54 protein-coding genes, 1 tRNA gene and 1 pseudogene (1 of these 56 running past the window's edge) are annotated in these 57671 nt (G+C 37.6%); 31 read left to right on the top strand and 25 right to left on the bottom strand.

Features of this window, described 5'->3' with window-relative positions; translation table 11 throughout:
- Both fadJ and fadI read right to left on the bottom strand, forming a co-directional pair.
- Window positions 1–1843 carry the 5' portion of a fatty acid oxidation complex subunit alpha FadJ gene (gene fadJ, locus AC27G3_RS14620; protein ID WP_487122773.1) on the bottom strand. The gene continues 335 nt to the left of window position 1, outside the view, so only the first 1843 of its 2178 coding nucleotides appear in the window; it begins with the start codon at window positions 1841–1843; its stop codon lies off the left edge, out of view.
- The gene (gene fadI, locus AC27G3_RS14615; RefSeq protein WP_487122771.1) at window positions 1843–3153 is read right to left on the bottom strand and encodes an acetyl-CoA C-acyltransferase FadI; all 1311 of its coding nucleotides are present in this window, start codon (window positions 3151–3153) and stop codon (window positions 1843–1845) included. Before fadI ends, fadJ begins: the two co-directional genes overlap by 1 nt.
- A 329-nt stretch (window positions 3154–3482) precedes the next feature.
- Here fadI and AC27G3_RS14610 point away from each other — a divergent pair, with 329 nt between their 5' ends.
- From AC27G3_RS14610 to AC27G3_RS14565, 10 genes are all read left to right on the top strand, one after another.
- Window positions 3483–4451: an AAA family ATPase gene (locus AC27G3_RS14610; protein WP_487122881.1), complete on the top strand. Its 969-nt coding sequence runs from the start codon at window positions 3483–3485 to the stop codon at window positions 4449–4451.
- Window positions 4451–5473 carry a DUF58 domain-containing protein gene (locus AC27G3_RS14605; RefSeq protein WP_487122769.1) on the top strand — a complete coding sequence of 341 codons (1023 nt, stop codon included), beginning with the start codon at window positions 4451–4453 and terminating at the stop codon, window positions 5471–5473. Before AC27G3_RS14610 ends, AC27G3_RS14605 begins: the two co-directional genes overlap by 1 nt.
- Entirely contained in the window at window positions 5461–6015 is a 555-nt protein-coding gene (locus AC27G3_RS14600) for a DUF4381 domain-containing protein (RefSeq protein ID WP_487122768.1), read from the top strand. Before AC27G3_RS14605 ends, AC27G3_RS14600 begins: the two co-directional genes overlap by 13 nt.
- A complete protein-coding gene (locus tag AC27G3_RS14595) occupies window positions 6012–7010 on the top strand; it encodes a vWA domain-containing protein (protein WP_487122766.1) in 999 nt (332 codons plus the stop codon). The genes AC27G3_RS14600 and AC27G3_RS14595 overlap by 4 nt, the downstream gene beginning before the upstream one ends.
- A gap of 12 nt (window positions 7011–7022) precedes the next feature.
- A complete protein-coding gene (locus AC27G3_RS14590) occupies window positions 7023–8924 on the top strand; it encodes a VWA domain-containing protein (protein ID WP_487122764.1) in 1902 nt (633 codons plus the stop codon).
- Window positions 8918–10642: a BatD family protein gene (locus AC27G3_RS14585; RefSeq protein ID WP_487122763.1), complete on the top strand. Its 1725-nt coding sequence runs from the start codon at window positions 8918–8920 to the stop codon at window positions 10640–10642. Before AC27G3_RS14590 ends, AC27G3_RS14585 begins: the two co-directional genes overlap by 7 nt.
- A gap of 317 nt (window positions 10643–10959) precedes the next feature.
- On the top strand, window positions 10960–11475 hold the full coding sequence (locus AC27G3_RS14580) for a sigma-70 family RNA polymerase sigma factor (protein WP_487122761.1): 516 nt from the start codon (window positions 10960–10962) through the stop codon (window positions 11473–11475).
- Window positions 11468–12193 (top strand): DUF3379 family protein, encoded by a 726-nt coding sequence (locus AC27G3_RS14575; protein ID WP_487122759.1) that lies wholly within the window; start codon window positions 11468–11470, stop codon window positions 12191–12193. The genes AC27G3_RS14580 and AC27G3_RS14575 overlap by 8 nt, the downstream gene beginning before the upstream one ends.
- A gap of 471 nt (window positions 12194–12664) precedes the next feature.
- Window positions 12665–13396: a hypothetical protein gene (locus AC27G3_RS14570; RefSeq protein WP_487122757.1), complete on the top strand. Its 732-nt coding sequence runs from the start codon at window positions 12665–12667 to the stop codon at window positions 13394–13396.
- Between the two features lie 250 nt (window positions 13397–13646).
- Window positions 13647–13976 (top strand): DUF6172 family protein, encoded by a 330-nt coding sequence (locus tag AC27G3_RS14565; RefSeq protein WP_487122755.1) that lies wholly within the window; start codon window positions 13647–13649, stop codon window positions 13974–13976.
- Window positions 13977–14036: 60 nt separating this feature from the next.
- Here AC27G3_RS14565 and AC27G3_RS14560 read toward each other — a convergent pair whose 3' ends face one another.
- Window positions 14037–15164 carry a pyridoxal-phosphate-dependent aminotransferase family protein gene (locus AC27G3_RS14560; RefSeq protein WP_487122753.1) on the bottom strand — a complete coding sequence of 376 codons (1128 nt, stop codon included), beginning with the start codon at window positions 15162–15164 and terminating at the stop codon, window positions 14037–14039.
- 188 nt (window positions 15165–15352) lie between these two features.
- Between AC27G3_RS14560 and AC27G3_RS14555 the strand changes: the two genes are divergently transcribed.
- Window positions 15353–15886, top strand: a complete 534-nt coding sequence (locus AC27G3_RS14555; protein WP_487122751.1) for a YaeQ family protein — start codon at window positions 15353–15355, stop codon at window positions 15884–15886.
- A 150-nt stretch (window positions 15887–16036) separates the two neighbouring features.
- Window positions 16037–17386: a M28 family peptidase gene (locus tag AC27G3_RS14550; protein ID WP_487122749.1), complete on the top strand. Its 1350-nt coding sequence runs from the start codon at window positions 16037–16039 to the stop codon at window positions 17384–17386.
- On the opposite strand, the gene AC27G3_RS14545 is transcribed toward AC27G3_RS14550, so the two are convergent.
- A complete protein-coding gene (locus AC27G3_RS14545; RefSeq protein WP_487122747.1) occupies window positions 17383–17835 on the bottom strand; it encodes a GNAT family N-acetyltransferase in 453 nt (150 codons plus the stop codon). The two genes, AC27G3_RS14550 and AC27G3_RS14545, sit on opposite strands and share 4 nt — an antisense overlap.
- A 215-nt stretch (window positions 17836–18050) precedes the next feature.
- Here AC27G3_RS14545 and AC27G3_RS14540 point away from each other — a divergent pair, with 215 nt between their 5' ends.
- Both AC27G3_RS14540 and AC27G3_RS14535 read left to right on the top strand, forming a co-directional pair.
- On the top strand, window positions 18051–18503 hold the full coding sequence (locus AC27G3_RS14540) for a methyltransferase family protein (RefSeq protein ID WP_487122745.1): 453 nt from the start codon (window positions 18051–18053) through the stop codon (window positions 18501–18503).
- Window positions 18504–18530: 27 nt separating this feature from the next.
- On the top strand, window positions 18531–18962 hold the full coding sequence (locus AC27G3_RS14535) for a potassium channel family protein (protein ID WP_487122743.1): 432 nt from the start codon (window positions 18531–18533) through the stop codon (window positions 18960–18962).
- A gap of 100 nt (window positions 18963–19062) precedes the next feature.
- Here the strand turns inward: AC27G3_RS14535 and AC27G3_RS14530 are convergent, their stop codons facing one another.
- Window positions 19063–19632 (bottom strand): PhnA domain-containing protein, encoded by a 570-nt coding sequence (locus AC27G3_RS14530; RefSeq protein WP_487122741.1) that lies wholly within the window; start codon window positions 19630–19632, stop codon window positions 19063–19065.
- Between the two features lie 204 nt (window positions 19633–19836).
- Here AC27G3_RS14530 and AC27G3_RS14525 point away from each other — a divergent pair, with 204 nt between their 5' ends.
- The 4 genes from AC27G3_RS14525 (at window position 19837) to AC27G3_RS14510 (ending at window position 26522) form a co-directional block, all read left to right on the top strand.
- Window positions 19837–21864 (top strand): patatin-like phospholipase family protein, encoded by a 2028-nt coding sequence (locus AC27G3_RS14525; RefSeq protein ID WP_487122739.1) that lies wholly within the window; start codon window positions 19837–19839, stop codon window positions 21862–21864.
- A 45-nt stretch (window positions 21865–21909) separates the two neighbouring features.
- Window positions 21910–22953: an SMP-30/gluconolactonase/LRE family protein gene (locus AC27G3_RS14520; protein WP_487122737.1), complete on the top strand. Its 1044-nt coding sequence runs from the start codon at window positions 21910–21912 to the stop codon at window positions 22951–22953.
- Window positions 22954–25254 carry a di-heme-cytochrome C peroxidase gene (locus AC27G3_RS14515; protein WP_487122735.1) on the top strand — a complete coding sequence of 767 codons (2301 nt, stop codon included), beginning with the start codon at window positions 22954–22956 and terminating at the stop codon, window positions 25252–25254.
- A 104-nt stretch (window positions 25255–25358) separates the two neighbouring features.
- A complete protein-coding gene (locus tag AC27G3_RS14510; RefSeq protein WP_487122733.1) occupies window positions 25359–26522 on the top strand; it encodes a catalase family protein in 1164 nt (387 codons plus the stop codon).
- 25 nt (window positions 26523–26547) lie between these two features.
- On the opposite strand, the gene AC27G3_RS14505 is transcribed toward AC27G3_RS14510, so the two are convergent.
- Window positions 26548–27021 (bottom strand): hypothetical protein, encoded by a 474-nt coding sequence (locus AC27G3_RS14505; RefSeq protein ID WP_487122731.1) that lies wholly within the window; start codon window positions 27019–27021, stop codon window positions 26548–26550.
- 240 nt (window positions 27022–27261) lie between these two features.
- Between AC27G3_RS14505 and AC27G3_RS14500 the strand changes: the two genes are divergently transcribed.
- From AC27G3_RS14500 to AC27G3_RS14485, 4 genes are all read left to right on the top strand, one after another.
- Window positions 27262–27804, top strand: a complete 543-nt coding sequence (locus tag AC27G3_RS14500) for an Mpo1 family 2-hydroxy fatty acid dioxygenase (RefSeq protein WP_487122729.1) — start codon at window positions 27262–27264, stop codon at window positions 27802–27804.
- Window positions 27805–27948: 144 nt separating this feature from the next.
- The gene (locus AC27G3_RS14495; protein WP_487122728.1) at window positions 27949–28782 is read left to right on the top strand and encodes an ABC transporter permease subunit; all 834 of its coding nucleotides are present in this window, start codon (window positions 27949–27951) and stop codon (window positions 28780–28782) included.
- A complete protein-coding gene (locus tag AC27G3_RS14490; RefSeq protein ID WP_487122726.1) occupies window positions 28782–29765 on the top strand; it encodes an ABC transporter ATP-binding protein in 984 nt (327 codons plus the stop codon). Before AC27G3_RS14495 ends, AC27G3_RS14490 begins: the two co-directional genes overlap by 1 nt.
- 141 nt (window positions 29766–29906) lie before the next feature.
- Window positions 29907–31190, top strand: a complete 1284-nt coding sequence (locus tag AC27G3_RS14485) for a M24 family metallopeptidase (protein ID WP_487122725.1) — start codon at window positions 29907–29909, stop codon at window positions 31188–31190.
- 99 nt (window positions 31191–31289) lie between these two features.
- Here the strand turns inward: AC27G3_RS14485 and AC27G3_RS14480 are convergent, their stop codons facing one another.
- The 15 genes from AC27G3_RS14480 to pspA all read right to left on the bottom strand — a co-directional run bounded on the left by AC27G3_RS14480 (window position 31290) and on the right by pspA (window position 45219).
- Window positions 31290–33179, bottom strand: a complete 1890-nt coding sequence (locus AC27G3_RS14480; RefSeq protein WP_487122723.1) for a CocE/NonD family hydrolase — start codon at window positions 33177–33179, stop codon at window positions 31290–31292.
- 46 nt (window positions 33180–33225) lie between these two features.
- A complete protein-coding gene (locus AC27G3_RS14475) occupies window positions 33226–33549 on the bottom strand; it encodes a DUF2956 domain-containing protein (RefSeq protein ID WP_487122721.1) in 324 nt (107 codons plus the stop codon).
- Between the two features lie 16 nt (window positions 33550–33565).
- Window positions 33566–34210 (bottom strand): cupin domain-containing protein, encoded by a 645-nt coding sequence (locus AC27G3_RS14470; protein WP_487122879.1) that lies wholly within the window; start codon window positions 34208–34210, stop codon window positions 33566–33568.
- 78 nt (window positions 34211–34288) lie between these two features.
- Window positions 34289–34828: a DUF3750 domain-containing protein gene (locus AC27G3_RS14465; protein WP_487122719.1), complete on the bottom strand. Its 540-nt coding sequence runs from the start codon at window positions 34826–34828 to the stop codon at window positions 34289–34291.
- Between the two features lie 44 nt (window positions 34829–34872).
- Window positions 34873–35262: a DUF2750 domain-containing protein gene (locus AC27G3_RS14460; protein ID WP_487122717.1), complete on the bottom strand. Its 390-nt coding sequence runs from the start codon at window positions 35260–35262 to the stop codon at window positions 34873–34875.
- 157 nt (window positions 35263–35419) lie between these two features.
- The gene (gene hpf / locus AC27G3_RS14455; protein ID WP_487122715.1) at window positions 35420–35776 is read right to left on the bottom strand and encodes a ribosome hibernation-promoting factor, HPF/YfiA family; all 357 of its coding nucleotides are present in this window, start codon (window positions 35774–35776) and stop codon (window positions 35420–35422) included.
- Window positions 35777–36077: 301 nt separating this feature from the next.
- Complete coding sequence (locus AC27G3_RS14450; RefSeq protein WP_487122713.1) at window positions 36078–37442, bottom strand: hypothetical protein; 1365 nt, start codon at window positions 37440–37442, stop codon at window positions 36078–36080.
- 121 nt (window positions 37443–37563) lie between these two features.
- Window positions 37564–38202, bottom strand: a complete 639-nt coding sequence (maiA, locus tag AC27G3_RS14445; RefSeq protein ID WP_487122711.1) for a maleylacetoacetate isomerase — start codon at window positions 38200–38202, stop codon at window positions 37564–37566.
- Between the two features lie 38 nt (window positions 38203–38240).
- A complete protein-coding gene (locus AC27G3_RS14440; RefSeq protein ID WP_487122709.1) occupies window positions 38241–39227 on the bottom strand; it encodes a fumarylacetoacetate hydrolase family protein in 987 nt (328 codons plus the stop codon).
- Window positions 39228–39524: 297 nt separating this feature from the next.
- Window positions 39525–41075, bottom strand: coding sequence for a transcriptional regulator TyrR (gene tyrR / locus AC27G3_RS14435; protein ID WP_487122707.1), 1551 nt, complete (start codon window positions 41073–41075; stop codon window positions 39525–39527).
- 116 nt (window positions 41076–41191) lie between these two features.
- Window positions 41192–42262: a YcjF family protein gene (locus AC27G3_RS14430; RefSeq protein ID WP_487122706.1), complete on the bottom strand. Its 1071-nt coding sequence runs from the start codon at window positions 42260–42262 to the stop codon at window positions 41192–41194.
- The gene (locus tag AC27G3_RS14425; RefSeq protein WP_487122705.1) at window positions 42259–43689 is read right to left on the bottom strand and encodes a YcjX family GTP-binding protein; all 1431 of its coding nucleotides are present in this window, start codon (window positions 43687–43689) and stop codon (window positions 42259–42261) included. Before AC27G3_RS14425 ends, AC27G3_RS14430 begins: the two co-directional genes overlap by 4 nt.
- Window positions 43690–43845: 156 nt before the next feature.
- On the bottom strand, window positions 43846–44277 hold the full coding sequence (gene pspC, locus AC27G3_RS14420) for an envelope stress response membrane protein PspC (protein ID WP_487122704.1): 432 nt from the start codon (window positions 44275–44277) through the stop codon (window positions 43846–43848).
- The gene (gene pspB, locus AC27G3_RS14415) at window positions 44274–44486 is read right to left on the bottom strand and encodes an envelope stress response membrane protein PspB (protein ID WP_487122878.1); all 213 of its coding nucleotides are present in this window, start codon (window positions 44484–44486) and stop codon (window positions 44274–44276) included. The genes pspC and pspB overlap by 4 nt, the downstream gene beginning before the upstream one ends.
- A 52-nt stretch (window positions 44487–44538) precedes the next feature.
- Complete coding sequence (gene pspA / locus AC27G3_RS14410; RefSeq protein ID WP_487122703.1) at window positions 44539–45219, bottom strand: phage shock protein PspA; 681 nt, start codon at window positions 45217–45219, stop codon at window positions 44539–44541.
- Window positions 45220–45411: 192 nt separating this feature from the next.
- Here pspA and pspF point away from each other — a divergent pair, with 192 nt between their 5' ends.
- From pspF to AC27G3_RS14380, 6 genes are read left to right on the top strand one after another with little or no spacing between them, the layout of a single operon-like run.
- Window positions 45412–46554 carry a phage shock protein operon transcriptional activator gene (pspF, locus tag AC27G3_RS14405; RefSeq protein WP_487122702.1) on the top strand — a complete coding sequence of 381 codons (1143 nt, stop codon included), beginning with the start codon at window positions 45412–45414 and terminating at the stop codon, window positions 46552–46554.
- The gene (locus tag AC27G3_RS14400; RefSeq protein ID WP_487122700.1) at window positions 46541–48190 is read left to right on the top strand and encodes an ABC transporter substrate-binding protein; all 1650 of its coding nucleotides are present in this window, start codon (window positions 46541–46543) and stop codon (window positions 48188–48190) included. Before pspF ends, AC27G3_RS14400 begins: the two co-directional genes overlap by 14 nt.
- 1 nt (window position 48191) lies before the next feature.
- Entirely contained in the window at window positions 48192–49217 is a 1026-nt protein-coding gene (locus AC27G3_RS14395; RefSeq protein ID WP_487122698.1) for an ABC transporter permease, read from the top strand.
- Between the two features lie 47 nt (window positions 49218–49264).
- Window positions 49265–50158: an ABC transporter permease subunit gene (locus AC27G3_RS14390; protein ID WP_487122697.1), complete on the top strand. Its 894-nt coding sequence runs from the start codon at window positions 49265–49267 to the stop codon at window positions 50156–50158.
- On the top strand, window positions 50158–51147 hold the full coding sequence (locus AC27G3_RS14385; RefSeq protein ID WP_487122696.1) for a peptide ABC transporter ATP-binding protein: 990 nt from the start codon (window positions 50158–50160) through the stop codon (window positions 51145–51147). The genes AC27G3_RS14390 and AC27G3_RS14385 overlap by 1 nt, the downstream gene beginning before the upstream one ends.
- Window positions 51148–51936, top strand: coding sequence for a peptide ABC transporter ATP-binding protein (locus AC27G3_RS14380; RefSeq protein ID WP_487122694.1), 789 nt, complete (start codon window positions 51148–51150; stop codon window positions 51934–51936).
- Window positions 51937–51982: 46 nt separating this feature from the next.
- Here AC27G3_RS14380 and AC27G3_RS14375 read toward each other — a convergent pair whose 3' ends face one another.
- Complete coding sequence (locus tag AC27G3_RS14375) at window positions 51983–53323, bottom strand: magnesium transporter (RefSeq protein WP_487122692.1); 1341 nt, start codon at window positions 53321–53323, stop codon at window positions 51983–51985.
- 219 nt (window positions 53324–53542) lie between these two features.
- Here AC27G3_RS14375 and AC27G3_RS14370 point away from each other — a divergent pair, with 219 nt between their 5' ends.
- The 3 genes from AC27G3_RS14370 to AC27G3_RS14360 all read left to right on the top strand — a co-directional run bounded on the left by AC27G3_RS14370 (window position 53543) and on the right by AC27G3_RS14360 (window position 56369).
- The gene (locus AC27G3_RS14370) at window positions 53543–53926 is read left to right on the top strand and encodes a hypothetical protein (protein WP_487122690.1); all 384 of its coding nucleotides are present in this window, start codon (window positions 53543–53545) and stop codon (window positions 53924–53926) included.
- Window positions 53927–54823: 897 nt separating this feature from the next.
- A complete protein-coding gene (locus AC27G3_RS14365) occupies window positions 54824–56074 on the top strand; it encodes a hypothetical protein (protein WP_487122688.1) in 1251 nt (416 codons plus the stop codon).
- Window positions 56075–56147: 73 nt separating this feature from the next.
- On the top strand, window positions 56148–56369 hold the full coding sequence (locus tag AC27G3_RS14360; RefSeq protein ID WP_487122686.1) for a hypothetical protein: 222 nt from the start codon (window positions 56148–56150) through the stop codon (window positions 56367–56369).
- 165 nt (window positions 56370–56534) lie between these two features.
- Here AC27G3_RS14360 and AC27G3_RS14355 read toward each other — a convergent pair.
- The 3 genes and pseudogenes from AC27G3_RS14355 to AC27G3_RS14345 form a co-directional block, all read right to left on the bottom strand.
- A pseudogene (locus tag AC27G3_RS14355) lies at window positions 56535–56927 on the bottom strand (IS30 family transposase); the annotation flags it as partial.
- Window positions 56912–57481 (bottom strand): hypothetical protein, encoded by a 570-nt coding sequence (locus AC27G3_RS14350; protein WP_487122684.1) that lies wholly within the window; start codon window positions 57479–57481, stop codon window positions 56912–56914. The pseudogene AC27G3_RS14355 and the gene AC27G3_RS14350, both read right to left, overlap by 16 nt.
- A gap of 99 nt (window positions 57482–57580) precedes the next feature.
- Window positions 57581–57668 (bottom strand) — tRNA-Ser (locus tag AC27G3_RS14345).
- Between the last annotated feature and the right edge of the window lie 3 nt (window positions 57669–57671).

Genomic DNA, 57671 nt, shown 5'->3' with positions numbered 1-57671 from the left:
CTTTTTTGCCTTTTTTCGCTTGTTTACCGTAAAGATAGAAACCTTTATTGGCTTTTTTACCCAATCGTCCATCACTGAGCAATTTGTCAAATGCTTTTGGAGCAGCAAAACGCTCACCTAATTCAGCTTGTAAAATAGGACCTATTTTAGCACCTACATCAATACCGACTTCGTCAAGCAATTGCATTGGGCCTACAGGGAATCCAAATTTAACTAAAGCTTTGTCAATTTTATCTATCGGCTCGCCGCTCAGTAATAACATTGCCGCTTCGTTCATGTATGGCGCAAGTATGCGGTTGATATAAAAACCCGCTTTGTCTTTAACAACAATAGGTGTTTTCCCTTGTTTTTTAGCAAAAGCAACTGTTGTTGAAATTGTTTTATCAGACGTTTTTTCATGCGCGATAATTTCAGCCAATGGCATTTTATCTACAGGTGAAAAATAATGTAGACCAATTACATTTTCAGGGCGTTTAGCATTAGCGGCAATTTGACCTATAGGTAAGCTAGAGGTATTACTCGCAAAAATAGTATTTTCATTACAATTTTCTTCAATGTCAGCAACCATTTTTTGTTTTAACGCTAAATCTTCAAATACCGCTTCTACAACAATATCGACATCGTTAAACCCTTTATAGTCAACAGCACCAGTAATCATCGACAATTGCTTTTGCATTTCACTATGACGCATAAAGCGGCGTTTAACTTTCTTATTTAATAAATCAAAACTGTATTTAAACGCGTGGCTAAGCCCTTGTTGCGATATATCTTTAATACGCGCAGGTATTTTAGCTTTAGTCGCAGTAACAAATGCGATACCACCGCCCATTAAACCACCACCTAATACCGCAGCTTTATTAATTTTAAGTGGTTCAACACCTTCAACGCCCTGCTCTTTTTTCATTTCAGTAGTAGCGAAAAATAAGCCGCGTAATTGCATCGACTCAGGACTCATAGCTAATTCACCAAAATGATTAGCTTCTGTTTGGTAGCCTTTAGCAGGCGATTGTTCAACGCCCACTTTTACACAGTTTATAATTTTAACTGGTGCGGGATAATTACCCTTAGTTTTAGATAATACTGATTTAGTGGCTTGAGAATAAACTACTTTACGGCCAAAGCTGTTATTTTCTAATACTTTATCTAAAAATGATTGTTGACGTTTTTTAGCTTTAACTTTACCTGAACCTAGATTATCAAGCGCTAACTTCTCAGCAGTTGTCACTAAAATGCTTGAAGGCACTACATCATTCACCAACCCCATTTTTAACGCTTGCTTGGCACGTAATTGTTTACCAGTTAGCATCATATCTAATGCTTTTTGCACACCGACTAATTTAGGTAGACGTTGAGTACCACCACCGCCTGGCAATAAACCTAGCTGTACTTCTGGCACACCTAAGGCTGTTTTTACATCATCACTACAAACACGAGCATGACAAGCTAAAGCAAGCTCTAACCCACCGCCTAAACAAGCGCCGTGAATAGCGGCAACAACAGGAATATTTAGCCCTTCAAGTTGATCAAATATCACCTGTCCTTGACGTGACAACGCCGTAGCCTGCTCCGCCGTTGTACAGTTAGCGATCATATTAATGTCAGCACCTGCAACAAAAGAGTTTTCTTTGCCGCTGCGTAACACCAAACCTGTAATGGATTTATCTTGGCTAATCTCTTGTAATACGATTGAAATTTGCTCGCCAAATTCTGCTTTAAGCGTATTCATCGTATCGTCAACTACATCCATTACAAGATGAGCAATACCATTTTCTTGACGTATTAGAGTAAAAGCGCTTTTTGCTTCAATATTTTGTGATAACTCTTCGTTATTTTCGCTAGTCATTAATCTGTCTCCACTATCATTGCTGCACCAAGCCCGCCAGCAGCACACGCAGTAGTTAAACCAACACCACCACCGCGACGATTTAATTCATTAATTGTTTGGGTAATTAAACGGGCACCTGTTGCTGCAAAAGGATGGCCGTAAGCGATAGAGCCTCCCATCACATTGAATTTAGTCATATCAATATCACCGATAGCTTTATCTCTACCTAAATGCTGTTGTGCAAACTTTTGACTGCCAAACATTTGCATATTTGCAAGAGCTTGGGCTGCAAATGCTTCATGCATTTCCACTAAATCTAAATCACCTAATTCCATACCTGCACGCTTAAGTGCAATTGGTGTTGCATAGCTTGGACCCATTAACATGTCTTGCCAAACATCAATCGCCGCAAAACCAAAGCTTCGAATATAACCAAGTGGCTTATAACCTAGCTCTTTTGCACGACCTTCTCGCATTAATAAAATAGCTGCACCACCATCGGTTAACGGTGTACTTGTTGCTGCTGTAACTGTGCCGTGTTTCCGATCAAACACGGGACGTAATTTTGAGTATCCTTCGAGAACTGAGTTTTCTCGAATACAATTATCTTTATCAATAAAGTTTTTAAAAGGTTCCGGGTGAGCTGCCATTACTTCACCAGCTAATTTACCTTCTTGCCAGCTTTGTGCGGCTAACGTATGAGAACGATGTGCAAGGGCATCTTGATCTTGGCGAGAAATATTATAGGTTTTAGCCATTTGCTCAGCAGTTTGGCCCATTGATATTCCCGTTGAGTATTCAGCCACCCCCGGTGCGACAGGAATTAAATCTTTCAGACCTAACTTTCTAATTAGCGCAATTTTTTGGCCAAGAGTTTTAGTTTTACTTAAATCAAGTAAAGTACGAGCAAGGTTTTTTGACACACCAACAGGGGCAACAGAAGTTGAATCTGCACCACCCGCAATTCCCACATCAACAAGACCAGACATAATCGACTCAGCAACATTTACCGTCGACTGAAAACTCGTCGCACAGGCGCGTGAAACACTATAAGCGTCTGTGTGAACATTCATACCTGTGCCCAATACTATTTCTCGGGCAATGTTTGGAGCTTCAGGCATTTGAACCACTTGCCCAAAAACTAATTGATCAATAATGCTTGGGTCAACATCATGCTTTTGTAGTAGTTCATTAACTACCATTTTTCCCAAATCGACAGCAGGCACGCCATGAAAAGCAGTTGCTTGTTTAGCAAACGGCGTACGTAAGCCAGCAACAATGGCTATACGTTCGCCTTTTGCTGTAGTAAGAGATTGTGCTTTTGTCATTTTATTCTCCGCTCTTGCCTCATTAAAGTTTTGGCGTTATCGACAAAACCAAGAGGTCTGACCTCTAAAGTTAACTATTGATTTTAACCATAATTTAAAATTTATCAATCTTTAAAGCTTAGATTAAAAAGATAAAGTAAGGTTTAAAAAATAAATTAAACGTAACTTATTGGAATTATTCACTTAGGGAATGATAAATTTTCTTACAATTTACAAACAGTAGAGTTGTTTTCTTAAATAATGAACCTTATATAATATTTTAGGTCTGTAAAGGCTGAACTAAAAACACCTAACTTTGTATAACAATAAGCATGAATAAAGACTTAACTATGGCTATTGAACATTTTTCATCATTAAAACAACACTTATCAACACAAATTATTGGCCAATCGGCGTTTGTTGAGAACTTACTTATTGCCCTTTTAGCTGATGGACATTTAATTGTTGAAGGTCCTCCTGGCTTAGCAAAAACCAGAGCAGTAAATGCTTTGGCACAAGGCTTAGAGGCAGACTTTCATCGTGTTCAGTTTACCCCAGATTTATTACCAGCAGATTTAACAGGTACTGATATTTATCGCCCTGAGGATGGAAGCTTTTCCTTTCAGCCCGGACCATTATTTAGAAACTTAGTACTCGCCGATGAAATTAACCGCGCCCCTGCAAAGGTGCAATCTGCACTTTTAGAAGCAATGGGCGAAGGCCAAATTACTGTCGGGCGAAAAACTTATCCCTTACCAGAACTATTTTTAGTTATGGCCACGCAAAACCCGATTGAACAAGAAGGGACTTACCCTTTACCAGAAGCACAACTCGATCGATTCTTAATGCATGTGGAAATAGACTACCCTGATGCTGCAAGCGAGTTAGATATTTTAAAACTTAACCGTGGTGAAGCGCTTAGTCATGCGAACGCAGAAGATAAAAAGCCTCAGAAAAAACTAACACAAGCAGAAATATTTGCCGCCCGTGACGAAATATTAAATATTCATATGGCACCTGCCATTGAAAATTATATTGTCGATTTAATTATGGCCACTCGCCAACCTGAAAAATATGATGATCAACTTAAAAAGTGGTTGGCATTTGGCGCCAGTCCACGAGCAACCATAGCACTTGATCGCTGTGCAAGAGCCCGCGCTTGGTTAAATGATAGAGACTTTGTAAGTCCGGAAGATGTTCAGGCCGTATTTCATAATGTTTTACGTCATCGTATTTTATTGACTTATCAAGCTGAAGCTGAAGGCATAAGTGCTAACCAATTACTTGATCACCTATTAAGCTTGGTGGCCGTTGCCTAATGTGGTTTAAGCAAGCGGTACAAGGTTTAGATCGCCACAATATTACTCAAACGTTGACTGAGTTAAACAGTAATGGAATTAATGTTTCCATTGAAGAGTTGATCCCTTATCAAACGAAGACTTCACTTATTAATTTAGCGGCAACTAAAAACTTACACAGTAAATTGTCTGGTAATTATTTAAGCCGCATGAAAGGGCGAGGAATGGAGTTTGACGAAGTTCGCCATTACCAAACTGGTGACGATATTCGGGCAATAGATTGGCGGGTTACTGCACGTACAGGTAAAACCCATACCAAATTGTTTCGTGAAGAAGTCGAGCGTCCAGTACTTATAGTGACAGATCTAACACCGAGCATGCGTTTTGGTAGCCAATTACTGTTTAAATCTGTGCAAGCTGCACATATTGCTTCATTAGTTGCTTGGCACGTTAAATCTCGTGGCGATCGAGTTGGCGGCATTGTTTTTAATCAACACAAACACTGCGAATTAAAACCCAGAAGCCGAAAAGAAGGCGTTTTGCATTATTTACATGCGCTTTGTCAAATGGCGAAAAATAGTGAGACAATCTCAACAACGCAAGGTGTCGACGAGCAAACTCAAGAACAAACTCACTATAATGCCTTTGAAGATAACTGTGCTCGTTTACGCCAGCTCGCCCGACCAGGCTCATTAGTTTACCTTATTACCGATGCACAGCAGTTAACGCACGATGCATTACGTCATTTAAGTCAAGTTAGCCGTCATTGCGAGTTAGTCGTTTGTTTAGTGACCGACCCTCTTGAGCAAAATTTACCTACAACTCGTACTAAGCTAAATGTTGCTCTAACAGACGGTGAACAACAAATACAACTCACTTTAGGTGATAAAAACACCATTGACGATTATCATCGTAAAGCGCAGAGAATTTTTAAACAGCGTGAAGAGCAATTAAGCCAATCAGGCGCTCGCATTGTTGAATTTTCTGCAGGACAATCTCTTGAAACCCAATTGAAAAATGGAGTGAACTCGTGGAGTCGCTAAATCCAACCTCTTCATCTCCTGCACTACCACTGCAAGCACCTCAAGCTATGCCTCAACAGATGCCAGCAAATGCAGGAATCGAATTAAATGATATTCATTTACCTGCACAAATAAATGACTTTCCAATTGCTTTAGGTTGGTGGCTCTTAGCAGCCATTATCATTGGCGTAATTATTTTAGCTGCAGTGAAATATCGCGCTTATATAAAATTGCGTATTAGCCAGAAACAAGCTATTTCACAATTACAAAATAGTCCAAACATTGACCATACTATCAAGATATTAAAATGGGCGGCAATTCAGTATTTTCCTCGCAACCAAATTGCACACCTGTACGGAGAACAATTTCAGTCATTTTTATCTAACCAGTTAACGGGTAATCAGCAATTATCATTTAATGAGTTATCTTCTCCTGCATTTGAAAACTTATACCAAAATGAGTCGCCAAAGGGCATAGCCGAACAACTTAATCAGGCTAGTCTTTTATGGCTCAAAAACGCACTCCCCCCTCGAAAAAATCGCTCATTAGGAGTTAACTCATGATTAACTTCGAATTGCCTTGGTTATTTATAGCGCTCCCACTGCCTATTATTATGTATTTGTTACCCGCTAAAAATACAAGTAGCGTTGCGGCATTAAAAATCCCACAACTGATTTCAGGTATTAATAGCGGTGAACAGATCGATAAAAAAAATCGCCTTCCGTTAGTTGTATTATCAATTGTTTGGTCACTGTTAGTGATCTCAGCCACGCAACCTCAATGGTTAGGAGATGCTGTAGATATACCCACAGAAGGTCGTGAAATGATGATAGCGGTCGATTTATCTGGCAGTATGCAAATTGAAGACATGCAAATAAACGGTCGAAGTGCTGACCGACTCGCCATGTTAAAAGTTGTTCTTGGAAATTTTATTCAAAGGCGTGTAGGTGACAGGTTAGGCTTAATTTTATTTGCTGATGATGCTTATATGCAAACGCCCATGACCTACGACAGAAAAACAGTCAACCAAATGTTGGATGAATCTGTACTTGGTTTAGTGGGTAAAAAAACTGCCATAGGTGATGCTATCGCATTAGCAGCCAAACGTTTTGACAATAAAGAAGACTCTAATCGGGTGTTATTACTATTAACGGATGGTCAAAATACCGCAGGTAAAATAACTCCCGAAGAAGCCCTTGAATTAGCAGTAGCTAAAGATATTACTATTTACACTATCGGTATTGGTGCAGACTCTATGATACAACGCTCTCTTTTTGGCAATAGACGAGTTAACCCCTCAAGTGAGTTAGATGAAAAAAGCCTTCAAAATATAGCCGATAAAACCAATGGACGTTACTTCAGAGCACGAGATAGCCAAGGCATGGAAGACATTTATCATTTACTTGATGAATTGGAGCCTGTAGAGCAAGAGCAGCAGCAAATGCGTCCTCTTACAGCACTTTTTCAATGGCCGTTAGCTGCTGCGTTTATCCTAAGTATTTTATACCTATTATGGATAACTAAACCCAGTACTCCCTTAATGTTTAAAAAGAATTAAAGAAGACAAACCATGACTGATTTTCACTTTATTCGACCTTGGTGGTTATTAGCAATAATCCTTGTGTTTATTGCCCTGTATTTATTAAAAAAATATCGTTTATCGCAATCAGGGTGGCAACAATTTTTACCTCAACATTTAGCTAGTGTTTTACTTGATAACAAAAACAGCAGCGATCAGCAGACAAAAGGGCAATCTAAATCACTTATCCTCCCTTTTATTATCGGATTGTTAACGATTATTGCGCTAGCTGGGCCTACTTGGGAAAAACTTCCACAACCAGTTTATCAAGTAGAGCGAGGCTCGGTATTAATCTTAGATATGTCGTATTCGATGTACGCTACAGATTTAACACCGAATCGACTAACCCATGCAAAATTTAAAGCCAGCGATCTACTCGACCAACTTAATGATGGCGATGTTGGATTAATTGCTTATGCGGGTGATGCATTTGTAATCAGCCCTTTAACAGAAGACGTTAATAACATTAAATTACTCTTGCCTGCATTAAGCCCTGATATTATGCCAGAGTTGGGAAGTAACCCAATTGCTGCACTGATGCTTGCCAATGATATGCTTAAAAATTCAGGCCACCTTGAAGGTGACATATATTGGCTTACCGATGGTATTGACAGTGAAGATATACAAGATATTACCGACTGGTCGCGTAAAGTCCCTCATCGCCTTAATATTTTAGGGATAGGAACTCAAGATGGCGCTCCAATAAAATTGTCTAATGGTGAACTTTTCAAAGATAGCTCTGGCGCTATTATTATTCCTAAACTTATTGCTTCTTATCTTGATGGAGCTGCCTCTAGAGGTAATGGAGAGTATCAAACGATTACCAACGACTTATCTGATATTAATGCCCTTGTGAATAACTCTTTAAACCAACAACATATGACAGATAAAAAATCGAAAAACCTTGAGCAAGGCGATCAATGGCAGGAAATGGGGCCATATTTAGTATTACTTATACTTCCTTTAGTGTTGGGCTATTTTCGTCGTGGAGTAAGTTTAGGTCTTAGCTTAGCCATTATTCCATTATCATTAGCTTTGTTACCAACTCAACCTGCACATGCATCAATATGGACAGACCTATGGCAAACAAAAGATCAACAGGCACAAAGAAAATTCAATAATCAAGAATATAGCGACGCAGCTAAGCAGTTTCAGAACAGTAATTGGCAAGGCAGCGCTTACTACAAAGCCAAAGATTATGAAAATGCCCTCAGCGCTTTTAAACAAGATAGTTCAGCAAACGGTTTTTACAACCAAGGAAATACGCTGGCTCAACTACAGAAAATTGACGAAGCTATTGAAGCATATAATAAAGCACTCGAGCTTGATCCAACCATGACCGATGCTAAAGAGAACAAGGAGAAATTAGAAGAGCTAAAAAAACAGCAAGAACAACAGAAACAAGATGGTGAAGGCAATAAAGAGCAGCAAGACAGCCAAGAAAATAATCAAGACGATCAACAAGGCAACTCTCAAAGCGATCAGCAACAAGGTGAAGATCAAGAAAGTAAGAATCAAGAAAATCAAGACCAACAAAGCCAAGATCAGCAAGGTCAAAACCAACAACAAACTGACGAACAACAAGACTCAGAAAATAAAGATCAAAACCAAACGGATCAATCTGAACAAGAGCAAAAGTCTGAGCAAGAAGAGCAGCAAGAACAAGCACAGCAAACACAAGATGAACAACAGCCGTCAGATCAACAAGCTCAACCGCAATCATTAACAGCGCAAGAGCAAGAGAAACTAGATCAAGAGCTTGAAGAAAAACATATGCAAATAATGAATAAAGTCACTGACGACCCTTATCTTTTATTACGCAATAAAATGCAACTTGAATATCAAAAACGTCGTCAGGAAGGAAATCGCTCAGGAGTAACTAAACAGTGGTAAGTAAACAAGTGTTAAATAACTTAATCAAATTAACGATTGGTATTGCCGTCATCACTAGCCATTATGCATTTGCATTAACGTCTGTGACCGCTAGTGTTGATAAAAACCCCGTCACTATCAAAGAATCGATAGTGTTAACCGTTGTCGCTGATGATGATGTTGACGCTAACGCTTTAAATACCTCTGCGCTGTTAAAAGACTTTATTGTTGGTCGCACCTCTGTTAGTACACAAACTAGCATGGTTAATTTTCAAACCTCTCGAAGCACACGTTGGACTACCGTACTTATTGCCAGAAAAGCCGGAACAGTAACAATTCCGGCACTAACCGTTGATAATGTGCGCACACAACCTATTGAAGTAAAAGTACTAGCAGCTGATGATAAAAATGCAGCAAAGCAGCAAGATATTTTTATAACTAATGAAATATCAAGTGATAATATTTATGTTCAACAACAACTTACACTTACGGTTAAACTTCACTTTTCAGCTGAACTTAAACGAGGAAGCCTAACTGAGCCAACCCTTATTGGCGCTAATATAGCGCAAATAGGTAAAGATCAAGAAAGCGAACAAATCATTAATGGTAAGCGTTTTAGAGTAATCGAGCGCACTTACGCTATTAACCCACAAGAAAGTGGCGAATTTAACATACTTTCTGCACGATTCTCTGGCGAGATCATGATGCCTTCAGCGCGCCGATCAAACTTTCTAAGTTTTGCAGAAACTAAACCTGTGAGTGTAGTTGGTGATGATATTCCACTGACCGTTCGCCCTATTCCGGTGTCTTATCAAGGTCAATGGTTACCTAGTGAGATTCTGACATTACATCAAGAATGGCAACCTAATCCTAACAACTTTAAAGTAGGCGAGCCAATTACTCGCACAATTAGCTTAACAGCGGCAGGCTTATCCAAAGAGCAATTACCTAAAATTACCTTTGATGTGCCGAGAGGTTTAAAAGTCTACCCTGATCAAGCGGAGCTCCACTCAAGCTTAACCAAAGATCGTTTAGTTTCTCAGCAAGTGCAAAACTTTGCGATTGTTGCTAGCCGCGCTGGAGAATATGAATTACCTGCAATAACAATCCCTTGGTTTAATACGGTAACAAACCGTACTGAACAAGCTCAACTGCCTGCTCAAACAATTACCGTGCAAGCTAATACTGATTTTCCTGAAGAAATAACTCCCACTATATCTGCCGAAAATAGTCAGGCCGGCAATGTCGTTAATACACCAAGCTCTGAAACAGTACCACAAATAATTTATCAAACGTCATGGCTACAATGGCTATTTCTTGTATTATGGCTGCTTACTTCATTTGCTTGGGCGTTTAGTGCGTATTTAAGAAAAAAATCTCTTAAACAAGTTACAGGTAACGACAAAAATGTAAGCAAAATAGTTAGTCCCGCAAACAGCAATATTTATTCTTCGTTAATTAATGCTTGTAAAGACAATAATGGCGAGCAAGTGTTAACTCTTCTAGTGCCTTGGGTAAATGGCATTGCTAACCCAGAGCAAAAAGCAACCAGTTTAGATGATGCGATAACTATTATTTCAAATGAAAATTTTGCTGAGGAAATTAAAAAATTACAGCAACACCTATATGGCAAGTCGGAGTCTAACTGGCAAGGCGCAGCTTTAGCCAACCTTATAAAAACAGCAAACAAACAAGGGATAGCTAAAGTAAGTAGTGATTCACTTAACCTTAATCCTTAGTTTAAATTTTCACTGCTTACATATATTTAAGTTTTCACTTAATTGTTGTCCATAATAAATGATGTTAATCGGGCTTGATATATAACTTATCAAGCCCGTTTTATTTTATAGTCTAACGTTATTTTTTTGAGTTTATGAACTTAGCTGAGTGCCTTTAACCTTATTTTTAAGCTATGTTTAAGACTTTATCAGCTCACTTTATAAACGACGCATTATTCTCCACTTATTTTCAGCAACTTAACAAGGCAAAATACAATTAATTAATGATTAAACAATTATTTCGAAATAAATCTAACAACAGTCAGGTCTCTAATGGTATGACAACAAAACAAGTTAGATACGAAGCACTCGTTCGCGCCTTGCATAGTGATTTATACCGATATGCCTTTTGGTTATGTCACGAAAAGCAAGTAGCCGAAGACTTAGTGCAAGAAACATTTTTACGTGCTTGGCGCGCTTTAGATTCTTTAAAAGATGAAAAAGCAGCTAAGTCTTGGCTCATTACTATTTTAAGGCGAGAAAATGCCAGACGATTTGAAAGAAAACGTTTTGAAATGTCTGAATATGAAGAAATGTCTGTTGCAGACAATAGTAGTATTACTAACGAACAAGAAATTGAAAACAACTGGTTAAGAGAGAAAATAGCACTGCTTCCCGAAGAGTATAGAGAGCCATTAGTATTACAAGTTATTGGTGGATTTAGCGGCGAAGAAATTGCAAAAATGTTAGAGCTTAATAAAAATACTGTGATGACACGATTATTTAGAGCACGTAACCAGTTAAAAGATGCTTTTGAAAAAGAACCAGTTATGCGAGGTCAGTACAATGGATGATTTGCAATTTAGACGTGGTATATATGCAGATCCACACAATAACGATGAAACCTTTTCTCCTGAAATGTTATCAGAGATCCAAAAAGACTCAGCTAAACATCAATTTAGTCAAGATATTCAAAAACTAGATAAAAAAATAGCGCAAGCAATGGATGTCCCTGTACCCGAAGATCTAGTTAATAAGCTTATTCTTCGTCAGACATTGGCAAGCCATCAGCAGAAAAAAAGAAAAAATAAATTTCACTTAGCGATGGCGGCATCTGTAGCGTTAGTGGTTGGACTAATGGTAAATTTCATGCAATTTTCTAGCGCTTATGATTCTTTAGGTGATTACGCTCTAGCCCATGTATATCATGAAGAGAATCGCTTCAATAATAACGATGAAGCGACAATATCACTCAGTTATTTGAATAAAAAAATGGCTTCTTTTGATGGCAGCTTTGCATCAAGTTTTGGCAAATTAATTGCCGCTGATTTTTGCCGATTTGATCACATGAAAAGCTTACATTTAGTTTTCCAAGGTAGAACTGATATTGTCACAATATTTGTCGTCCCTAATAATGAAAGTTTGGCATTTGAAAGTAACTTTAATGACGAAAAACTCATTGGTAGAAGCCAACACTTCAGCAATAATAATATCATTGTCATCGCGGATAAAAACGAGCCTTTAGAACAATGGCAAAATGCCATTTCTGAAAACATTCAGTGGAACATATAAACTATCCACATAATTAATACACATTCACCATTGGGCTGAATGTGTATTCCTATCTTAGGGCATGTTGATCTTTCATGTTCACCTCTGGAATGACTGAATAAACCTTAAACAAGGCAAGCAGAATGTAGTTTAGTCGTTCCACGGTGGGCTGGACTATTACTCCCATTCAATTTCTTTATAAATCATTCAAATACGACTGCATGAATGCAGGAGGTGGAGTAATACAGGAGCAATTACCGTGAACAACTAGTAATCATTCTTTATACCTTGTTGGAGGGAAACAGGGCCAGTAGAGGTGAACATAAAAGATCATTACGCTCTAGTAAAAATCGACGATTTACCGTTCATCTGCTACGCTTTTAAAGTATCTTTTTTAACAACTTAAATGAAAGTAAATTTTTTTAACCAGTGTCTAATCAATACTTAATGAAATACATAATATCTCTATTAGAATTTAAGCCATTAAAGCGAATGTTATTTTTGTTCGCAATATTGTATATAAACTCTGCCGTAGCCAAAGATTTTTTAATTGGAGTTGAAGAGGTAAGCTATTACCCTTTATATGATTTCTCTTCGAGTAATGAAAATAAAGCAAGCTTTACTAAAGAGGTTTTATCTACTTTTTTTGAACATAAAAACTATCGTTATAAATTTGTCCCTTTACCAATTAAACGATTCGATAAATGGTATATAGAACAAAATATTGACTTTAAATTTCCTGACAATTTTAGATGGCGTCATGATAAAGAGAATAAATTAAATATTACCTTTAGCGAGTCTGTCGTAAAATTAATGGCTGGTACCTATGTACTTAAAGCTAATGAAAATTTCTCCCGAGACGACGTTCAAAAGTTAGGAACCATCATGGGGTTTTCACCAACATTATGGGAAGACAAGTTATCGAATAAAGACTTCAAACTTATTGAAGAGTCTGCACCGATTAGCCTGATTAAACACCTAATTTACCAAAACATTGATGGAGTAAATATTGACCCTAATGTAATTGAGTATAATCTAAAACGTTTGTCAGCAAACACCGAGGTCGTTTTAAATAAAAATATCCATCACGAAGTATTTTCTTATCATCTATCCTCTATTAAACATCCTGAAATTATTAAAGAATTTAACGATTTTTTAAAAGAAAATGCTGAATTAGTTTCACAAATGAAAATAAAATATGGCATAAAAGAAGACTTTCAATGAGCATACTCAATGCTTATAAGTTCTCTCACTTATTTAGCACGGCCCAACTAAACTTTTAATGCAATGATGGACGATTTTTCTGTTTCGTCAAAATAAACCTGAAAGTATAAAAAACCTTAACTACCTATCAATAAAAGTAGCAAACGGATTTTGCAGACACCTAAGGTTATTTAACGTAAAATAACTTTATTGAGTCACTCTGCAAAATATAATGTATTGACATTAAACAATACGATTAACTTGGACTATTATGAAAAAAACTTTTGAATTAACTCACCCTAAGATCAAAATTGAACGACGTGTTGATGCGGTTAAACATGAAGTAAAAAAATATTTAAAAAGAGAGCGTAAAAAAACGTTACCTGAAGGCACTGATTTTTGGGATTTCGATTGCAAATTTGGCAATATTGAAAGTGAAGCTAAGGTTATTCAGTTATCTGAAATTAACAAACTAATCGATCAAACACAAAAAGAAAGCTTAACGTCCTTTTACATAGAAATAATGGCAAGAGCGGCAGTAAAACCAGTAAGAACTGAAGCATTTAGTCATGATGATGACGAATTACAAGATGAAGAATAGTTAAAATAGCCAACAATATGCCGAATCCATTATCGGCATATTGTTTAGTTATTAACAGGATTAACGAAAACGTTGTAACGCTTCTTTTAATGCAGTTAAACACAGAGCTACATTTTCATTTCTAGCCGCATACCCCATTAAACCAATGCGCCATGCTTCACCAGCAAACTGTCCTAATCCTGCTCCAATTTCTAAGTTATATTCATTCAATAAAAACTGACGCACCTTTGCATCATCAATGCCTTGTGGAATATGTACAGCATTTAACTGAGGAAGTCTTTCATTTTCCGGTACGATAAAATCAATCCCTAATTCATCAAAGCCCTGAGCAAGTTTTTGATGCTGTGCCTGATGACGCGCCCAACTATTAGCTAAACCTTCTTGCTGTAGCATCAATAACGATTCATGTAATGCATATAAAGAATTTACAGGTGCAGTATGATGGTACGCACGTTTCCCCTCGCCCGACCAATACGCCATCACTAATGATTGATCTAAAAACCAACTTGGTACCGCTGTTTTTCTAGACTTCACCACATCGACCGCTTTTTCACTAAAGCTAATAGGTGAGATCCCCGGCACACAAGATAAACACTTTTGACTGCCAGAATAAATCGCATCTATGCCCCAAGCGTCAACATTTAGCTCAACACCGCCTAATGAAGTAACTGCATCAACAATCGTTAAACAGTTATGCTTTTGAGCAATTTCACACAACGTCTTAGCATCTGACAATGCACCTGTCGAAGTTTCTGCATGTACAAAAGCGACAAAATTTGCCTCAGGATTTTGTTTTAAAGTATCTTCAAGCTGTTGAGGGTCAACAGCACGTCCCCAAGTTCCATCTACAACAACAAGCTTAGCACCAATACGTTGTACATTTTCAATCATACGCGCGCCGAAAACACCATTTCGACATACAACAACCGTATCATCAGGGGTTACTAAATTCACAAAACAAGCTTCCATACCAGCTGAGCCTGGCGCAGATAAAGCAATTGTGAATGCATTCTTTGTTTGAAATGAGTACTGTAATAGCGTTTTCACTTCGTCCATCATTCCAACAAATGTAGGGTCAAGGTGACCAATTGTCGGCCTAGCTAATGCTGATAAAACTCTTGGGCTAACATCTGAAGGGCCCGGCCCCATTAATGTACGTACAGGCGGTATAAAGGATTGAATTGACATAATTGGCCTTGAATTAAATTAGGTTAGATTAATAATAATCGATCCCCTCTAGCTTAGCATCATTTCTTAACTCAACGTAATCGACTCGTTTTTATCTTGATTATTCACCACTTAAATATTCTCTAGTCGCATACGAGCGATAAGGTTATCATACCCATAAAATAAGCTTCTAACCAAGACTAGGTAAAATGGCTCTTAAAGCAACAATTTACAAAGCAACAATAAACCTTGCCGATATGGATCGTGAATATTACGACACCATTAACTTAACCATTGCTCAACATCCTTCTGAAACCGAACAACGCATGATGGTCAGACTAATCGCTTTTATTTTAAATGCACATGAAGACTTACAGTTTGGTAAAGGCTTAAGTGATGAAGATGAAGCTGCTATTTGGCAGATTAATTACTCAAGCGTAATCGATTTATGGGTTGAATTAGGACAAATTGACCAGAAGCGGATTAAAAAAGCATGCAGCCGCTCAAAAAAGGTAAAACTTTACTGTTATGGTAGTAGTGTTGATGTTTGGTGGTCTCAAAACCAAAGTAAAATGCGTCAATTTGAACAATTAACTATTGAGCAGTTTAGTACCGAAATTACCGATGCTTTAGTCAAGTTAGTTGATCGCAACATGGACTTTCAGTGCAGTATTCAAGACGGACAGCTATGGCTAAACTCCGGCGATGAAACCTTACTCATTGAAACCATACCGTTGAAATAACATCACGGACATAAAGTCACAGAAAGAAGGTATATTCCACTTAACATATGCTGATATTGTTTGTTTAAATATTTTTTGCAAATAAATAGATGATAAGCAATAGTAGCAATCAAATTTTACAATTTCGATTAATAAAAAAGACAACAACTCATGACAAAAAAACTATTAACCTTAAGTTTATCTGCCTGTTTATCATTCATGGCAATGCCCAGTATTTCAGCAGCGACTAGCTCTCTTACTTTAGAGAGTATCACCAAAGATGTTACCTATTTAGCCAGTGACGAACTTAAAGGCAGAGCAAGTTTTTCTCCAGAAATTGCCCAAGCAGCCGATTATATTTCACAACGTTTCAGTGCTATTGGTTTGCAATCACTTTCTTCAACAACAACTGATTTTCAGCAAAGTTTTGATATTTACCAAATAATACCAAGCGCACTTAACATTCAGTTAAATAATAAAAAAGCCACTGATAAAAACATTGCAATGGCCAGTACTCAAACAGCAATTACTTGGCACAAGAGTGATATCGAAAACGGCAAAGTGAAAAGTCATATTATTGGTGCACAAGATAATATGCGCACCGCTATTTCTGCACTTAATAAACAAGGTGGCCAACATTTAGTATTATTAAATACACAACATGCAGAAATGTTCGCACGTTATCAGGCCTTTTTTAAACGCGGTATAACTAAAGTAGCATTAGCCCATCAAGGCGCTATTGTTATCATACTGACCGACGAAACAAACATTAACGCGCTTAGCGTTGAAGCCAAAACAACAATATCTAAAAAGTCATTAACCAATATTGTTGGTGTATTACCAGGTAAAACTAAACCCAACGAAATAGTCCTTTATTCAGCACATTATGATCATTTAGGCACGATGGCGGGCGAAGATAGCTCCAGCGATAAAATCTATAACGGTGCTGATGATGATGCCTCCGGCACCTCAGCAGTTATTAATATCGCCCAGTATTATGCCAGTAAAGGCGACAACGCTAGAACCTTAATGTTTGCAGCCTTTACAGCAGAAGAGATTGGAGGTTTTGGCTCTAAGTATTTTTCGCAACAACTCGATCCTAAAACGATCACGGCCATGATTAATATCGAGATGATTGGAAAACCTTCTAAATTCGGCGCGGGCTCTGTTTGGATGACAGGAATGGAGCGCTCAAATTTAGGACAACTTTTAAACGAGAATTTAAAAGATAAAGGCATTCAAATTCATCAAGATCCCTACCCAGAACAAGGTTTATTCTACCGTTCAGATAATGCTACACTCGCACGTTTAGGTGTTCCGGCGCATAGTTTTAGTAGTACACAGCTTGATAAAGATCAACACTATCATAAAACATCAGACGATCTTGCAAGCCTTGACTTAAACTCTATGTTTAAAGTTATTAAATCGTTAGCTTTTGGCACTCAAGGACTTGTTGATGGCAGTGTCACTCCAAGTAGAATTGACCCCGCTAAAGTAGATGCTAAAGGCCTAATATATTAAGCAGAAAGAACCTCTATCGGGCATAACATTTGATATTCCAGATGGTTTTTATTTTTTATTTGAAAACCATGACGTAAATACAAGGCGCGTGCTGGGTTATTTAATAACACATTAAGTGTAATAGGTAGGCATAACTGTAAGGCACGCTTTTTTACCACGTTTAACACCAGCGTGCCAATGCCCTTCCCTTGATATTCAGGCAGTATTTGAAACTGCCTGATATGCAAACTTTTTGTCATTAAACCTAGCTTTAACAGTCCGATAGGTTTACGGTTATGTAAAATAATATGAGAGTCTGTAAAGAACTCATTCACACGGTCTAAATGTCCTGCATTGTCCATTATTATACCCGCCGCTTTTAAATGCTTATTCATCGATTTTTTTCGCAAAAGTAATAGAAACTCTACATCTGCTTTTTTAGCATTCCTAAAACCTATAGATATTTTCATGGTCATTCTTCGCTGAAATCAGCATTAATCATAATTTACGCTATGCGTAATTATGCATGCTAGATAAAAGAAAAAAAAGCTTAACATTAAATAGAGTGGCTATTATTAACACAGCAACTAAAAATAAAAGATATTATTAAATACAAAGCATTGGTAGAATCTTATGCTATTAAGCGCTGTTCGTTTAACTATTTTTATAGGACATTGAAGTAATTATGGAGTTAAAAATTATTCCGGTTATTCAGGTATTAATTGCCGCCTCTGTTATGGTTGTTATCCAGTTCACTACCCCAAACTTTCATTACTTCTTCGCTTTTAATCAACTAATTGCTATGAGTTTACTAACTGTCGCCTTTATTATTGGCGTATTAGCAATTTATTGCTTTAAAGTACACCAGACAACGGTAAACCCGATTTCAATAGAAAAAACAAGCAAAGTTGTTGATACTGGTATATATCGCTATTCTAGAAACCCAATGTATTTAGCGATGTTATTAGCATTGGTCGCTTTAGCTGTCTATTTAAGTCATTGGTTAACTTGGCTAGTATTACCGTTTTTTATTGTTTATATAACCCGATATCAAATTATTCCTGAAGAACGTTCGTTAAGAAATAACTTTGGTCAAGACTACCTGCTGTACACCAATAAAGTTAGACGTTGGTTTTAAGCCTTTATACCATTTATCGAGGAAAAAATGCTATTAGTGATAATTATTAATACATTTATTGCAGCGATTACCGTGATGATACACTATGAGTTTCTCTCTCGAATGACTCGCTGGTTACCAACAGTTAACGTCAGCAATCGATTTCAAATTGTGCTTGGGGTTTTTGGTGCATTAATTGCGCACGTTGTAGAAGTATGGTTTTTTGCAATCGCCTACTATCTTATGAATAACACTGCAGGTTGGGGAACACTGGAAGGTAAATTTAATAACAGCTTGCTCGATTGCGCATACTTCTCTTTTGTTACTTATACGACGGTTGGCTTTGGTGACATCTACCCTTTAGGGCACTTACGTTATTTAACGGGAATAGAATCATTAACAGGTTTAGTGTTAATTACATGGACAGCGTCATTTTTGTTTATAGAAATGCAGCGCGGTTGGAGTGCAAATAAAAAGTAAACGTATAAAATCAACATCATTCATATTGATTTTATACGTTTCTAAAATACTTTAATGCTAGCGTAACCTTGGATCAAAGTTAGCTTAAGCTTCGATATTACTAAGCTTTTTTCAAGTAAGCTGCAACTAGTACTATTCGTGTGCCATTAACTTTACCTTCAATATGCTCAGGGTTTTCAGTTAACGTTATATTGCGTACCAATGTCCCACGTTTAGCTGTAAAGTTTGCACCTTTTACCACTAAGTCTTTAACTAAGGTAACATCGTCACCGTCTTGCAAATCTGCACCATTGCTATCTCGGGTAGGTCCATTAACCGCAGCAGCAGCTATTCCTTGTTCTGCCCAAGTTCTTACATCGTCTTCTAAATAAATCATTTCTAGAGAATCTTGCGCCCAACTTTCTGCCGATAACTTATCAAGCATACGGTAAGCCATTACTTGTACAGCAGGCTCTTGATTCCACATACTATCATTTAAACAACGCCAATGATTAACATCTAGCTCCGCATCGCCGGTAATTTGTTTAAGACAAGTATCACAGACATAAATTGATTGCTGTGCACTTAAATCACTTGTTGGCGGTACAGGATATACCGATAAATCGTTTGTTGCAGTACAAAGTTCACAACTTGAATTACTGCGTGCTTTTAATGCTTGTTCAGTAGCCATCAAGGCCCTCATTTATGTTCAGAATAATTTCTTGCTATTATGCCCTCATTCGGTTTGACAAAAAAGCGTTCTATTTAACAAAATAAATACCTTTTTTTATAGTGCGTTGTAAACAATATATCTTATGAAAATAATTCAATAGATATCAATTTGTTATAATGATAAATTGACACCAAATAATTATAATAAAAAATCAGGTAAACTATGGATAGCTACCAAAAAGGATTTAACCAAACTATTGTTCAAGATGAATTTTCATGGCTTGAAGCACGCAGAACTGCAGCTAACTTAGCTAATGTAGAACAAGAAGACACCGCGGGAATTTCGCTTTCTGGTGGTGGAATTCGATCTGCTGTGTTTAATCTAGGCGCTCTGCAAGCATTAGAGAAACATAGAAAATTGTCTCGTTTTGACTACTTATCAACCGTGTCAGGCGGTGGCTATATTGCGAGTTCACTTACTTGGTTTAAATCCAGATTTGCCAAGCAATTCCCTTTTGGTACCGATAGAAAAGACCATAGTAAAGTCGGTGGTTCTGTGTTGTCTTGGTTTAGAGTAAACAGCAATTATTTAACACCAGGCAATGGTATTAATAAAGTTTCATTATTAACGGCATTACTTACCGGCACGTTAATCAACTTACTGATTATACTTCCCATCTTTATTCTTGTTCTATACCTTCTTAATTTACCCATACCCTTTATCGAAAATACGTTTCCTATGGAACACCCCTGCGGCTTTCATTTAATCGAAATAGCCGGAACAGCGTTAATGTCACTAAGCTTTATTTTTATGCTGTTAACTGCGTTAAGTACCAGCTTCAGCTCTGCTACCGGCAGTCGAAGAACAGAAAAGTTACGGCGATGCGTTAGTACGCTTTTTTCTTGGGGAGTACTTTTTATCCTGATAGGTTTTACGCCTTTATATCATTTATATTTCGAGCAATTTTCACAATGGTTAGTACACGCAAGTTTTAGTATGTCACTCTTTGGCGTGCTTGTTTCATGGTTCGGTGCACGTAAAAGTCAGGAAAAAAATAGTTCAGCATTTTTAACCAGTTTATTGATTAACTTAGGCTTAATCGTATCAAGCTTAGGCGTTTTTATTGCTTGTTTTCATATGGTTAAAGATTGGTCTGCTATCGCTACCGAATTATACCCAATGCTATTAATTTCAGTAATTTTAGCTATTGGCTGCAATATTAACTTAGTTTCTATGCACAGTTTTTATCGAAATCGCCTGCGTGACGCTTTCATGCCTTATACCATTCCCGATGATGATTACTGTCAATCAATCGATGTTTCAAGTTGGGAAGAAGCACAGCATTGTCAGTTGGCAAAGCTCACCCCTAGCGATATGCCTTATCATTTAATTAATTGTAATATCGAACTTTGGGGCTCAAAACAATCAAAGTATCGAAATAGGGGCTGTGATAGTTTTATTTTAAGTCCACTTTATTGTGGTGCGTTAAGTACTGGCTATGCAAAGTCAAACGATTATATGGACGGTAGTATGGATCTAGCAAGTGCGTGTGCAATATCAGGCGCTGCAGTTGCAACTAACACCAGAGAGTTTCGTTCTAAAGCACTCAACTTTTTACTGGCTTTGCTCAATCTTAGATTAGGTTGCTGGTTAAACAACCCTAAAAGCATCAACCAAAAAGCACCATTTTTTGAAAAACCTTGGTGGTATGTCTATATGTTTAGGGATATGTTTGGCCGCGGTTTACACGAGAATAAACAATACATTCATTTATCCGATGGTGGTCATTTTGAGAACCTTGGTATTTATGAGCTAGTACGTCGTAAATGCAAACTTATATTTGCCTTTGATGCAGGAGCAGATCCACTTTATCAGTTTGGCGATTTAGCACGGGCTACCGAACTCATTCGAGTTGATTTTGGAGCAAAGCTTACTATTGATGTTTCCCCCCTTACCCCAAGCGCAGAAAATTATTGCACTACTGCGTGGGTTAAAGGCGAAATTACGTATAATGATGGTTCTAAAGCGACACTTATTTACATCAAACCTTGCTTTTTAAAAGGGTTAAGTGAAGATGTAAATGGCTATCATCGTAAATACCCTACTTTCCCACATCAATGTACAACAGACCAATTCTTTGATGAAGTTCAATTTGAAGCCTATCGCGAACTAGGCTTTCAAATAACCCATAAATTATTAAAAACAGAATTAGATATCATGGGCAATACCTGTGATTACAATAAGCCATAACAAACTAAATTATCGATTAAACTATCAACAAATTAAGGAATAATAATGACAAGTTTTAAATGTTCAGATTTCGACGTTATCACAGACAATTTAGGATATCCCGAAGGGCCTGTTTATATGAAAGATGGCTCCATAATTTTAGTAGAATTAAAAAATGAACAACTTACCCGTGTGCAACCAGACGGCTCTAAAGAAGTTGTAGCTAAAATTAAAGGCAGTCCCAACGGCGCAGCTATAGGCCCTGACGGAAATATGTATATCTGCAACAGTGGTGGTTTTGATTGGTTACCTATTCCTCTACCAAAACAAAAACTTTGGATAACAGGCGATCTTCCTGACAACTATACCGGCGGCAGTATAGATAAAGTCAACATAGAAACAGGTAGCGTTGAAACACTTTATCGCAATTGTTCTATTGGCCGACGTTTAGACATGGCAACCATGCAATGGCAAGAACAAACACTGACTCCTGAATTTCAGTTGCGTGGACCCGACGATTTAGTATTTGACGAAACCGGAGGCATGTGGATTACGGACTGGGGTAAAAATACCGAGCGCTCGCGAGACATAACCGGTATTTATTATGCTAGCGCAGATGGAAAATCGATAAAGCAAATGGTTTTTCCACTCAATGCTCCTAACGGCATTGCACTATCACCAGACGGAAAGCGTTTGTATACCGTTGAAACTTACACACGAAAAGTACTTTACTGGGAATTATCAGCGCCTGGGGTTATCGAGCCTAATCCTAAGAGCATTGACGGTACATATTTATTGATGAGCATGCCCGGACAAGAAATTTTAGACTCGATGGCAGTCGATGTTGAGGGTAACTTATATATCGCTAGCATGCTTCCAGAAGGAAATAACCCTTATTCAAACGGCGGCATTAGCGTAATTTCACCACAGGGTGAACTTTTAGAATTTATTGAAATTAAACTCAGCGATGACTTTTTTGCGCCACTACCGTCTAATATTTGTTTTGGTGGCAAAGATAATAAAACTGCATTTATTACGCTTGGTGCCAGCGGCGTTTTAATTAAAGTACAAATGAAGAACGCAGGCTTAACACTCGCCTATAATGGATAAATGATGATTAAACAGCACCTTAAAAACCTATTTACCAAGTGTAAACATGCAATTTTATACTTGATTACTTTACGTTTTATTATCGACTTATTTAACAAGTTGAAAAAGCTTACCGTATTAAAAATGCTTAAAAGTTTGCTCATCACTTTTTTAAGTCTTGCCCTACTGAGTGTTATTGGCTTATTTGCGCTTGTACATTACCCTGCCACGCAAATACCTGTCTATAAAAAAGTAGATAAAACGGTCTACCTCGATCAGGGTTGGGGGCAAACAAGTCAATCACCTGATCGACAAAATTATTATTACACTCCACAAGGCACTAGTTTAAAGGGGATGGAATATGATTGGTTTGCTCATTTAGAAATGCCCTGGGGAAAAGAACGCTTTAGTGATCCCGATCACCTTCGTGCCTACGGGTTTATTGTAGATGATCAAGCAACTCCCGAGAACCCTTACCAACTTCCCGTTGGTTTTACGCAACATTACGACAAAAAGACCAATGCTCAATTACTCGATATCACTTGTTCAACGTGTCACAGTGGACAACTAAATATTACTAAAGACGGCACACGGTATGGCCTACGAGTTGATGGGGGGCAAGCAATGCATGCATTTACAACCATGAAAATTGGTCACTTTGTCCCTACCATGATCGCAGCCATGATAAGTACCTATGCTAACCCATTTAAGTTTGAACGATTTGCTAAAAATGTTTTACAAGATGACTACAACAGTCAAAGTAAAGCCGAGTTAAATCAACGTTTCTTTGGGGTTATCGTCAATTTCCTAAAGCAAGGTTATAATGACATCAGTAAAGGCTTATACCCATTAGAAGAAAGCTTTGGTCGTACCGACGCCTTAACCCGCATAGGCAATACGGTATTTGGTGATAATCTGTCAGATAAAAATTATCATGTTGCTACAGGTCCTGTTAGTTATCCTCCTGTATGGGATATTTGGAAATTTGATTGGGTGCAATATGGTGCGTCTGTTAAACAACCCATGGCAAGAAACATGGGAGAAGCTTTAGGTGTAGGTGCTCATATTAACTTTACAGACAGTTACGGCAGACCGCTAGATAAAGAGCAACGATTTAGCTCTTCAGTTTTACCCTTACAAATACATCAAATTGAAAGCACATTACAAAAACTTACTGCACCTAAGTGGCCTGAAGCAATTCTGGGAAAAATTGATCAAGCAAAAGCAGAGCGAGGTAAAGCACTTTTTAATCAACATTGTGTTGGTTGTCATAGACCATTTGTTGCCAATAATACGGTAAAAGCAGTCGATGCACCGCTAAAAACTGATAAAGAACCATTGTGGATTTTAAAAACATTAAACATAGAAGAAATAGGCACAGATCCTAACGCAGCTTATAATTTTATTAATAATCGCTTTAACCTTTCTAAAACAGGCTTGTCTAATGAAGAAATTATTCAAACTGTTCGACCTGTGTTTATCAAACAACTTCAACGGTTAGCAAAAGTAGTACTTCAATCCGATACGCTTGCAAGTCAATTAAGTCACAACGATATTACATCAAACAGTTTTGTTTTTAATACTTCTTGGGTTCAAGAGCACCCAAAAGAATTAGCAGCATTATCTGCAAAATTTTCTCAATGGCAAAGCCAATATGTTGCCATTAGCACGCTGTTAGATGAAATTAATCAATTAGGTGATGTTAAGGCACAAGAAGATATTAAAACGGCACTAGTAAAAAACCAGTTAACCGCCATAGATATCGCGTTAGATCAATTAGATGTAAAACGATTAACGGTCGGCGAAGCGCTGAATATTACGGGAATAATAATCCGCGAGAAATATTATAAAGATAATAACTTCTCAATTGAAAAACAAGCATGTCTCGATGGTTACGCTGCACTTGATTTACCGCAACAAGTCCTCTCTTATAAAGCGAGACCTTTAGCAGGCATATGGGCAACACCTCCGTTTTTACATAATGGTTCAGTGCCTAATATTTACCAATTGCTGTCACCCGTCACTGAACGCGATCAAACTTTCTTTATTGGTACTCGAGAGTTTGACCCTGTTAATTTAGGCTACCAAACAACGGCAACCTCTGGATTTAAGTTTGATACGTTACTCAGTGGTAATAAAAATATTGGTCATGAATTTAGAGCAGGCTATGTTCCCTACAAAGCAGGTAATCGCCCACAGTATGGGGTAATAGGGCCAGAATTATCACCGACCGAGCGCATGGAGTTGATTGAATACTTAAAAATTCATCAAGACTCTAATGATACAACACAGCCGACAGCGCAAGATTGTCAAACATTGTAAATTTAAGCCTTTTGCAATCATGAAGATTCAGTAAAAGTAATAGATTACCCAACGAGTGACCAAGTTGTTAACTCGTTGGATAACATAAGAGATAATTGGAAAAAATGAAAAAACAGATCCTAATCATCATCATAGCAGTAGCGTTAATAATAACGCTTGTTGTGGTACTAAAAAATTCTGCCGCGCAAAAACTTAATAACGCAATTTATGAGCCTCGCGATGAAAAAACCTATATAAGTGATGCTATATCTTCAGCGATTAGCATTGTCACTCATAGTCAAGCCAAAACTGCTCCTTCGCCCTATCGCCGAGATGCCCACGCAAAAGCGCATGGCTGTGTTAAAGCTACGTTCACCGTACCAGAGCTAAATAACCCACAACTTAAACATGGTGTATTTAGTGAACCTAAGCAATATCAAGCATGGATTAGATTCTCAAACGGCTTTGATCGCCCACAAAGCGATAATGTTAAAGATGCTCGAGGAATGGCAATAAAATTAATGGGAGTTCGTGGTAAAAAACTATTAAAAGATGAACAAGATGAAATGACTCAAGATTTTGTAATGCTTAATAATCCCACTTTCTTTTTACCTAACGTAAAGGAATATACTGAGTTTATTCAATACCAAGCCCAAGGTAGCCAGTTTGGTTTCTTCTTTAATAATTTCAACTGGAACATTTTTAAATGGCACTTTAAGGATTTATTTTTGGGCATGAAAATATTAAAAAATCCACCTAAAAGTTTACTTTCTGAACAATATCATAGTTTAACTGCCTATCGTTTAGGGAATGAAAATTTTATGAAATATAGCGCGAAAAGCTGTGAGACTAATAAAATTTATTCTGTCGATCGTGATGCAGATAACTTTTTAAGAACTGAATTAAAAGAACAACTTAGCCAAGGTAATGCTTGTTTTGACTTTTTAGTTCAACTGCAAAATCCCCAGAAAAACATGCCAATTGAAGATACTCGAGTATTATGGAAAGAAAAAGACTCTCCTTTTATTAAAGTGGCAAAAATTGAAATTCAACAACAAGACTTTGACACTGAATTACAAAATAACTTTTGTGAAAACTTATCATTTACCCCTTGGCATGCCGTAAAAGCTTTAGAGCCTGTCGGAGGTTTAAACCGTTTGAGAAAAGCAGTTTACACTGAAATATCACGTTTTAGACACAGTAAAAATAAGGTTGAACGTCACGAGCCCCAAGGTTGGTGTTTAACATTAAATGGTAAAGAGTGCCCAACCTCATCTCTAGCGCCTTAACGGCGAGGATATAATAAAGCCTTAGCTATACAAGAAAATGTAATAACGAGCTATCTGTTGGTCGCACAATAGACAGATAGCTTTGAATTTTTGAATCTTCAAGGTGTAGCAAAGGTTGAACATTGTCTATTTCATCAAGTGTTTTAACAGGCTCTATCTTTGACAGTTTATCATATTTAACAGCCAAATATTCATTCATTAGCTGGCTATGAATATCACTTAGTGATGAAACTTTATGATTGCTATTTTCTGTATCATAAAGTGTTTCACCATTTGCAGATAACATATAAGCATTAACCGCAGCCTTTTGAGTATTCACATAAGACTGGCCAAGTGTTAACTGCCAATCTTTGTTTTTATTTTCTTCAATAGTATTTAGTGCGTCATCAATTTTTGCTTGGGCACTGTCTTTTAATTCGTTTTTAATTTCTGGTGTAATCCAGTTTATTGGTGGTACTGGCTGAGCTGGGTACACGTTATTAGTAATGCTACTGATCATAAGTCACCTCAATATTTTCACGAATTACTTCTATTACCTTGTTGATGAAAATAGTAATTGAATAACCAGTATTTAGCTGTAATCAAGTGTTATTTTTAACCAGTAAATTGCAACAAAGATCAGTAAACATAATGATTGAAATAACAAATAGCACAAAAGTACAATTTAAATAACAGCATCACTTTACAACTTAGTGCGAAATTGACATGATGATTAAATGTTCATAATGAGATAATAATAATGAAAAGTGTCGAAGAGCAGCTATCACGATATAAAAGCGTTCATTTTAATAAAAAAAATGTGCAAACGCACTTTATCGGCGTACCACTTATAGTTTGGGCTATTACCTTACTATTGAGCTTATCGAGCATTGATATCACCCTTTTAGGTATTACTCTTAAAGTTACTGCTGCCAAAGTATTCTTTACAATAGCACTATTATATTACTTTAAACTTCACTGGCGTATTGCTTTAGGTATGGTTTTGTACATTATCCCTAATGTCTATTTTGCGGAGAAAGTCGCTGCCATAGATAATGCTTATTTACTGGCTATTATTATTTTTGTTATTGGCTGGGTGATTCAATTTATTGGCCACTATTTTGAAAAAGCAAAACCCGCATTTATTGATGATTTAAGCCAATTTCTTATTGGTCCATTTTTCTTAATGGCAGAAATATACTTTGCTTTAGGTTGGGAGAAAAAGTTACACGATGATATCACTCCGCTGGCAAGAGACAGAAGAAGAGCAATGGAAGCCACTAAAAGAGCAGTCAATAATTAACCCAAAATAAGTAGGCGCAGTTAATTTTCCTACTCTAATTATATCGGATAGCAACACTTTAAAATTTTATTACAAATGAGCACTAGCTATTTAATACCACGACGATTAATGTAAACCTAATACTTAATTACTAGAGTCTCACGCTTGATTACTTCCCAATTTTCCCCAGTTAATTTTCTGCGAATTTGGACGATAGCAAAATTTGAATTAGTCCGCTTATTTTTAACAAAACGGGGCGTGTTAGCTTTGCTAGCATTTGCCACTGTTTGGTTTCTTATTTTGTATTATCCAATAAACTCTGCGGTCAACATTGTTTCTTCTGACGGATTTAAGGAGTTTGCAAGTGAGATGTTTGGTAGTTTAGGTTTATCTGAGTTGCTTACTTGGCCTGTGCCTGAGTTCACCATCTATTGGTTAATCGCACTTTATGCTTTTCCGATATTTGCCTTAGGAGCCTCTAGCGATCAAACTTGTGCAGATCGTACCCGTGGCACTCTTAGATTTATTGCCTTAAGAGCTAGCCGTAATGAAATAATCTTTGGTCGATTTTTAGGTCAAGTATTAATCATCGCATTGTTAATTGTATTAACGTTATTAGCAATGACAGCCATGGCTACGTGGCGAGATAGTCGTTTATTATTACCTGCACTTTCAAAAGGTAGTCAGCTTTTTTTTGAATTAATTGTTGTGGTTTTACCATTTATTGCATTAACGAGTTTCTTTAATAGCTTTCTTCGCTCAGCCAAACTAACCAGTGTTGTTACGCTACTTTATTTTGGTTTAGGCGCTATGTTCATCGGATTAATAAGTTACCAACTGCCAATCGCTGAACAATTACACTACATTTTTCCTGGTGTGCAACTTAGCGAAACAGCTAGTCAAAGCAGTTTTGACCTCACACTTTATTTAATACCCTTGATACAAACCTGCTGCTATTTATCCCTTGCAAGTATAGTGATGAAAAGGAGTGCATTGTAATGACCAACAATCATTTTCCCTTAATAAAAGTTAATCAATTATGCAAAAATTTTGGCAGTAAACAAGCGCTTAACAAAGTCGATTTTGAAATACAAAAAGGTGATCCTGTTGCATTAGTTGGTCCCAACGGTGCTGGTAAAACAACGTTATTTAGCATGTTATGTGGTTATATTCAGCCAAGTTCTGGTCAAATATCTATTTTTGGTCAGAACGCTGGAAGTGCAGCAACCTTTGGTAGATTAGCCGCATTGCCACAAGATGCTCAATTAGATCCAAGATTTTCGATTGCTCATCAATTAAAGTTTTATGGCAAGCTACAAGGCTTTACAGGTAAAAAAAGCCAATTTGAAGCTGAGCGTACATTAGACCTAGTCGGTTTAAGCGAAGTATTAAATGAAAAACCTGAAGCACTTTCCCACGGCATGCGCAAACGAGTAACCATTGCACAAGCGCTTATCGGCTCCCCTGAAATCGTAATGCTAGATGAGGCCACAGCTGGTCTTGATCCCTTACATGCAAGAGAAATACGACAATTAGTTGCTAATTTATCAAACGAGATTACTTTTATTTTAAGTTCTCATGACCTAAGTGAACTTGAACGTTTATGTAAGCAAGTGTTGTTTTTAGATAAGGGCGTTTTACGAGAACATCAAAATAGCAGTAATAACGATAGGCAGCACTCAACAAATAATCAACAATCTTTTATTACTATTAGAATGGCAAACCTTATCCCTGAGTTTGAACAAACTCTATTGTTAATCGAGTCGATACTGTCAGTGGAAAAAACTCAAGACAAAGAATATTTAATTACAATTGCCCCTAAGACGCAAACTCAGACAGCGGAGCAAAATAACCTTCCAATGATTGATGTTCTCAACTATTTACCTATAGATATGCAAATATTGCATTTGTGTCATAAAAATAATTGGGCATACCGTCAAATAGTTAATGGTAAAACGCTAGAAAATCAGCTGTTTAGTTAGTCATTTATTCAATGGTTTGACTACAGGTAGGCAAACCATTTAACGTAAATTACTTGCCTTTGAACGGCTTGAACTTGCTGTTAGATTAAAATAGGACTAGTGTATTGTTTATTCACGTAAACCTCCTATTAGGCAATCAAAATGAACATTTCAAAAAGAGATTTTTTAAAAGCCAGTGGCGCTAGTTTAGTTGCGCTATCGGTTACTAGCCAAGCCAAAGAAAGTCCTAAAAATCCCACCCCAAGTAGTATTCTCAAAGATATCACAAGGTCTGTTTCTGGTATCACATTGGCAGAGCGAAAAGCAAGAATAGCCAAAGCTCAAAAAATTATGCAACACGCCAACATTGCTGCTTTAGTGCTAGAGCCCGGCCCTTCTATGGACTACTTTACCGGAATTCAGTGGTGGCGTAGTGAACGAGTTACTGCTGTTATTATTCCACAAAGTGGAGAAATTGCTGTTGTTTGCCCATTTTTTGAAGAACCAAGTATTCGTGAAAGCTTAGTAATTGGTGATGATGTTAGAGTATGGCAAGAGCATGAAAGTCCATTTAAGCAAGTCAAACAGATACTTAAAGACAGAGGCTTAACCAAAGGCAATCTCGCTTTTGAACACTCGGTACGCTACTTTGTTTTACAAGGCATAATGTCTGAAGTTTCTGCAATGAAAGATGTAAGTGCTGAACCCATTACTCGTGGCTGTCGGATGATTAAAAGTGCGCATGAACTGCAATTGATGCACAAAGCTAACGAAATTACTTTAAACGCCTATGCTTATGTCTATTCCCAGTTAGCCGTAGGAATGACAGGCTCGGATGTAAAAACATTAATGCACAGCGCACAATCATCGTTAGGTGGTCAAGGCATCTGGAATATGGCATTAATTAACGAGGCCAGCGCATTTCCACATGGCACTAAACAAAAACAATCGATAAAAGAAGGCTCTATTGTATTAATGGATTGTGGTTGTAGTGTTTATGGGTATCAGTCTGATATTAGCCGTACTTTTGTGGTTGGCCAGCCGTCTAAGTATCAAGAAAAAATATGGCGTACTGTTAGACAAGGGCAAGAAATTGCCTTTGAAACTGCTAAAATTGGTACCCCTGCTGGTAAAGTTGACGATGCTGTTAGACAATATTATCAAACACAAGGTTTAGGGCCCGACTATAAATTACCAGGCTTGTCTCACCGCACCGGCCACGGCATAGGAATGAAAGGCCATGAAAGTGTTAATTTTGTCCATGGCGAACAAGAAAAACTGCAAGCAGGAATGTGCTTCTCTAACGAGCCGGGTATATACATTCCTGGCAGTTTTGGAGTGCGATTAGAAGACTGTTTATACATGACAGATAAAGGGCCACGCTGGTTTACTGTACCACCAGACTCGCTTGACTCTCCTATTGGAGAATTGGCCAAATTAAGTTAATGCTCCCCTCTTTTAAGCAATAAAAAAAACCGATAATAAATATATTATCGGTTTTTTTATCTGTTTATTATTATCGATTAATTCTATTGAAGGTCGATATTAATCAATTGTTTTAAAACTTATCGAGCTAGGGTAAGTCGCATTATGATAAATTTTATGTGTCGCTTTTACAAAGTCTTCTTCGGTTGCATTAAAGATATTATCGACATAATTTTGCGGATTAATATCTAGAAAAGGAAACATACTACTTTGTATTTGAATTTGTAATTTATGACCTCGCTTTATGGTATGCAACACATCATAAAGCTCAAATGCTACCTTAGTTGGCTTGTTGGCTATAAAGGGTACCGGCTCGCTCATACTCTCACGAAAACGACCACGAATAACGCCCCAACGTACCAACTCATGACGATTACCTTTGGCACTATCTACTTTATCAACATTGACATCTTTTCCTGGAAAAACATCAATCAATTTAACGACAATATCCGCCGATGTTTGGCTAGTAGAAAACCATAAGTCTAAATCAATTGCGCCTGCAAGGGTTTGGTCATGCTCCATCACTTCAGTTTCAAACACTAAAACATCTGAGCGGCGTGCAGTAAAACGTTGATCTTCTACCATATAAGGTCTGTCCCAACCTCGGCTAATACTAGCTGAATGTGGAACAGGTTTATTTGGATCACTAACATATTCACTAAAGCTAGCATCACTATCTTTATCTGACGGCAGCTCTGCTACTAATGATTCATTTGAGGCTAAGAATAACTGTTTATTTTTCGTCTCTTCAGGCGGCCAAGAAGCAAATTTTCTCCAGCGATTACTGCCGGTTTCAAACATGGTTGCAGTAGCCAGTTCAGCATCATCACCACCTTTTAAATGTTGAACGAAAAAAGGCAATAGCACTTCTTCTTGAAACCATTTACTGGTATTAAAACCAAAATCAGCCTCACCTAACTTATCGCCTTTACCACTGTTCCATTGACCATGATACCAAGGGCCCATAATCATTTTTATGTGGTCTTTATTGTTATTCTTTGACATGGTTTGATACGTGGAAAGTGGACCATATAAATCTTCAGTATCGTACCAACCACCAACAACTAATGTGGCAGGTTTAGTTTTTTTCAAATGCGGTAATATGTTTCTAGCCTGCCAATATTCATCGTAATTGGGGTGTTGAATTAACTCATTCCAAAACGGACGTTTGCCCTTAAAGTAGTTTTTATTCACATTGGATAATGGACCTAACTGACGAAAGAAATCATAACCATCAGGCGTGATAGACTTCATACCTTCTGGCCAAGCTTCATGGGGCTTATCGCGTAATTTGTCGAACGTGTCAAAAAAGATAAATGCCATAGGAGTAACAAATGCACCGTTACGATGAAAGTCATCAAAGAACCAATCAGCAATAGGTGCCTGAGGAGAAATAGCTTTTAATGCTTTATGACTGTTTATTGCAGCAACAGAAGTATAATAACCTGGGTACGAAGTCCCCCACATTCCTACTTTACCATTATTATTTTTAATGTTTTTAACTAACCACTCGATTGTGTCGTAGGTGTCGGTTGCATCATCAACCGCTTTTTTACCACGTTTATATGCATCTTGTGGGCGCATGTTAACGTATTCGCCTTGCGACATAAATTTACCGCGAACATCTTGAAAAACAAAGATAAAGCCTTCTTTTTCAAAAATTTCATCAGGACCTAAACGTGTTTTGTATTTATCGCTACCATAAGGTGCAACTCTGTACGGTGTACGCTGCATCATCATTGGGTATTTTTTAGAGTCATCAGCGGGTAAATAGACCGACGTAAACAGCTTAACGCCATCTCTCATCGGTATTTGGTATTCATACTTAACATAATTAGCGCGAATGTAGTCACCGCGCTCGTCTGCTTTTTTATCGTCAGCAAATGCCATAGTCGAAAACCCGAGCAGGTAGACTATCGCGAATAACAATTTAAACGTTTTAAACTGCATTACTTTATCCTTTTAAGTGTTGTTAGCATTACAACTATCGTGAGTATTATTGTAATAATAAGTAAATGATAAAACCAAGCCAACTAAGCGCTAATAATAACCAAGGCAATTTTACCGCACTTTGTATACTTGTTTGAACAGACTCGGCAGATTCTTCGCCTTGCGCTTTTTCTTTAAGCTTAATCTGAGCTTTACGCTCTTTATCTCGCTCTCTTGCTTTTTTGCTTTGCTGCTTTTTATATTCGCTGATCCCTTTTTCAATTCCTTGAGCAATTAGCTTGGTTTGTTCTTTAGTTTGTCCAGGCTTTTGCGTAGATTTTGCCACCTTCATTGCTTTGGTTTGTATTTCTGTGGATACTTTATTTACCATTGTATTGACTCACACCTTAAAGGTGTCCTGTTTTAACTAAAATTAACGTAGTTTGCTCAACATAAGGATTATGCCGACTCATGTGAGGTGATCTGATCCAGCTGCCTTCTGGGTATCGGCCTTGTTCATCAATAAACTCGCCACTGATAACAAATATCTCCTCTCCACCAGCGTGAACATGAGGCTGAAATTTCTCACCTGCAGGCCAAAGCACTAGTGCTGTAGATTCAGTACCAAAATTATGCATTGGCATCACTTTTAAATGACCATTGCCTTGTTGCCATGGAGTATTATTTGTATCAATACAAAGTCGTTGTTGATCATTGGCTTGAAATTGATGTAGTTTTACCAACAAAACACACCCTTCTTTACTGAAAGGGGAGTGACTAAAACCTTCAGGATTTCTTAAATAACTGCCCGCAGGGTAATCACCTGTTTCGTCAGAAAATACACCCTCAAGCACTAGGATCTCTTCACCTTTAGGATGAGGATGCTCTGTAAAGCTCGCACCTGCATCGTAACGGACAATACTGGTTGCATGGCCTTGCTCGACATTTTCTCTGGCTAATGGTTTGCGCCAAACACCTTTTGATGGACTTGCTAACCACTCTTGCTGCTGAGTGTTTATCACTACCCTTTGGCTAAAATCCATATTTAACATTTTTTGCATTAATACTCCCCAATAAATCAAGAATCAAGCTAGAAAAAACAAGTTTGGTGCATTACTCAAAATTCTATTTTATTCATTGCAATTAGCATAACTACTACCAATAGCGCTAAAAGGCATACTTAACCCTAACTCAGGTACCTGTAGTCCTATCCATGTTGGAAATGTATTACTGTTAGGACCGGGAAATACCGTATATTGTTCAGCCCAAGGGTAACGTCTAACCGCATCAGCAATTTGAGGAATAAGCCTCGTGGCTTTGCCGCCTGAAATTGAAAGAATTTTTTTAGGTTTAGCACCAAACCAGTAACGATCGGGTGTGGTGGTTTTATACTCACTTAACGGTGACAAACCTTGGTTTAGCCGCCAGCCCACTACTTCATAAACAGTATACTCTGCCGAATTTTCTTCTTTAACAGCAATCCAAGAATGCACTGCAAACCAGCCTCGCCAGCTAAAAGCATCTGCGGCGTAAAACTCAATAACAGCAGAGTGTTCAATAACGGGATCAGGAGCAATTCCTGCTGGCTCACGACTCGCTGTACGCCAATCTGTGCTTGTACATGCAGTAATTGAAATTAAAAAAAATAGTGAAACAATGTTTTTTATCATAAAAGAAATTCAATAAAGAATATAAATATTCGCGGGTTTAGGTTTTATTTTTTCATTTTTTTAGCTTGCTTCGTTAATTCAAAATCAAATTCATCAGGAAATAACACCAACCCTTCTTCCGCTTGATTAGGAAAAACAACAATAGAAAGCTCGTCTTCTGCTAGTCCTTGCGTCCATCGACTTTGCCATTTATTGAGCGATATCGCTTCTGCTTTACACGCCTGCCAATCGCCTGTGATCCAGTTTTCTGCGAATTCTTTATTTGGCCAAACAGGTACGCAATCTTCATCATCAGTATTTAACATCATGCAACCATATTCATCGACAAGCAGCCAAACTTCTCGATGCTTGATAACCTCTTCAAGTAAATAGTTAAAACGTTTTTGTTCGTCAAACTTTTCAATTGTGGCAATTCGTTCTGGCGTTAAATTCATGGTGGTCATTAAATATGAGGAGAAAGAGCTATAGTACAAAGATCTTCGTCGTTGAACAAACACTATCTTATTACTGCTAATTTAATTAATTAAAAAGAGGCAAATAAAAAAGACCGATAAATCGGCCTTTTAGGTAAGATTAAACAGCAAATTGTACTTAATTTAAGTTCATTTCTTGTACTTTTTCATGGGCTATATCAGGTTGTGTCACTTCAGGTTTTGCATGTAAATTCGCTTTAAGTTGTCCTTTACGATGTTTCAATGCAGCATCTAGTTTTTTCTTAGCACTGGCTATCGCTGGATACATTACATCATCGGTGGCAGTTGCTGAAATACGCCCCCCTTCATAAGTGGTGGTAATTTCTACTCTATGTTTATTGCTTTCTTTTGAAATAATTACATCGAGCGCAATCAACGTTGGAAAGTGACTGGCTATCTTGGAGAATTTTTCTTCTATATCGGCTTGAATGGAGTCGTTTACTTCAACATGGTGACCAGAAAGATTTATTTTCATAGCTTTTCCTTTTTTTTATGACATCACTAATAAGACTGGGGGCAAATTTTTTTAAAAACAAGGGGGAATGTTAAATATTTCACCTCTGTTTAAAAAGTAAGGATAATTCACTCCATTAATAATAGACGATAAAAACAATCTCAGCTGAATAACTCGCTACTTTACAAAAATAATTATTAATTAACTTGAGCTAGGCTTTACAAATGTTTCTCTAGTAAAAAGTTTTTCTTACTTCTGAGGTAAGCGTCTTCGATTGACGCGAAGTTTTGGTTAATTATACACCAGTTGGAATTCAGGTTAATTAATGCTCCTCCATCGCTTCAATATTAATAATCCCTGAACGATTCAGGGTCACTTTAAAGCGTTGTAAATGCTTTAAAGAGCTTTTATCTGTTTGCACTAAAACGAGATTAATTTGATAACGACGCTCTACAGATTGCTTAGTTATTTTATTGCCATCGAGTGAATAAAGCCGACCCTCTCCTTTTTTAAGGAATCGAATAAAGGGGGTTAAATTAAAAAATATTTGCCCTTGAATTTCACCATACCCTGGTAAAAACTGCTTAGCAAAAACTTTTGTATCACTGCGAAAGTGTAATAACCTTGCTGCTTGTTTATTTTGATGTCGACGTTGCTGAAATAGAGAATCGACTTCTTTAGGTAACTCTTTAGGGCGCATATACTCAAGCCATAAAGTTTGACTCATCATTCGTGATTTAGTAATGCTGTTAGTAAATATTAGCTTCCATTTTGGTAAACCTTGCTGAATTTTTCGCCAAATTATACGAGTAATATCATCTTTGAATATTTCACGTAAGCCATAAATAATCCCTAACATGCCTACCAATGCAATAGTCACTTCTGCAAAGCTAGAGCGAGCATTTAACACAAGCATCATGACAAAAGCCATAATGACCGCTGTTACGGTACCTCTAACTAATCGCTTTAAGTTGGTATTAAGGTTTTTGGTATCCTTTTGAAAAACCACGCCATATTCAATCAAACGTTGTAATAAACGCATTTTATTAGTTATTCGATTAGGATCGCTCAACGTAAGTTGCGAGTTATATTGATTATCTGTACGGTATTCGCTCTCCTTTCGGCATAAATCAAATAGAAACTTACGTTCTACACTATGCTCACTACTTTTGGGGCCTCGAGAAAGTAATTTAAGAAAAGATTGCTCAACATGCCAACTTAAATAATTATCAGCATTATCAAAGAAAGGTTTTAACTTCTTATCTGGCGGTGTATACCGTCTAAGTTTTTTTAGTAAAGCAACGGTTTGTTCAGCCACTTCTATTGATTGAGCGTAAAACTCATCAACCGATGTTAACTGCAAAGTTTGCTTAACGTCAGTATCTAAAGCTAAGCGAATTTGATAGGAAAATAAATTAAGATTTAAGCGGTAATCGCTTTGCTCCCCTTTTTTTTGGCTGATAAAGCGACTGCGCACCAAAGGTAAATGCAGTTGATCAGAGTAATAAGCACTATGACATTTAATGCTACTATGAAAATAATTTTCTTCTGTTAATGTCGTTGGGCTAATCCCCATTTCTACTGGCAAAGAAAAGTACAGATCAATACGCTGATGATCTTGTGGCAATAACTGGTGAGTTATTTTAAATGACAGGTTTTCGTCTTGGGTGAGTTTAATGTTATTCACTCTTAAGAATCACTCCAAATAATAGAAGCTTTATGAGTTTATCATAGCTGATTAACTCATTAAAAAAAAAGAGAAAATATAAATTTTCTCTTTTTTAAGTCATTTGCTATTGAAGATTATTTTATTGCGCATCTTCTTGGTTTTCGGGTAAGGCACGTTGAAAGGCTTGAAGTTGCTGACAATTATTAACAACTTTACAAATTATTGGGTATGGCGTTAAGTCGACACCAAAACGCTTCGCATTATACACTTGAGGTACTAAACAAATGTCTGCTACGCTCACTTCATCTGCGAAACAAAATCTTCCGCTAGTTTTAGCAAGCTGCGCCTCGACACTCGCAAAGCCCGTTGACATCCAATGGTTAACCCATGCTGTTTTAGCGGTTTCATCAGCTTTCAACTCTCGGCTTAAATACTGTTGCACTCGCAAATTATTCACAGGGTGGATCTCACAAGCAATGTCTAATGCAAGGGCTTGTACTCGCGCCTTTAAAGCTATATCTTTCGGATATAGTGGCGACTGCTCATACCGATTATCCAAATAGTCAATAATCGCAAGGGATTGATTAAGCACTAACTCACCATCAACCAAAGTAGGCACTAAATGGCTCGGATTTAAAGCGACATAGTCGTCTTGATGTTGCTCTCCGCCATTGTTAACCAAATGCACTGAGATTGACTCAAACTCAACTTGTTTTAAGTGTAGAGCGATGCGCACGCGATAAGCAGCAGATGAACGCCAATAACCATATAATTTCATTAACCAATCCTTTACTTTTATAGCTTAAAAACTTAGTGCTATTTTTGATAACGGCTAACGACTTGATCTATCGCACCAAAAATACTCTCACCATTCGTATCAAACATTTCGATACGAACTTTATCACCAAAATTCATAAACGAAGTAGCCGGCTTACCGTCAGCGATAATTTCTAACATACGTTTTTCAGCTAAACAGCTTGATCCTGCACTGCGATCATAATTAGAAATAGTGCCTGAGCCAACAATACAACCAGCCGACAATGGACGAGTTGTCGCGGCGTGCGCCACTATCGTTGGAAAATCAAAAGTCATATCAACACCACAATTAGGTTGACCAAATAATTCATCATTTAAATGTGTTGTTAATGGTAAATGTAACTTTTTACCATCCCAAGCATCGCCTAATTCATCTGGTGTAATTGCTACAGGAGAAAACGCGCTTGAAGGCTTAGAGCTGAAAAAGCCAAATCCTTTCGCAAGCTCGCCAGGAATAAGATTTCTAAGCGAAACATCATTTACTAGCATTAACAGTTTTATGTGGCTAGCCGCTTCTTCTGGAGATGCGCCCATAGGCACATCATCAGTTATCACTGCAACTTCAGATTCAAAGTCAATACCATAATCTTGCGAGGCAACTTTAATCTCATCTCTAGGACCAATAAAAGCATCTGATCCTCCTTGGTACATTAAAGGATCCGTCCAGAATGTTTCTGGCATTTCTGCATTACGCGCTTTACGCACTAATTCAACATGATTTACATATGCACTTGCATCTGCCCATTGGTAAGCACGAGGCAGTGGAGATTCACAATTTTTTTGCTCAAAAGCTAAGGTATTATCGAGTGTACCGTCATTTAATGCTTGGTAAATTGTTGCTAGTTTATCGCTAACCTCAGCCCAGTTATCGATTGCTTGCTGTAATGTTGTAGCAATATCAGCAACCACAACGGCTGTTGATAAATCACGACTTACCACGACTAACTGGCCGTCGCGGGTATTATTTTTAAGTGTAGCTAACTTCATTTCACAACCTTACTTGTTTATTGTTAATTGATTCTCAAATAAAACCTGATCGTTTGCTGTTAATTTATTGATTAGGCTTAATAACAATCGAGTTTACTAATAGTGCAGTGAATTTTACGGAAATTGAAATAAAATACTAGGGAATGAAGTAGGATGGCTTTGCCTGAAATATGTCTGTAATTGTTTACATAAATTACCGTTAAATTGCCTACTTGAAGGTGAATAACTGTAGTTTTAGATTAAATAGGTGCTGCTAACCTTAAAAAATAAGGGTTTTGGGGCTAGCAGCGCTTGTATTTAGATCTTTACGGTTTTCTTATTAATATCGTATTCGCGTAATTTATTAGCAATAGCCGTGTGACTTAATCCTAACTTTTTAGCGAGTTGTCGAGTACTTGGATAAGCTGGGTAAAGTTTTCGTAATAAATCAGCTTCAAAGTTTTTTACCGCACCGTCTAAGGTGCCTTCAAACTCTTGCTCTAAATAACCATGTTCGCGGGTATAAGCAGGTAAGTGAAGGTGCTCTATTGAAATAACATTCCCTTCCATTAACGATACTGCACGAATAATTACATTTTCCAGTTGTCGTACATTGCCAGGCCATGGGTAATGTTCAACAAACTCTCGACATTCATCGTCGAGCTTTACTCTACTTTTTCCTAGTTTATTCGCCGAACGAACAATAAATAGCTCTGCTAACGGTAAGATATCATTACGACGATCTCTCAGCGGAGGAATATTAAGACCGAGAACATTTAAACGATAATAAAGATCTTCTCTAAATTCCCCCAACGAAACTAAGTTAAGTAAGTCTTTATTAGTTGAACAAATTATTCTTACATTTACTTTAAACTCTTTTTCATCGTCAACTCGTCTAAAGCTGCCATCCTGAATAACTCTTAATAATTTAGTTTGCAGCTTAGCTGACATTTCCCCAACTTCATCAAGAAAGATAGAACCGCCATCAGCAAGCTCAAATAATCCCCGTTTGGCTGTTGAATCACCGGAGCTTCCTGAGCCAAAAAGCTCTGTCTCAGCAGCATCGTCAGGTAAAGTAGCGCAACTTAATGTCATAAATGGGTTTGCAGCTCTATCACTGGAGGCGTGACAAGCTCTAGCTAACAATTCTTTTCCGGTACCAGTTTCGCCAACAATTAATACAGCAGAATCTAACAAAGACATACGTTTAGCTTCTCGTATCACTTTGCGCATTGCGCTACTATTACTTTGAATACCCGAAAACTCGTTGTCATTAGGTTGTTTAAATGCACTCATTTGCTCGCCCAATCTCATTTCAGATTTCAAAATAAGCACTGCGCCAACAAAAACTTGTTTGCCTGAGTCATTTTCAACATTTATTGGTAAGATATCAGCAACAAAATCTTCATCTTGAAATTTCAAGCGGCGGGTTTGCGCTAATACATCATTGTTATCTATCCAGCGAGAAAAATTAAAACCTTTAATTAAGCTACTGATAGGTTCACCAACAAAATACTCTTCATTGTCGCCAAGACTTTCTGCGGCAACCGCATTCAATTGAATGATATTACCTTTGCCATCAATTGAAATAAAAGGGTCAGGAAATGTTTGAACCAAAGTAGCTAACTCATTGCGTTGACGCTCAGAAGGCATATAAGGCGAAGTTTTTACATCGCCCACGCCTTCAAGTAAACGCAGTTGAGGCATAAATTGTTGTAAAGCAGAAAAGTCGAGATCAGGAATATCAATAAAAACTCTGCCGAGTTGGTTAAACTCAATGCCGCGTACATTGATATCATGTTCAACAAAAATACCTAATATTTTCTGTCCCATGCCAACACGGTCACTACAAGTGATTTCCAAACGCATTTACACTAACCTTTATCAAAATGTTTAATTGGCGACATTGTAAACTAATTTGTACAATAATAAAGCCAATATTTCATTTAAAAAACACCTTAAATTGAGTCAACAATATGCAACGATTAATTTTTAATTAATGTTTTAATTTGGCTTAATATTTCTTTGCGTATTTCAGCTATTTTAGGCGCGTCATCATCAAATGGTAATGGTCGGCAAGCATGCATTGCCTTTAATCCTAGTCTCGATGTTAACAAACCTGCGCCTAACCCTTGAGCAAGACGTGCAGACATTTTACCAAGCAAATCGGCACCAACCATGTCTGTGCCAAAATCAGCGATAAGTTCACTAGCTCCGGCGTAAGCCATATTGATAAAGACTTGTTTGATTAATTTAATACGACTCCAATACCCCAGTTTTAAACCATAAAGACCTGATATTTTGTCTAACATTCTCAGATTGCGCCAGAGCATAATTAGCATATCAATTACGGCAACAGGACTTAGTGACACTAACACTACAGCTTCTGTTGAGAACTTAGAGATTTGCGCAATAACTTTTTGATCAACTTTACTCAAAACAAGTTTTGAATACAGCTGCAGTAATTCACTGTCAGAATAATTTTCTTTAACAACATCTTCCCAGTGCCCTTCTTTATCTGACATTAAATCCGACGGTAAATTTTTAGATAGTGTTTGACAAAATTGTTCAACGTCTAATGGTGTGTCATTTTCTAGTGTTTCAACAGCTTTGCTTCTTAAATCTTGTTGGCTCTTAAGTTGCTTTAGTCCGACAATTTCACGCCACAGCGCACCACCTGCAATAAAACCTAACCCGGCTAAAATAACACCATAAATACTAGTAGAAATAGGTGACTGAACAAAACCAGTCATAAAAAAGTCAACGGTTTCTACACACACCATTATTAATAATAATGTTAAGACTATTCGCCAAATCCATCTTGGTTTACTCTGCAACTTAATGTCTTTCATTAATGTTTCATTTTCGTCTTCGAGGTTTTGTTCAATAGGTAATAAGTCTTGATTATCAAACATTACTTGTTGCGACAGTTCTATTTCTGAATCATTAGCGGGAGCTAGTTCAGTTTCATCAAATAAAATTTGTTGTTGGTTTTTAAATTTATCGAGCGTTTCAGCTGTTGAATGACTTTGCTCTTGATTAGTTAACTTACTCATTTCATTTTATCTCCGAGCAAAAATTGTAACACTTGATCCATTCTCATATGCGGCAAACACTCGTAAGGGGCGATTGATTGTTGTGGCTCAAATGCAATAAAATTAAAGTGTTGTTCTCGCCAATACTCATCATCTGGCAACTTTTTAGGCACCGAGCCAGGAAAGACCGTAATAGTTTTGTCATCACTCGAGCGACGACCTTGAATAACGGGAACCTGTTGTCCTTGATGTATGCTTTTTCCTGCCGTGGTTGCTTTTACCGATGCAATAGCCAGTGTTTTCATCTTAATGGCATCGTAATTTAATTGGTGTTTTGATTGATATATTAATTCATTCAACAGCGACACTAAATTACCGTGTTGCTCTTGCGTAACATGATCAGCTTTGGTTGCTGCAAACAATAATCGATCAATCTTAGGAGAAAATAATCGAGAGAATAAACTCGATTGCCCATAACTGTAACTTTCTAAAATCATAGTGATTGCTAATTGCAGGTCAGCAAAGCTTTCCGGCCCTTTATTTAGTGGCGATAAACAATCAGCTAAAACAATTTGACGATCAAAACTTAAAAAGTGCTTTTTATAAAACTGACGAACCACCCGCTCTTTATATTCTACGTAGCGCGCTCGTAACATACCAATAAAGGTATCATCACTGGCATTTTGATATTCGTTAGCATCAAGTTCAGCAAAATTAGCAAAAGGTATAAACTCTAAAATGGGTGCGCCGGCTAACTCCCCCGGTAAAATAAAACGTCCTGGTTGAATAACGGACAAACCAAGTTCATTTCTAAAGGTATGTAATAATTCAGTATATTCTTGAGCTAATTGCGCCATGAGATTTTCATCAGCGGGCTGAAAAGGATCGATTTCTTTAACCTTATCAAGAAAACTTTCGCTCAATTGAGCACGCGGCGATGTTAACAATAACTCAACGGTTTGTTCTGACCACTGCTCAAATGTTTGATTTAGCATAGGTAAATCAAGTAACCACTCTCCAGGATAATCAGTAATATCTAAGGTTAACGTAGCCATATCTGTCGCATATTTAAGCAAAGAGCCTTTAGGTTTGTAACGAATAGCAAGGCGTACTTCACTAATTCCATGCGTTGGCTCAGGCCAAGATGGCGGCTGACTAGTAAAAGAAGCAATCGCGTTGTCATAATCAAAACGAGCAATATGGAGGTTTTTTTGTGGAACACGTTTAGCCGCAATAAACTGATCTTGATGAACCGGTGTAAAAAAGCTGAGATGTGAACCATTACCCTCATTAATTAATTGGTTAACTAAAGAAGTAATAAATGCTGTTTTTCCACTGCGGCTTAAACCAGTAACAGCAAGTGTGACATGTTGATCTATCGTTCGATGAAGAAGATCATTCGCTTTGGATTTAAATTTATCAATTTTGTCTTTATTAATTAACGCCATATGCTCTAACTTATTTGTTTAAAACAAATATCTGGATGATTACCCATAAAATTATTCAACAATACTACCGACTAAATTCAGAGGATAATAGCTATTTATTTCCTTTATAAAAAAAGCAACTTTCGTTGCTTTTTGGGGATATGTTGAAATATAAGCTTACAAACGATTAATTTCTCTTGATACGGTAAACTCTGGCGAGGTGACATATTTCTCCATCGTTCTAAGTTGACTTTCTAAGCCATTAAACTTACGTCTAATATCATGAAAAGCTTGCTTAGGCGGTTCACCTGACTGCCAAATGCGAGCTTTGACTTTAATCGATTCATTGACGGACTCAACGACCTGATCAATAGGTGCGCTAGTTGAAGAGTGCTTTCCCTTTGGCGAAGTACCCGACTTTTTATCAAGAATAAACCAAGCTGCTATATAAACAACAAAAATCCATCCTCCGCCTAAAAGCACCCCTGAGACCACTAAAATTCTTACCAGCCAAGTTTCCCAACCAAAGTAATCTGCTACCCCTGCACATACACCTGCAATCTTTCCTTTGTTGGGGTCGCGATATAGTTCACCTCGACGTTTATTCATGCTTTTTGCCTCCAATCAGGGGTCTCCGCATCTAAAATAGCTTCCAATGTTTTGATTCTGTCAGCCATTTTATCTGCTAATTCAGACAATTCAGAAAGTTGAACATATTCTTCTTCACTTAACCCTTGGCTAACCTGTCCTTTACTTCGGTAATGTAGTATCAACCAAATTGGCGCTACTATTACCATGAAAATAATAACCGGTGCCATAATAACTTCGCTCACAATAGTTCTCCTTTACATCTAGTAATTATTTTAATTTTTATTTAGTTTTGCTTTTTGCTGCAGGCTTCTTCATTTTAGCTTTTAACTTTGCTAACTCGTCATCAATACCTTCATTAATTTCAAGGTCAGCAATTTCGTCTGCTAACGATTTGCTTCCCATATCAAACGATTCAACTTGACCTTCTAAGTCATCAATTTTTCGTTCGTAAGAATCAAAACGGCTTAATGCATCGTTCACTCGATCACTATCAATTTTTTGCTTAACTTTCAAACGAGAACTTACTGTTTTTTCTCGCATGGCAATGGCATTCTTGCGCGCTTTTGCATCAGCTAGTTTATCTTGAAGTTGCGAGATTTCTATTTGCAGTTTACTTATGTGTTCATCCACATGTGTTAACTCTTCAATTAGCGAAGCACTGTTTTCTGCACATTTGCTTTTTTCTATTAACGCTGCTCTGGCTAAATCATCACGACCTTTACTTAATGCAAGTTCTGCTTTTTCTTGCCATTGCTCTGCATCATTTTCATACTTAGTGGCTTGACGCGAAATCTCTTTTTTATCTGCCAATGTTTTTGCCGATGTTGAACGTACCTCAACTAAGGTATCTTCCATTTCCTGAATAATTAAGCGAACCATTTTTTCTGGATCTTCCGCTTTATCTAATAAGCTATTAATATTAGAGTTAATGATATCTGTAAACCTTGAAAAAACACCCATAACGACTACCTCAATTAATGGTTTAAATTGTAAATCTTGATATTTATGTATTCATTTTCTGAGCCAAGTTTTATTAAATTAATAACCAACTGTTTTAAAAGAAAAAATTATAATTCCAAAAAAAACTTCAAACTGAGGCATTAATAAAATACACTATTTGTTAGTGAAATAAACCAATTATTAGGTCTACATATGTCACGTTTTAACCAACAAGATAATTTAATTGGGCAATCCAATAATTTTCTGGAAGTTTTAGAGCAAATTTCTCAAATAGCTCCTTTAAGTAAACCCGTATTAATTATTGGTGAACGCGGTACAGGTAAAGAACTTGTCGCTGCTCGACTGCATTATTTGTCTAAACGGTGGGAACAAGACTACTTAAAGCTAAATTGTGCAGCGTTAAATGAAAATTTATTAGAAACTGAATTATTTGGTTACGACAGTGGCGCATTTACCGGTGCAAGTAAAAAGCATGAAGGTCGATTTGAACGAGCCAACCAAGGCACATTGTTTTTGGATGAAATAGCCAATACTTCAGGCCTTATTCAAGAAAAATTATTACGAGTTGTTGAATACGGAGAATTTGAACGTGTTGGCGGCTCTAGAACTATAAAAACAGATGTCCGCTTAGTCGCAGCTACTAACGAAGATTTACCATCACTCGCTGAATCAGGTGAATTTAGAGCTGATTTGCTAGATCGCCTAGCTTTTGACGTTATTACTTTACCGCCTTTAAGAGAACGGCAAGAAGATATTATGATTTTAGCGGAAAATTTTGCGATAAATATGGCGCGAGAGCTAGAATTTGAATTATTCAGTGGTTTTACTGAAAAGGCTAAAAGAGCCATGCTAGATTATCACTGGCCTGGTAACATTCGAGAACTTAAAAACGTAGTTGAACGTAGTGTGTATCGTTGTAACAATCCACATTTACCGGTGCATGATCTTGTTGTAGATCCATTCGAATCTCCTTATCGCCCAACAGGTAGAGTAAAAACCCGTGATAGAATGCCAGAAAGTACTCAAGATAATACACCGTTATCATCTTCTCAGCCGGCAAACACTGCACCGATTGAACAATCAACAATTCAACAAGGCCAATCTGTTAATAATAAGACTTCAGACCAACCTTTAGCTGCATTGTCACTTAAATTTCCTGTGTCCTTAAAAGCGTTATCACAAGGCTATGAAGTTGATTTAATCACTACCGCGTTGGCGAATTGTCAATTTAATCAGAAAAAAACAGCAGAAGCGCTAGGGTTAACCTACCATCAACTTAGAGGTTATTTAAAAAAATATAACCTGTTAGATGGTAGTCAGAATGATGATGAATAACTCGATAAATATTACTAAAGCATATAGAAAGCTACTGACTATTGGTTTTGCGCTTATAGGTTGCACAGCCTGTAACCAAGAAAGTGACTTTACATTAAGCAATAAAAGTATTGTTTATTGTATTGAAGGCTCGCCTGAGAGTTTTAATCCACAAATTATTACCTCAGGCACCACAGTAGATGCTACAGCTAATCATTTATACAACAGATTGATCACCTTCGAGTCAAAAGACAATAGTATTACCCCTTCTATTGCTAAATCTTGGCATGTCACTCGCGACGGAATGATGATCACTTTTTACTTAAGAAAAAATATCACTTTTCATTCTACCAGTTATTTTACTCCGACTCGTACACTTAATGCTGACGATGTATTGTTCAGTTTTAATCGTATTTTAGATAAGGACAATGAGTTTCACCCTATTTCAGGTGGAAATTATCCTTTTTTTCAAAGTGTACGCTTAAGCGCTTTAGTAGAAGATATTGAAAAAATTAATGACTACACTGTTCGCTTTAAACTTAAGCGCCCTGACAGTTCATTTTTAGCTAATTTGGCAACAGATTTTTCAGTGATCCTTTCACAAGAATACGCCAATGAGTTAGCCAAAAATAATGCCCATCAACAAATTGATATTTTTCCTGTTGGTACTGGCCCGTTCAAACTAAAAGAATATAAAGCAGGCTCATTAATTCGTTATTATCGTCATGAAGATTATTGGCAAGGTAAAGTCGCACTTGAGCAGCTTGTTTTTGATATAACACCTAGTAACACATCAAGGTTAACCAAAGTACTAACTAATGAATGTGATGTGGCATCGTACCCTATCGCCCATGAAAGAATTAAAGAAAACGCTAATTTAACTCTTGAAGCGGTTACCTCATTTAATGTGGCTTATCTAGGATTTAATACGCAAAAACCCCCTTTCGATAATAAAAAAGTCCGTCAAGCGGTTGCCTACGCCATTAATAAAAAAGTAATTATTGAAACTATTTATTCTGGCAGGGCGGAAATTGCTAAATCGCTATTACAAAGTAGTTCGTGGGCGTATGATGAACAGGTAGAAGATCAAGTTTATTCAATATCAAAAGCCAAACAATTACTTAAAGAGGCTGGCTTTGAAAAAGGGTTTGATATGGATATATGGGCGATGAACATTCAACGTCCATATAACCCAAGTGCATTAACAATGGCAAAACTCATTCAGGCCGATTTAAAAGAAATTAACATAAAGGTAAATATTGTCAGCTACGAGTGGGCAACGTTTTTACAGCGCATTAAACAAGGTGAACACCAAAGCGTACTACTTGGTTGGACAGCAGATCACCCTGATCCTGATAACTTCTTTACTTCACTATTAAGTTGCGCATCTGTAGGCTCGGGTAGTAATTCAACTATGTGGTGTAACGAGGAGTTTGACAAACTCTTACAAATGTCAGTTAAAACCACGAATATCAAACGAAGAAAAGTATATTACTCAAAAGCACAAGCGCTGATTAGCCAAGAAATACCATTACTACCTTTGGCTCATTCTAAGCGCTATCAAACAAGATCAAACAATGTAAAAGGCAGTATTATGCCTTCTTTTGGCGGTATTAATTTCTCAACCGTATACAAAAGCGCAGAGAGTGTAAAATAGCATGTTAATTTTCACCATAAGACGACTGAGTTTATTTATTTTTACCATGCTATTACTTACCATGTTGTCTTTTAGTTTAAACTTTTTATTTCCTGGGGATGCCTTAATCAATATCTCAGGACAAATTAACGCAACACCCGAGCAATTAGCAATGCTTTCAGAAGCTTACCGGGCTGACGAATCTATAATCATGCAATATTTTTCTTATTTAGCGCATGTCTTAAATGGTGATTTAGGTTTGTCTATGTCTAGTCAAATACCAATTAGTATTGAAATTGCCAACCTATTACCTGCGACTATAGAGCTGAGCATGGTTGCCCTTTTACTAGCCATGGTAATTGGCATTCCTTTAGGTTTTATTGCCGCGATAAAACACAATAAAACTGCGGATCAGGTTATTTTATCTATCGCTATGATTGGTTACTCTATTCCTGTTTTTTGGCTAGGGTTATTAGCCATTTTAATTTTCTCTATCGTGTTGAACTGGCTGCCTTCTGCAGGGCAAATCAGTTTATTATTTGAAATTGAACACGTAACAGGCATTCAATTTATTGATATTTTATTAAGCGATAATATTTATAAGTGGCAGGCTTTTCAAAATGCCAGTGCACATATTATTTTACCGGCATGTGTGGTTGCTATGGCACCGGGAACAATATTTATTCGTCTTGCAAGAACGTCAATGCTAGAAGTACTTGAAACAAGTTATATTAGAGCAGCAAGTGCTAAAGGATTAACTTTCAGCCAAATTATTTATCATCATGCAATTCGTAATGCTTTGGTTAAAATTATTCGGCATGTGGGTTTACAATTTGCCAACTTAGTCACTCTAGCTATGGTTACTGAGGTTATTTTTAGCTGGCCTGGTATTGGCCGCTGGCTAATAGACAGTATTTACCAACGAGATTACGCCGCGATTCAAAGTGGTTTACTCGTACTATCGTGCTTCATCTTTATCGTTCATATTTTAACTGATTTTCTTTATGCCGCCATTAACCCATTAGCTCGAGAAAATAAAAATGTTTAACTTTTATGTTTTATACGGGACAAATATTGACACTAGGGATTGCTGTTATGGCTCGTGAGAAAATATATCAAGAAGAAGAGTTTCCATCGCCTTTTATCAGGTTATGGCAAGCATTTCGTCAAACTCCGGTAGCAATGCTAGGCTTTTGCTGCTCAATATTTTTAATTATTTTAGCTGTGTTCTCCCCTATTCTTACGCCTTATTCAGCGATAGAAAGTCATTTAGATATGCTTTTACTCCCACCTGCTTGGGATAATGAAGGTAATATTAGCTTTTTATTAGGTACAGATGAACTCGGCAGAGACATGCTATCTCGCTTAATGAGCGGCGCATCGTTAACCTTTGGCTTAAGCTTTGTTGTGGTGATGATCTCTTTAGTTGTTGGCGGAATAATTGGCTCACTATCAGCTTTAACAACTGGTTTTAAAGCGAGTTTTTTAAATCATTTTTTAGATGTGATTTTATCCATTCCTTCCCTATTACTTGCCATAATTATTGTCGCCATATTAGGGCCTGGACTGAGTAATACCTTATGGGCTATCGTTATTGTGCTTATTCCCCAATTTATACACACCACACGCAATGCCGTAAAAGAAGAGTTAGAAAAAGACTATGTATTGGCATCACGTTTAGATGGTGCAGGCTCTCTTAGAATATTAAGTTACTCTGTGTTTCCTAACATTTTAGAGAAAATAATCAGCCAAGCGACACTTGCGCAATCGGCAGCAATATTAGACATTGCCGCGTTAGGTTTTCTAGGATTAGGAGCACCTATTCCGTTACCTGAATGGGGCGCTATGCTAAAAAGTGGTATTGATTTATTTTATATTGCACCTTGGGCCGTTTATTTACCCGGCTTAGCGATTTTGTTTGCTGTTGTGGCAACTAATTTAGTTGGTGAAGGTATTCGTCACTCTCTTAAGCTTAACAAGGAAAGTTAATGAACTTACTTGATATAAGAAACCTCTCCATTGAATTATTAACTGGCAGTAAACCCATTTTGGCTGTTGAACGTGTTAGTTTAACAATGAAAGAAGGTGAAGTGCGGGGTTTAGTGGGCGAATCTGGTTCAGGGAAGTCGTTACTGGCCCAAGCTATTATTGGCGTACTCGACGACAAATGGAAAGTGCACGCCGATAGGTTTCACTGGCGAGGTCAAGACTTATTAAGATTAAGCCCTGCTGAGCGTAAGAAAGTCATCGCTAAAGATGTTGCCATGATATTTCAAGAGCCCATGTCATGTTTAGATCCGACAACCACCATTGGTGATCAATTAGAAGAAGCAATAGACGAAAAACTGTTAACCGGTTACTTTTGGCAAAAGCGCCAACAACGAAAGAAATTAATTATCCAGCTTCTACATAAAGTCGGCATTAAAAAACATCTGCTGTGTATTAAAAGCTATCCACATCAATTAACCGAAGCTTTATGCCAAAGGATTATGATTGCTATAGCGCTAGCTAAAAAACCATTATTACTCATTGCTGATGAACCAACAGCCTCGATGGAAACAACAAACCAAGGGCAAATATTTCGTTTGCTAGCAAGTCTTAACCAGCTTAAAAACATGTCTATTTTATTAATTAGTCATGACTTGGAAAATATTACCCATTGGACCAATACAATAACCGTAATGTACAGCGGACAATTTGTTGAAGCGGGGACGACAAACCAAATATTCAACCACCCTTATCATCCATACACCAAGGCATTAATAGACTGTAGTCCAAAAGCCAATGTTAATTTACCGTCAAAATCGAGGTTAATGACACTGCCAGGCAGCATTCCAATTTTACAACACTTACCCATAGGTTGTCGTTTAGGTCCGCGCTGCCCAAGAGCACAACAACAGTGTGTAGAAGCGCCCAAAGTGGTCAATCACCACGGACACCAAGTAAGTTGTCACTTCTCTTTAAAGGGAGTTAAATAAATGACAGCTTTATTATCGGTGAGCGATTTAAGTAAATCCTATAAACTAAAAGGTTACTGGCATAACCGAAAAGTTAATAATGCGCTAGAGCCTATTTCTTTTGTACTAGAGGCACATAAAACATTGGCAATTGTTGGTGAAGTAGGCTCTGGAAAATCAACCCTTGCTAAATTACTTGTGGGCGCAGAAAAGCCCAGCACAGGTAGTATCCAACTTAATGGACAAACACTAGAAGCCGGCAACTTTAAACAACGTTGTCAGCACATTAGAATGATTTTCCAAGACTCGGGCACCACACTTAATCCAAGCTTAACAGTTCAAAAATTACTCGACGAACCATTAAAGCTTAACACGAAGTTAAATGAACAAGAGCGTGTTCAACTAATAAGGGCGACATTGAAAAAAGTCGGTTTATTAGCGGATCATATGAGCTTTTATCCTCATATGTTTTCTGGTGGGCAAAAACAGCGAATATCACTTGCCAGAGCCATTATTCTTCAACCCCAAGTGATTATACTCGATGAAGCACTGGCTTCTTTAGATCCCTCTTTACGTTCTCAAATGATCAATTTACTACTCGACTTACAACAACAAATGGGGCTCGCTTTTATTTTAATTTCTCATAACTTAGGCATTGTGAAGCACTTCAGTGATGAGATGATGGTATTATCAGATGGTAAAGTTGTCGAATATGGCAATACACATCAATTAATAAAAAACCCAAAGCACAAATATACGCGTAAATTATTAATGGCTCAAAATTTTCAGGTACTCAATAAACCTGTATAAGTCGTTATTCCTGTCTGTATATGCTTTTCTAGTGATGAGTAAACAGTTAAATTAATAACATAGTACCTAAACCTAAAAAAGAAACAAAACCCACTATGTCAGTGACTGTAGTGAGAATCACCGAGCCTGATAGTGCAGGGTCAATATTGAGTTTATCTAATATTACAGGAACAAATACACCGGCTAACGCTGCAGCAACTATGTTAAATAAAATGGCTGTACCTATAACAACTCCTAGCATCGGGTCGTTAAACCAGACAAATGCAATCACCCCAATGACTAGTGCCCATATAACGCCATTTAAGCCACCTACCTTTAGCTCTTTAAATAACAGCACTCTAACATTCGCAGAAGTGATTTGTTTGAGCGCTAAACCACGAATAATTAAGGTTAGCGTTTGACTGCCTGCAATGCCCCCCATACTAGCAACAATTGGCATTAATACAGCAAGTGCGACAACTTGTTGTAAAGTCGCTTCAAATACACCAATAAACGCGCTAGCTAAAAATGCAGTCAGTAAATTAATACCTAACCAGAACGCCCTGCTTCGAGCACTTTTTCGTACAGACGAGAACAAATCAACCTCTTCATCCATCCCCGCATTGGCCATTATTTGTCGTTCATAATATTCAAATGTTAATTCGCTTGCAGTAGTGACATCTATCCGACCTATTAGATTATAGTTTTCATCAACAACAGGTAAAGACGCATACTCTGAAAGTTGGACTTCTTTAGCCGCTTCTTGGCATTCTTGTGAAGCGGAAACTACAGGAAAATCACTAAGGGCAACGTCTACTAATGGAATATGTTCAGCCAATGCATGTAGTTTGGCAATAGGTATAGCTTCAGAAAAGTGACCAGAGCGGTTAACTAAAAAAATAATATCACAATGTCGTGGCACTTCTCTTCGAATTAATCGAATAGCATCTCGTACTCTTGCGTTAATCGGTAACACTAGAAAGTCATGTGATACCCAATGTCCAATCTGAGTATCAGGAAACTCATTTGCTTGCCTATAATATTTCTTTTGGAGTTTATCCATAGCTTTATAGGCACGGTCGACAAGTTCATTTGGTAAAGACTGAGCAAGTTCTAATAAATCTTCAGCGTCTATATCAATAAAAAGCCTATCCCATAACTCACCGTCTGTTTTATTAACTAAAACCTCTCTAGGTTCGGCACGCATTTGAACCAATACATCAAGCTTTTTATAGTCGGGAAGAGTCTGCCAAAGTACTATGCGTTGCTCAATGGGCAACGACTCTAAAAGTAACGCTACTTCAAACTGATCGGCTTGAGCAACAGCTGAGTAGGCATCAAGGTTTCCTGTACTTAATTCAGATTGATTAATGACATTTTTAATTAAATCGGGCAAAGGCTCTGACATAACACGGCTCTCAATTAACTTTTTTAGCGCTAAGTAAATTATATTAGCGGACAAGTAAAAATAAAGGTATAACCTATTTTTTCTTTTATAATCAAATACTCAACGGTTAAAGCCAACGTTACTAGTTTTTTACCTAAATGAGAATAGTTTTTAAAAATCTTTAATTAAAAAGCATTTCGCTCTATTATAAAAAAATAGCACTATGACTGAGGTAACAACTTGCCAACTCCTATCCCAATTAAATTCTTAGACATGTTACCTGTACCTGTTATTGTGGTTGAACTGAGTAATACCAGTCAAAATCACCGCTTAATTTTTGTAAATAACAGTTTTAATGAAATCATAGGTTGGACTTTAAAAGAGATCCCTGACAAAAACCATTGGTGGGAAAAAGCTTACCCAGATCCTAACTATCAAAGAGTGGTAGAAAGTTTATGGGAACAAAGTATGGAAGCTATAGATTCTGAACACGATAGTTTTGTCTCCATTACAGTGAATATAATGACAAAATATAAAGGAATAAAACGATTTAATGTGAATACAGAATTAAAAAGTGCTCTAATCGATGGCTATTATATTGTTACTTTTGAAGAAATTAGCTAAATTTCAAATAAGTTTGACTATGAGTCAAAAATCTCCAATAGCGAGCCAATGATTAATGAGAAGTGATAACCCCTTTTAAGATAAGCGGGAGAGATGGCGGTGACGGAGAGATTCACTTTATTGTGACAAGCCTCACATAACTCATTGATTTATATAGTTCATCATAAATGATTTTGTGGTATTGTGAAAGAGTCATGTGAGTAATTTATAAAAAAATAAGATAGAAAACGATAAATACATCGAGCACAATATTTCGCCATAAGTACAATGTATGCAGCTTATTAAACGGAGTCGCTATTCTCGTTTAAATAAGAGTAGATTTTTGGTCTACTTATATGTATTAGCTCATATCTGATCATACTATTTTGACGAATAGGTTTACTAATAATCTACAGGCAGCTGTGAGCGAATAGGAATCATTGAGGAACCGACTCATGTATGACGCAAAAATCGCCAAAGCGGCCCTTCGGTCAGTCGTAAACTAACCTCATATTTGTCACCATTACTTGCACGATATTCAAGGATGAAAATATGTGCTGGCAAGGCAACAAAGTGAAACATATAAGCGGCATCGACCTGAAACAACGCTACTGTATAAATTAGTTGAACGATACTACCCTGACTTGACCGTTCAACGCGACTGATTTTGGGGTATAGGCCTTTCATGCCGGGGCTGATTGCGCGTAGTTCTCGGGGTTTTAGTACCAAAGGACTGCTAACATAAGTTATTAACGGACCTCATTTTCACAAATATCACCACACACTTCCTTTCGCAAAAATCAATCACAACCTAAAGGCAGCTGTAACAAGGGGTAGTGTATAGTGTTTATTCGTCTTATACTCAAAATCGTTTAGTAAGCATTAGCGTTATTTTTTTGATTTTATAAGGAGTTTTCTATGTTGGTTTTTCGGTGTCTTTTGTGCGTTATTTTGTTGGTTCTTGTGGTGCCTTTTTCCGAAGCGCAAGCTCAACGCAGAGATGGTGTGACAGACGAGGCGACTTCTCCAACAGCTAGCAGCAGACGGAGCGGAAGAGACGCATCAGTTCGGTCTTCCAGCAATCACGCCGTGCTGACAGATGCTGAGATGTATGAAAAGATGAAGGCGGGCTATGAAGAAAGCTATGCACGCACGAAGAAGAATTATACGGAGAAATATTACCCTAGGATGATTGAGACGAATGTGGCTGCGGCGAGGATTAAATTTATGGATGAATATCGACGCGAGCCAAATGCTGAAGAATTGGAGGTGATGCAGTTTGAAGCGGTAGAGAAGGCGGATAAAGAAGTGGAATTTTCGTTGCAAGCGACGCGTGATGGAATGGAGAAAAACCTTGTAAAATATGCGGCGTATCAAGCGGATGTGAAGCAGAAGAAAGAAGAGCGGATTGCGAAGTTAAAGGCGCAACATGACGCGCTGCATTTGCCTGCGAGTTTGGATGGGATGTTTGCGGTGATGAATAGCGGCATGGTGTTGCGGCTGGAGGATGTGAGTCATCAGGATATAGGTTATCCCTATAGGCTTTATATTTTGCGCTTGAGTGGGTTGTCGCAAGAAATGGGCACGAAGGTGGGCTCGTTATTTGGCAAGGCGCGGTATAATTATGAGTCGAGTGGATTTGAGGTGTTAGAGCGAATTGATTATAGCAAGGCGTTTGCTATTCCGTTGAATTATGAGTTGGTGAAACAAGGCTGCGGGACGATTTTTTCTAGTGAGGGATTTACATATACGTTACAAGCGCCTGTGGGGGATGATTTTGCAACGGATGGATCGGTGAAGCAGTGGCACGCAAATTCTAAGGGTATGGTATGCCCGTATTTGGATATGGATTACGCGAATTGCAAGGTGAAGCGGTGTTTGAAGCGGATTGTGAATAAAGTAAATATGACGATTGTGCGTGATGCGGGGGAGGCTATTGCGATGGGTAAGGCCTATTTGGCGGAGGCGAATCAAGACCGTATGAGCTATGCTGAGCGCAAGGAAGAGCTGTCGGGTATTGTGCAAGAAGTGAATGCTAAATCTGCGAGAGAGAAGAGGCAAGAGCAACGCGACAAGTGTCCGCGTGCGCTGTGTGATGATATTGTGATTAACCAGTTTATTATTGATCAGACATGGGGCAGAGCGCCCAATGAGAAACCTGTTTGGTAAGGTTATTTTTAGCGAGGAAATGACGATTAAAAAGAAAGTATTTGCGGTGATTTTTTGATGGGGCTGGGGGCGCATGAGTGACGATTTACCTGCACCATTAGGACTTAAAAGGGCAAACATACCTTCCGAGAAAATAAGTTCCAGCTTAGCAGCAGAACATTTACTGATTGCGATAGAAATTTCTTCCGATGAATTCTGGGGCATGACAACTGAAGCATCAGTAATTTGTGATACAACTAATGAATTATATACAGAGATCGAAGCTGAACTTAAAGCTGCTAACAAAACGCTGTAGCAATACAGCCTTAAATACACCGCTTCGCCGCAGGCTGTGGACTCGTTTTACTCGCCGCTAAGCTTTGCGTTAGTACCTATAATATACAATCCGCGAACGGCTATCCCTCGCTCATCGTAAACAAAAAACCTCATCAAAAACGAAAGGCCGGTTTCTGTCTTGAGTTCAATCGATGGACGCAACACATTGGTTAAACTTTTCTGCTAGTGTTTCATATTCTAACGTCTTTCTTGGCCTTTCGTTAAGTTTTCTAGCAACACTGCTGAGCTTTTGCTGACTGTGTAAGGATAAGTCAGTTCCTTTTGGGAAATATTGTCGAAGCAGCCTGTTCGTATTTTCATTAGATCCTCGTTGCCAAGGGGAATATGGATCACAAAGGTATACCTTTATATTGGTCGCTAACGTAAATTCTTTATGGTTTGTTATCTCATACCCTCTATCCCATGTAAGTGATTTATACAGTTCACTTGGCAGCTTTTTAGCTTGTTTGATTAATGCCTTGATAACTGTTTTAGTTTTACTGTCTTGAACTTTAGCAAGCATTACGTAACGAGTGTATGTCTAAGCTCTTCGGGAGTGGCTGACATAAATTCCTTTACATGCTCAGATTCAGAATGTTCCAGTTGATTAGCAGTTAATTCTAACTCTCTACTCTCGAGGGGGCTAAATGGTGAAGGTAGTTCCATTTCGTCATACAAACAGCTATCTATCAACCTTTTAGCGCTTTCAAGTAATTGATTAAATCGCTGTTTTAAGTGTGACTTTAATTCCACATTGTATACGCTTTGTTCAAAGCCTGATAAATCTACTTTACCTTTAACAGGTATTAGCCCTGACAAATCCACTTTACCTTTAACAGGTATTAGCCCTGACAAATCCACTGTATCCATATCTGCCGCACATCGATTTTTCATCTTCTCAATTTCCTTATCTAAACCACGCTTTACAAATTGAGCCAATAATTGAGCTCTCAATACATCATCAGTATGCAATGACGCACAAAAATGACTAAGAGTAATATTGCACATTTTCAGCGAAAAACTGATTCGCATACGAAAATAATAACTTTTACTGTTTTTGAAGCGATAAAGGTAGCGGTAAGTATTAGACATAGGTACTCCATCTTGTGACAGAGTTTTGTGACAGACATTGAATCTAACCGAAAGGAAATCATGCTATTTTAACTTAAATATCAACAACATAATAATTAATGGCGGTGACGGAGAGATTCGAACTCTCGAAAGGTTGCCCTTTACACACTTTCCAGGCGTGCTCCTTCAGCCACTCGGACACGTCACCTTT

It is taken from the genome of Colwellia sp. SU-HH01217 (genome assembly GCF_057543495.1).
Note: the sequence above shows the minus strand (reverse complement) of the source record. Positions and strands in the feature narration are given on the sequence as shown.

Excerpts from the sequence above, each read along its gene's own strand:
- fadI (WP_487122771.1), bottom strand. The coding sequence starts at position 3,153 with ATGACAAAAGCACAATCTCTTACTACAGCAAAAGGCGAACGTATAGCC.
- AC27G3_RS14610 (WP_487122881.1), top strand. The coding sequence starts at position 3,483 with ATGGCTATTGAACATTTTTCATCATTAAAACAACACTTATCAACACAA.
- AC27G3_RS14605 (WP_487122769.1), top strand. The coding sequence starts at position 4,451 with ATGTGGTTTAAGCAAGCGGTACAAGGTTTAGATCGCCACAATATTACT.
- AC27G3_RS14595 (WP_487122766.1), top strand. The coding sequence starts at position 6,012 with ATGATTAACTTCGAATTGCCTTGGTTATTTATAGCGCTCCCACTGCCT.
- AC27G3_RS14590 (WP_487122764.1), top strand. The coding sequence starts at position 7,023 with ATGACTGATTTTCACTTTATTCGACCTTGGTGGTTATTAGCAATAATC.
- AC27G3_RS14580 (WP_487122761.1), top strand. The coding sequence starts at position 10,960 with ATGACAACAAAACAAGTTAGATACGAAGCACTCGTTCGCGCCTTGCAT.
- AC27G3_RS14575 (WP_487122759.1), top strand. The coding sequence starts at position 11,468 with ATGGATGATTTGCAATTTAGACGTGGTATATATGCAGATCCACACAAT.
- AC27G3_RS14570 (WP_487122757.1), top strand. The coding sequence starts at position 12,665 with ATGTTATTTTTGTTCGCAATATTGTATATAAACTCTGCCGTAGCCAAA.
- AC27G3_RS14565 (WP_487122755.1), top strand. The coding sequence starts at position 13,647 with ATGAAAAAAACTTTTGAATTAACTCACCCTAAGATCAAAATTGAACGA.
- AC27G3_RS14560 (WP_487122753.1), bottom strand. The coding sequence starts at position 15,164 with ATGTCAATTCAATCCTTTATACCGCCTGTACGTACATTAATGGGGCCG.
- AC27G3_RS14555 (WP_487122751.1), top strand. The coding sequence starts at position 15,353 with ATGGCTCTTAAAGCAACAATTTACAAAGCAACAATAAACCTTGCCGAT.
- AC27G3_RS14550 (WP_487122749.1), top strand. The coding sequence starts at position 16,037 with ATGACAAAAAAACTATTAACCTTAAGTTTATCTGCCTGTTTATCATTC.
- AC27G3_RS14545 (WP_487122747.1), bottom strand. The coding sequence starts at position 17,835 with ATGAAAATATCTATAGGTTTTAGGAATGCTAAAAAAGCAGATGTAGAG.
- AC27G3_RS14540 (WP_487122745.1), top strand. The coding sequence starts at position 18,051 with ATGGAGTTAAAAATTATTCCGGTTATTCAGGTATTAATTGCCGCCTCT.
- AC27G3_RS14535 (WP_487122743.1), top strand. The coding sequence starts at position 18,531 with ATGCTATTAGTGATAATTATTAATACATTTATTGCAGCGATTACCGTG.
- AC27G3_RS14530 (WP_487122741.1), bottom strand. The coding sequence starts at position 19,632 with ATGGCTACTGAACAAGCATTAAAAGCACGCAGTAATTCAAGTTGTGAA.
- AC27G3_RS14525 (WP_487122739.1), top strand. The coding sequence starts at position 19,837 with ATGGATAGCTACCAAAAAGGATTTAACCAAACTATTGTTCAAGATGAA.
- AC27G3_RS14520 (WP_487122737.1), top strand. The coding sequence starts at position 21,910 with ATGACAAGTTTTAAATGTTCAGATTTCGACGTTATCACAGACAATTTA.
- AC27G3_RS14515 (WP_487122735.1), top strand. The coding sequence starts at position 22,954 with ATGATGATTAAACAGCACCTTAAAAACCTATTTACCAAGTGTAAACAT.
- AC27G3_RS14510 (WP_487122733.1), top strand. The coding sequence starts at position 25,359 with ATGAAAAAACAGATCCTAATCATCATCATAGCAGTAGCGTTAATAATA.
- AC27G3_RS14505 (WP_487122731.1), bottom strand. The coding sequence starts at position 27,021 with ATGATCAGTAGCATTACTAATAACGTGTACCCAGCTCAGCCAGTACCA.
- AC27G3_RS14500 (WP_487122729.1), top strand. The coding sequence starts at position 27,262 with ATGAAAAGTGTCGAAGAGCAGCTATCACGATATAAAAGCGTTCATTTT.
- AC27G3_RS14490 (WP_487122726.1), top strand. The coding sequence starts at position 28,782 with ATGACCAACAATCATTTTCCCTTAATAAAAGTTAATCAATTATGCAAA.
- AC27G3_RS14485 (WP_487122725.1), top strand. The coding sequence starts at position 29,907 with ATGAACATTTCAAAAAGAGATTTTTTAAAAGCCAGTGGCGCTAGTTTA.
- AC27G3_RS14480 (WP_487122723.1), bottom strand. The coding sequence starts at position 33,179 with ATGCAGTTTAAAACGTTTAAATTGTTATTCGCGATAGTCTACCTGCTC.
- AC27G3_RS14475 (WP_487122721.1), bottom strand. The coding sequence starts at position 33,549 with ATGGTAAATAAAGTATCCACAGAAATACAAACCAAAGCAATGAAGGTG.
- AC27G3_RS14470 (WP_487122879.1), bottom strand. The coding sequence starts at position 34,210 with ATGTTAAATATGGATTTTAGCCAAAGGGTAGTGATAAACACTCAGCAG.
- AC27G3_RS14465 (WP_487122719.1), bottom strand. The coding sequence starts at position 34,828 with ATGATAAAAAACATTGTTTCACTATTTTTTTTAATTTCAATTACTGCA.
- AC27G3_RS14460 (WP_487122717.1), bottom strand. The coding sequence starts at position 35,262 with ATGAATTTAACGCCAGAACGAATTGCCACAATTGAAAAGTTTGACGAA.
- hpf (WP_487122715.1), bottom strand. The coding sequence starts at position 35,776 with ATGAAAATAAATCTTTCTGGTCACCATGTTGAAGTAAACGACTCCATT.
- maiA (WP_487122711.1), bottom strand. The coding sequence starts at position 38,202 with ATGAAATTATATGGTTATTGGCGTTCATCTGCTGCTTATCGCGTGCGC.
- AC27G3_RS14440 (WP_487122709.1), bottom strand. The coding sequence starts at position 39,227 with ATGAAGTTAGCTACACTTAAAAATAATACCCGCGACGGCCAGTTAGTC.
- tyrR (WP_487122707.1), bottom strand. The coding sequence starts at position 41,075 with ATGCGTTTGGAAATCACTTGTAGTGACCGTGTTGGCATGGGACAGAAA.
- AC27G3_RS14430 (WP_487122706.1), bottom strand. The coding sequence starts at position 42,262 with ATGAGTAAGTTAACTAATCAAGAGCAAAGTCATTCAACAGCTGAAACG.
- AC27G3_RS14425 (WP_487122705.1), bottom strand. The coding sequence starts at position 43,689 with ATGGCGTTAATTAATAAAGACAAAATTGATAAATTTAAATCCAAAGCG.
- pspC (WP_487122704.1), bottom strand. The coding sequence starts at position 44,277 with ATGAATAAACGTCGAGGTGAACTATATCGCGACCCCAACAAAGGAAAG.
- pspB (WP_487122878.1), bottom strand. The coding sequence starts at position 44,486 with ATGGCACCGGTTATTATTTTCATGGTAATAGTAGCGCCAATTTGGTTG.
- pspA (WP_487122703.1), bottom strand. The coding sequence starts at position 45,219 with ATGGGTGTTTTTTCAAGGTTTACAGATATCATTAACTCTAATATTAAT.
- pspF (WP_487122702.1), top strand. The coding sequence starts at position 45,412 with ATGTCACGTTTTAACCAACAAGATAATTTAATTGGGCAATCCAATAAT.
- AC27G3_RS14400 (WP_487122700.1), top strand. The coding sequence starts at position 46,541 with ATGATGATGAATAACTCGATAAATATTACTAAAGCATATAGAAAGCTA.
- AC27G3_RS14395 (WP_487122698.1), top strand. The coding sequence starts at position 48,192 with ATGTTAATTTTCACCATAAGACGACTGAGTTTATTTATTTTTACCATG.
- AC27G3_RS14390 (WP_487122697.1), top strand. The coding sequence starts at position 49,265 with ATGGCTCGTGAGAAAATATATCAAGAAGAAGAGTTTCCATCGCCTTTT.
- AC27G3_RS14385 (WP_487122696.1), top strand. The coding sequence starts at position 50,158 with ATGAACTTACTTGATATAAGAAACCTCTCCATTGAATTATTAACTGGC.
- AC27G3_RS14380 (WP_487122694.1), top strand. The coding sequence starts at position 51,148 with ATGACAGCTTTATTATCGGTGAGCGATTTAAGTAAATCCTATAAACTA.
- AC27G3_RS14375 (WP_487122692.1), bottom strand. The coding sequence starts at position 53,323 with ATGTCAGAGCCTTTGCCCGATTTAATTAAAAATGTCATTAATCAATCT.
- AC27G3_RS14365 (WP_487122688.1), top strand. The coding sequence starts at position 54,824 with ATGTTGGTTTTTCGGTGTCTTTTGTGCGTTATTTTGTTGGTTCTTGTG.
- AC27G3_RS14360 (WP_487122686.1), top strand. The coding sequence starts at position 56,148 with ATGAGTGACGATTTACCTGCACCATTAGGACTTAAAAGGGCAAACATA.
- AC27G3_RS14350 (WP_487122684.1), bottom strand. The coding sequence starts at position 57,481 with ATGTCTAATACTTACCGCTACCTTTATCGCTTCAAAAACAGTAAAAGT.